Origin of the sequence: Microbacterium sp. 71-23 (assembly GCF_001897265.1) — a bacterium.
In the GTDB taxonomy this organism is placed as follows: domain Bacteria; phylum Actinomycetota; class Actinomycetes; order Actinomycetales; family Microbacteriaceae; genus Microbacterium; species Microbacterium ginsengisoli.
The window spans coordinates 1-57502 of record NZ_MKSL01000035.1 but is presented as its reverse complement, the minus strand read 5'-3'; the positions used below and the strand labels follow the sequence as shown (position 1 = coordinate 57502).

Sequence of the window (57502 nt, the reverse complement as noted above, 5' to 3'; positions counted from 1 at the left end):
GCTCGTCGTCGTGACGGATGCCCCAGGTGAGCTCCGTGCCGTCCTCCCACCACCCGGCGGCCTTCTCGACGAACCCGACCGCGTGCTCGCGCAGGTAGGGCGTCGGCACGGTCGTGTAGCGCTGCACGTCGGGGTCCTGGCAGGCCGCGAAGATCGCGTCGACATCGTCGGACGTCGGAGGCGAGAGCGTGAGCCGGGCGGTGTGGAGCGTGACGGGGGTCATGCCCCGAGAGTAGCGGCGGGGTGCGTGCAGGGAATGCGGGGGCTCGCTACGATCGCCCCGTGAAGGACGTGCACGGATGCCGCTCTCGCTGACCGCGCGCGGCGCCATCGGATGGGATGAGACCGGGCGCGCCGACGACCCGCCGCTCGTGCTGATCCAGGGGCTGGGGTCGCAGCTCGTGGGCTGGGCGCCCGGGTTCACGCGCCTGCTGGCGGACGCCGGGTTCCGGGTCCTCCGCTACGACAATCGCGACGTCGGCCTCTCGCAGCGCTTCCCGGCCGGCGGGTACACCATCGGCGACCTGGCCGATGACCTCGAGGCGCTCCTCGACGACCGCGGCATCGCGGCCGCCCACGTCGTCGGCCAGTCGATGGGCGGGATGGTGGCGCAGGAGCTCGCGCTGCGGCATCCCGAACGCGTGCGGTCTCTCGCCCTCCTCTACACGACCGCCTCGCCTCGGCACCTGCTGCGCGCCGACGTGCTCGACGAGGAGAGCGTGCTCCCGGACCCGCTCGCGCCGACCACCCGGGAGCGGTTCATCCCGTACTACGTGCGCGGTGAGGCGACCTGCGCGTCGAGGGTCTACCCGCAGGACACCTCGTGGCTCACCGAACTCGCCGGCACCGTGTGGGATCGCGGCTGGGAGCCGGACGGCGCGGCGCGGCAACGGGCCGCGATCCGGGCGAGGGGGGACCGGCTCGATGCGGTCGCGGCGATCACAACCCCGACCGTCGTGCTCGCCGGTGATGCTGATCAGCAGATCGACGCGGCCGGGTCGGTCGAGTTGGCCGCCGCGATTCCGGGCGCGCGGCTGCACATCTACCCCGGACTCGGCCACGAGATCGCACGCCCCGTCTGGGACGACCTGGTCGGACGCATCGCCGCGAACGCCGCGCGCGCGTCCTGACGCGCCGCGGCGGGTGGCTCACCGGCGGCGCAGCAGGCCGATCTTGTCGTAGACCGCGTCGAGGGTCGCGTCGGCGACGGATGCCGCACGCTCGGCGTTGGCCGCGAGCACCCGGTCGAGCTCGGCCTCGTCGGACAGCAGCGCCAGCGCACGCTCGCGCACCGGACCGAACTCCGACACCACGACCTCGGCGAGGCCCTTCTTGAAGTCGCCGTAGCCACGACCCGCGTACTCGTCCTCGATCGAGGGGATCTGGCGTCCGGTGAGGGCCGCGTAGATCACGAGCAGGTTCGAGACGCCGGGCTTGTTCTCCCGGTCGTAGCGCACCGAGCCCTCGGAGTCCGTCACCGCGCGCATGACCTTCTTGGCCGACACCGACGGCTCGTCGAGCAGCCACAGCACGCCCGCGTCGGACTCTGCCGACTTCGACATCTTCGCGGTCGGGTTCTGCAGGTCGTAGATGCGTGCGGTCTCCTGCTGGATCATCGGCACGGGCACGGTGAAGGTCTCGCCGAACCTCGAGTTGAAGCGCTCCGCGAGGTCGCGGGTGAGTTCGACGTGCTGCTTCTGGTCGTCGCCGACGGGCACGACCGACGCCTGGAAGAGCAGGATGTCGGCGGCCATCAGCACCGGGTAGGTGAAGAGTCCGACCGTGGTGCCGTCGGTGCCGTAGCGCTGCGACTTGTCCTTGAACTGCGTCATGCGGCTCGCCTCGCCGAAGCCGGTGAGGGTGCCGAGCACCCACGCGAGCTCGGCGTGCGCGGTGACGTGCGACTGCACGTACAGCGTCGACTTGGCGGGCTCGATGCCCGCCGCGATGTACTGCGCGGCCGTTCGGCGGGTCTTCTCACGCATCTCGGCGGGGTCGAACGGCTGCGTCAGCGCGTGCAGGTCGACCACCGAGAAGTACGCGTCGTACGACTCCTGAAGGTCGCGCCACTGCAGGAGGGCCCCGATGTAGTTGCCGACCTGCAGAGAGTCGGCGGAGGGCTGCATTCCCGAGTACAGACGCGCTTTGGTCACTCCCCGATTCTAGGGCGGTCGGATGCCGCGCCCCGCGGCATGCGGACGGCGGCGGGCCCCGCATCGGCAGGGCCGAGATGACGACAGTGCGCTCTCAGCGACCGATCGCGTAGTCGGCGACGACCGGGGCGTGATCACTCCACCGCTCGGCGTAGGTCGCCGCCCGCGCCACGTGGTAGCCGCTCTCGCGTGCCGCGAGCGCGGCGGTCGCCAGGTGGTAGTCGATGCGCCAGCCGGTGTCATTGTCGAACGCCTGACCGCGGTTCGACCACCACGTGTACGGACCCTCGACCTCTCCCGCATGACGGCGGCCGATGTCGACCCAGCCGAGACCGGTGCCGGTCGAGCCGTCGACACCGACGACCTGTGCGCCCTCGTCGCCGAGGAACCGGTCGACATAGGCCCGCTCCTTCAGCAGGAAGCCGGCCTTCTTCTGGTTCCCTCGCCAGTTCTTGATGTCGAGCGGGCGGTGGCCGACGTTCAGATCGCCCGTGACGAGCACGAGCGCACCGCCGGCGGCGAGGCGCGACATGCGCTCGGTCATCGCGTCGAGGAAGCCGTACTTCGCGTCCTGGCGCGGGGTGCCGTCCTCCCCGGAGTGCACGTAGGCGCTCACGACGGTGACGGTCTCGCCGTCGACCTCGAGGTCGGCCTCGATCCAGCGCCCCCGGGAGTCCACGCCCTCGCCGAGGTCGATGCGCGATGCGGCCGCAGGGATGCGGGACAGTACCGCGACCCCCGATCGCCCCTTGCTGAGCGACTCGTCATGCACGATGTGCCACCCGGGCAGCAGCTCGGTGATGTGCGTCGTTTCGGCGCGCACCTCTTGCAGCGTGAGGATGTCGACGCCGGCACCGTCGAGCCAGCCGGTCATGCCGTTGCGCACGGCCGCCCGGATGCCGTTGACGTTGACACTGGCGATGCGGACGGAGCGGGGCACGGGCTCCACCCTAGCGGCGGCCTCCGACGTCCTCGCCGTCCTCGGCCTCGAGCTGCTCCACCTCGAGTTCGGCCTGTGCGACCCGGCGGCGTGCGGCACGACTGCGCCACCAGGGAGCCTCGGTCTGCTCCTGGCGTGCGCGCCGCAGGTCGACCCGTGCGACGACCAGCCGAGCCTCACGCTCGATCGCGCGTCGCTCGGCGTCGGAGGTCGGCACGATCGCGACGTGGCGGTCGGCGGCGGCGACAGCGATCCACGCCGAGGCCACGAGGATGACCACGCCGACCACCCGGAACAGGAGCAGGAATCCGATGAAGGCCGTGAACGTCGCGAGCAGCGGATTGCGCGGGGCGTAGAGCAGCAGCAGCCCGGCGCCGAGCTGCACGATCGCGAGCGCAGCGCCGCCCATGAGCGACCCCGGCAGAATGCGTCGCCATCGCAGCGCGGCGCCGATCAGGAACCGGTAGAGGGCCGCGAGGGCGGCCGAGTTGATGACGAAGGCGACGAGCAGAGACGCGCCGCGCACGCTCACGCTCGACCAGAACGAATCACCGTCCAGCCCGAGCAGCGACCACACGAGATCGATCGCCCAGGTCGTGAACGAACCGACCACGGCGCCGAGCAGGAGCGCGACGCCGAACACCAGCGCCGCGAGGAAGTCGCGTGCCTTCAGCAGCACGTACGACCTCGAGTCGTAGGGCAGGCCGAAGATGTCGCGCACCGCGCGGCGCGCGTAGGTCACGAAACCGATCGCGGTCCAGATGACGACGATCGCGGCCACGGCGCCGGTCACACCCAGCAGGCCGCGCCCGCCGCTCGCGACATCCTGCACCTGGTCGGTGCTGACCAGACTCGACTCGCCGCCGATGAGACCGGGGATGTACCGGTTGATGAGGTCGATGAGACCCTGCACGGCCTGGGGAGAGCCGCCGAGCCACAGACCCACGGCGGCGAACGCGAGGTAGAGCACCGCGAAGATCGCGAACAGCGACTGATAGCTCATTCCGGCGGCGAGCAGCAGGCCGTTGCGCTGCAGGAAGAGCCGCCACACCCGCACGGGGAACCACCCGAGCGTGCGCCGTGTGACCCGCGTCGCCTGGGCGATCGGCTCGTCGAGACGCTCCCGCACGACCCGCTGCGCGTCCTGCAGGCGGGCGCGCACACGCTCGGCGAGCTCGCGCTCCTCGTCGGCCGGGTCGGTCCGACCCCGGTCGGTGGTCACGGACCCAGACTAGCCAGCGTCAGCCGCGGTGACGGATGCCGCGGGCCGCCGCAGTCGTCGGAGCACCGGCAGCACGGCGGCGAGGGCCACCGCGGGCAGCAGAAATCCGAGCGCCAGCCCGAAGACGTCGCCGAGGAACCCGACCAGCACGGCGCCAGCGATCGCGCCGGCGTAGTTGAAGAGGTTGACCCGCGCGATGATCTCGTCGCTGCGCGCGGGATCGAGCTCGCCGGTCGCGCCGAACGTGATCGGCACGAGGGCGCCGACCGCCACACCGGCCAGGGCGAAGCCCGCGATCGCGGCACCTCCCGCCGGGATGAGCGAGACGACGAGGCATCCGATAACCGACACGATGAGCGCGGCGGCTGCCACCGTGGCGCGAGGGAGCGTGCCGAGCAGGCGGTCGGTCACGAGGCGGGTCACCAGGATCACCACCTGGTACAGCGCGTAGCCGAGCGGGGCGACCGCAAGTGTCGTGCCGAGGTTGTCCGTGAGGAGGATCGAGCTCCAGGTGCTCACCGCCGAGTCGACGGTGAACGCGGCCAGGATGATGAATCCGAGCGCCCAGATCGCGCGGTGCGGGAGCGCGGTGCGCTCCGCGGCGACAGCGGTCTCGGGCGCCGCCTCGCGGGCGAAGAAGCGCAGCCCCGCGAGGGCGACGAGCAGCGCGATCGCCGCCGCCACGACGAGCGCGACACCAGCGGTCGTCGGGGTCAGCGAGAAGGCCGACACCAGCAGGGCGCCGACGATCGCGGCGGCCGTGTACGCGGCGAAGAACCCGCCGAGCAGGGATCGGCCGTACGCGCGCTGCACCACGACGCCCTGCATCGCCGACGCCGCGTCGACGCATCCGAGACCCACGCCGTAGACGACGAAGGCCGCCACGAACACCGGGAACGGCACGGGCAGCGCCGCCGCCGGAAGCGCTATCGCCTGCAGCACGAACCCCGTCGAGAGCGCCACGCGCGCGCCCAACCGTGTCGCGAGGGCTCCGGCGAGCACCGATCCGCCGGCGGCGGCGACGCACACCCCCAGGATGATCAGATTCACGACCGTGTCGTCGATCTGCTGCCGGTTCTTCAACGTCGGCAACGACGTGACGACCACCGCGTAGCCGAGACCCTGCGTCGCGTAGGCGGCGGTCACCGCCACGCGGGAGGCGCGCGGCATCCGCTCACTGCCGGGGGAAGGAGCGAGCGGCACCGCCATCACCTCACGGCTTGCCGCGCAGAACCGCCTGCTTGACCTCGGCGATCGCCTGCGTCACCTGGATGCCGCGGGGGCACGCCTCGGTGCAGTTGAAGGTCGTGCGGCAGCGCCACACGCCCTCCTTGTCGTTGAGGATGTCGAGACGCACGTCGCCCGCGTCGTCGCGCGAGTCGAAGATGAAGCGGTGCGCGTTGACGATCGCCGCCGGTCCGAAGTACTGGCCGTCGGTCCAGAACACCGGGCACGACGAGGTGCACGCGGCGCACAGGATGCACTTGGTCGTGTCGTCGAAGCGCTCGCGGTCGACGATCGACTGCACGCGCTCCTTGCCCTTCTCGGGGAGCGAGTTGGAGATGAGGAACGGCTGCACCTCGCGGTAGGAGGCGAAGAACGGCTCCATGTCGACGATGAGGTCCTTCTCCAGCGGCAGGCCCTTGATCGCCTCGACGTAGATCGGCTTCGAGATGTCGAGGTCCTTGATCAGGGTCTTGCAGGCGAGGCGGTTGCGGCCGTTGATGCGCATCGCGTCCGAACCGCAGATGCCGTGGGCGCACGAGCGGCGGAAGCTCAGCGAGCCGTCGACCTCCCACTTGATCTTGTGCAGCGCGTCGAGGACGCGGTCGGTCGAGTAGACCTCGACGTCGTAGTCCACCCAGCGCGGCTCTTCGTCGACCTCAGGATTGAATCGACGCACGATGAAGGTGACCAGGAACGCCTGGATGCCGGTGTCGTCCGCCTCTTCGAGGTTCGCGACGGCGTCGGGATCGACGAGAGCGGTGGACATCAGTACTTCCTCTCCAGCGGGGGATAACGCAACTCGCCGGCCTCGTTCTTCGTGAAGACGACCGGCTTCCAGCCGAGCGCGATGTGGTCCTCCGGGCTCGACGAGTGCGGGTCGCCCGAGAGGTAGGCCATCGTGTGCTGCATGTAGTTCTCGTCGTCGCGCTTCGGGAAGTCGTCGCGCATGTGACCGCCGCGGCTCTCCTTGCGGTTCTTCGCGGTGACGACGACGACCTCGGCGATGTCGAGGAGGAATCCGAGCTCGACGGCCTCGAGCAGGTCGGTGTTGTACCGCTTGCCCTTGTCGTCGACGTGCACGTTCTTGAAGCGCTCGCGCAGCTCCTCGATGACCTCCAGCACCTCGCCGAGCGACTCGTCGGTGCGGAACACCTGCGCCTTGCGGTCCATCTCGTCCTGCAGCGTCTTGCGCAGCACCGCGATGCGCTCGGTGCCCTCGTTCGTGCGCAGGCCCTCGATGAGCTCGCGCACCTCCTTCGCGGGGTCCTCGGGGAGGGCGACGAAATCGGCGGTCTTGACGTACTCGACGGCATTGCGGCCGGCGCGCTTGCCGAACACGTTGATGTCGAGCAGCGAGTTGGTGCCGAGGCGGTTCGAGCCGTGCACCGACACGCACGCGCACTCGCCGGCGGCGTAGAGGCCCGGCACGACGGTCGTGTTGTCGCTGAGCACCTCGGCGTTGTTGTTCGTCGGGATGCCGCCCATCGCGTAGTGCGCGGTCGGCATCACGGGAACGGGCTCGACCACCGGGTCGACACCCAGGTAGGTGCGGGCGAACTCGGTGATGTCGGGGAGCTTCGTCTCGAGCACCTCGGCGCCGAGGTGGGTGCAGTCCAGCAGCACGTAGTCGCGGTGAGGACCGGCGCCGCGGCCCTCCGCGACCTCCTGCACCATGCAGCGGCTCACGATGTCGCGCGGCGCGAGGTCCTTGATCGTGGGGGCGTAGCGCTCCATGAAGCGCTCACCCGACACGTTGCGCAGGATGGCGCCCTCGCCGCGAGCGCCCTCGGTGAGGAGGATGCCGAGGCCGGCGAGGCCGGTCGGGTGGAACTGGAAGAACTCCATGTCCTCCAGCGGCAGGCCCTTGCGCCAGATGATGCCGACGCCGTCGCCCGTGAGGGTGTGGGCGTTGGAGGTGGTCTTGAAGATCTTGCCGAAGCCGCCGGTCGCGAAGATCACGGCCTTCGACTGGAACACGTGCAGGTCGCCCGTGGCGAGCTCGTAGGCGACCACGCCCGCGACCTTCGTCGAGCCGTCCGCATCCTTCACCGTCACGAGGTCGAGCACGTAGAACTCGTTGAAGAAGTTGATGCCGAGCTTCACGCAGTTCTGGAACAGCGTCTGCAGGATCATGTGACCCGTGCGGTCGGCCGCGTAGCAGGCGCGGCGCACGGGGGTCTTGCCGTGGTCGGCGGTGTGGCCGCCGAACCGGCGCTGATCGATCTTGCCCTCGGGCGTGCGGTTGAACGGCAGGCCCATGTTCTCGAGGTCGATGACGGCGTCGATGGCCTCCTTCGCGAGGATCTCGGCCGCATCCTGGTCGACGAGGTAGTCGCCGCCCTTGACAGTGTCGAAGGTGTGCCACTCCCACGAGTCCTCTTCGACGTTGGCGAGCGCCGCCGCCATGCCGCCCTGCGCCGCACCCGTGTGGGAGCGCGTCGGGTAGAGCTTCGAGATGACCGCCGTGCGGGCGCCCGGACCGGCCTCGATCGCCGCGCGCATGCCGGCGCCACCGGCGCCCACGATGACGATGTCGAACTGGTGGTAGTAGACCCCGTCCTTCAGGACGGGCGCGGTGTCGGAGGCGGTGTCAGTCGTCATGATCGCAATCGGTGAGGCTCAGGAAGCGCTGCAGAAGTCGGGGAGAAGGTTGGCGGCGGCGCCGGCCGGGCACGGGTCGAATGTGAAGACGACGAGCGTGCCGAGGAGGATGAGGAAGGCCGCGACGAGCCAGATCGCCCAGATGAGCGTGCGTCGCACGCCGTTGTGGGTGACGTAGTCGTTGGTCACTGTGCGCATGCCGTTGGCGCCGTGGATGAGGGCCAGCCACAGCATCAGCACGTCCCACCACTGCCAGAACGGCGAGGAGAGCTTCCCGCCGACGAACGCGAAGTCGATCTGGTGGATGCCTTCGCCCGTGAGGAGGTTCACGAACAGGTGGCCGAAGATGAGCACGATCAGCAGCACGCCCGAGACGCGCATGTAGATCCAGCCCCACTTCTCGAGGTTGAGGCCCGTGCGGCGCGGCGCGGTGTGCGGGGCGCGCGGGTCGGCGATGGCGGTCATCAGTGCCCCCCTCCCGTCGCCGAGAAGACGTTCATGAGGTGGATGGGCGCGAAGCCGAGCATCGTGATCAGCCAGATCACCAGCACGACCCACCACAGCTGACGCTGGTACTTGGCGCCCTTCGACCAGGCGTCGACCAGGATGATGCGCAGGCCGTTGAACGCGTGGTAGGTGATCGCGGCGACCAGGATCGTCTCGCCGACGCCCATGACCTGGTTCTTGTAGGTGCCGATCACCGCGTTGTACGCATCGGGGGAGACCCGGATGAGCGCGGTGTCGAGGATGTGCACCAGCAGGAAGAAGAAGATCGAGACGCCGGTGATCCGGTGCAGTACCCACGACCACATGCCCTCGTGTCCGCGGTACAGCGTTCCGCGCGGGACTTTCGATGTGGTTTCCGAGATCTGCGGCGTGACACGCGCTGGTGCAGACACGACGGTCCTCCCTGTTCGAACACGGTCGGGGCAGACGTTGCCCCCGGAGGCAGAGCCCCCTGGCGTCACTCGGGCGCTGGGTCTCATCCTATGCCGAGCATGTGCATCGGTTCGCGTTAGGCAGACCTAACTGTCTTGATATCGAGATAAACGGGAGCGTCATCCGACACCGCTACTCTGTGGCCATGACCGAGCCGATCCCCGACTTCTACGCCGTCATCCCCGCCGGAGGGGTGGGATCACGTCTCTGGCCGCTGTCGCGTGCCGACGCACCCAAGTTCCTCCACGACCTGACCGGGTCGGGGCACACCCTGCTCCGCGACACCTGGAACCGTCTCGAGCCGCTCGCCGGACACGACCGCATCGCCGTCGTCACCGGGCGTGCGCATCGCGCGGCGGTGGAGGCCGAGCTTCCCGGCGTGCTCGACCGCAACGTCATCCTCGAGTCGGAACCACGCGACTCGACCGCCGCCATCGGGCTCGCCGCCGCCATCCTCGTGCGTCGGGAGCCCGACGTCATCATCGGATCGTTCGCGGCCGACCACGTCATCAAGGTGCTCCCGGTGTTCACCTGGGCCGTGGAGCAGGCCGTCGCCGTCGCGCGCGAGGGATACGTGTGCACGATCGGCATCCAGCCGACCGAGCCGTCGGTCGGTTTCGGGTACATCCGCAAGGGTCAGATGCTGACCGTCGCCGGTGCTCCGGAGGCGGCACTGGTCGACGCGTTCGTCGAGAAGCCCGACGCGGAGACCGCGCGCGGCTACTTCGCCGATCGCGGCTACCTCTGGAACGCGGGCATGTTCATCTCCCGGGCTGACGTGCTCCTCGCCGAGATCGAGGCGAACGAGCCCGAGCTGCACGCCGGACTCATCGAGCTCGCGGAGGCGTGGGACGACCGTGATCGTCGAGGCCCCGCCGTCGACCGCGTCTGGCCGCGCCTGAAGAAGATCGCGATCGACTACGTGGTCGCCGAGCCCGCCGCCGCGAAGGGGCGACTCGCCGTCGTGCCCGGCCATTTCGACTGGGACGACGTGGGCGATTTCGCCAGCCTCGCCAAGCTCAACAGCAGCGGCCGCAAGAACGAGCTCGCGATTCTGGGGGAGAACGCCCGCATCCTCGCCGACGCGTCGAGCGGGATCGTCGTCTCGCAGACCTCTCGGGTCATCAGCGTCATCGGCGTGCAGGACATCGTGGTCGTCGACACCGAGGACGCGCTGCTGGTGACCACGAGCGAGCACGCGCAGAAGGTGAAGGGGATCGTCGACGCCCTCAAGCTCAGCGGTCAGGGCGACGTGCTCTGACCGAGCGGTCCGAGCGCGGCCCGATGGCGCGCATGAGCATTTCGCGGCGTTCTGTTAAGTGTTTGTAACCATTCCGTACCAGGTGTTGGCCAGGACAACAATTCGCCCGACGCGATAGGTAACTTCGACTCGTCCCGACTCCCCGCGACATCCGCGGGGTACCGATTATGGAGGAACGAGTGACCATCTCAACCACCAAGAAGATCGCCGGCGCAGCCACCGCCGCCGGGCTTCTCGTGGCTCTCGCCGGCTGCGGATCCGCGCCGACGGCCACCAGCACCACCACCGCTCCCGCTGTCGCGGGCTTCAAGCCGTGCATCGTCTCCGACGCGGGCGGCTGGAACGACAAGTCGTTCAACGAGTACGCCAAGAAGGGTCTCGACGAGGCTGCCGCGACCCTGGGTGTCACCCCGGTCGAGGTGCAGTCGAGCTCCGCGAACGACTACGCGCCCAACCTCGAGAGCCTCGTCGCCGCGAACTGCACGCTGATCATCTCGGTCGGCTTCAACCTGGCCGCCGACACCGTGAAGTCCGCCCTCGCGAACCCGAACCTGCAGTACGCGATCGTCGACGACAGCGCCGACCTCAACAACGACGGCAAGACGGATGCCCCCAACATCAAGCCGCTGCTGTTCAACACGGTCGAGGCGGGCTACCTCGGGGGCTACGCCGCCGCCGCGTGGTCGGCGCAGGACGGCGTGAACAAGGTCGGCACCTTCGGCGGCATGCAGATCCCGCCGGTGACGATCTTCATGGACGGCTTCATCGACGGCGTGCAGAAGTACAACACCGACAAGGGCGCGAACGTCCAGACGTTCGGCTGGGACGTCGCCTCGCAGAAGGGCGTCTTCACCGGCGGCTTCGAGGCGAACGACACCGCGAAGCAGACCGCGAAGAGCATCCTCGACCAGGGTGTCGACGTGATCCTCCCCGTCGGCGGACCGATCTACCAGAGCGCCGCTCAGGCGATCAAGGAGTCGGGCAAGAACACCGTCATGCTCGGTGTCGACTCCGACCTCGCCGTCGCCGACCCCTCGGTCGCCTCGGTGCTGCTCACCTCGATCACCAAGCACGTCGACAACGCCGTGCGCGACACGGTGATCGCGGCGGCCGCGGGCAAGTACGACCCGACCCCGTACGTGGGCACGCTCGCCAACGGTGGTGTCGGTCTCGCCGACTTCCACGACTTCACGAGCAAGCTCCCGGCCGGTCTGACCGACGAGCTCGCGAAGCTCCAGAGCGAGATCATCGCCGGCACCCTCACGGTGACGTCGCCCAGCTCGCCCAAGTGATCTGATCACCCAGCTGCGGCCGGGGACGCGTCAGCGCCCCCGGCCGCAGTCCGTTGTCCACGACACCTCGATCGATAAGGTGCACATATGAAGCTCGAACTCCGTGGCATCACGAAGCGGTTCGGAGCACTCGTCGCCAACAACCACATCGACCTCACGGTCGAGGCGGGCGAGATCCACGCTCTCCTGGGGGAGAACGGCGCCGGCAAGTCCACGCTCATGAACGTGCTGTACGGCCTGTACCAGGCCGACGAGGGCGAGATCCTCCTCGACGACGAGGTGCAGCACTTCCGGGGTCCCGGCGACGCGATGCGCGCCGGTATCGGCATGGTGCACCAGCACTTCATGCTCATCCCCGTCTTCACGGTCGCCGAGAACGTCATGCTCGGCCATGAAGAGACCAAGGGTCTCGGCACACTCGACCTCGCGAAGGCGCGAGCGCGGGTGCGCGAGATCGCCGACCGGTTCGGGTTCGACGTCGATCCCGATGCCCGCGTCGAGGACCTCCCCGTCGGCGTGCAGCAGCGCGTCGAGATCATCAAGGCGCTCTCCCGCAACGCACGCGTGCTCGTGTTCGACGAGCCGACAGCTGTGCTCACCCCGCAGGAGACGGACGAGCTCATGGTGATCATGCGCCAGCTGCGCGACGAGGGCACCTCGATCGTGTTCATCACCCATAAGCTGCGCGAGGTGCGCGAGGTCGCCGACCGCATCACCGTGGTGCGCCTCGGCACCGTCGTCGGCGAGGCGAGCCCCACCGCGTCGAACGCCGAGCTGGCGTCGATGATGGTGGGTCGCGCCGTCGAGCTGCGCGTGCAGAAGGATGCGGCGACCCCCGGTGAGGGCGGGCTCGCCGTGCGCGACCTGCGCGTCATCGACCCCGCGGGCGTCGTCGTCGTCGACGACGTCAGCTTCGACGTGCGCCCCGGTGAGGTGCTGGCGATCGCCGGTGTGCAGGGCAACGGCCAGACCGAACTGTCCGAAGCCATCGTGGGCCTCCAGGCGCGCGTCACCGGGTCGGTGCGGCTGGGCTCGGTGGAGCTCGTCGGCAAGAGTGTGCGCGGCATCCTCGACGAAGGTGTCGGGTTCGTGCCCGAGGACCGTACGCACGACGGTCTGGTCGGCTCGTTCTCGGTCGCCGAGAACCTCATCCTCGATCGCTCTGCGGATGCCGCGTTCAGCGTCGCGGGGACCATTCGCCGCGGAGCGCTCGATCGCTTCGCCCGCGACCGGATCGCCGAGTTCGACATCCGCACCCAGGGACCCCAGACGCGCGCCGGCGCGCTGTCGGGCGGCAACCAGCAGAAGGTCGTCATCGCGCGCGAGCTCAACCGCGAGCTCAAGCTCTTCCTCGCCTCGCAGCCCACCCGCGGCGTCGACGTCGGCTCGATCGAATTCATCCACAAGCGCATCATCGACACGCGCGACGCCGGCATCCCGGTGATCGTCGTCTCGACCGAGCTCGACGAGGTCACCGCCCTCGCCGACCGGATCGCGGTCATGTACCGCGGCGCGATCGTCGGCATCGTCCCGGGGGACACGCCCCGCGACGTGCTCGGACTCATGATGGCCGGGGAGGCAGCGGCGTGAACGACAACACCCCCGGGAGCACCACCCCCGACGCCGGCGGCGAGCAGCTGCCCGCGGCATCCGGTCCCCTCACCGGCCACGCGGTGACCGCCGACGGCCCCGCGGCACCGGTCGCGGGCGCCGCCGTGCCGCCGCCGCCCCGCTCGAACCAGCTCATCCGCGAGATCCTGCGGGGGAGCGTCGTCACCACGATCCTGGCGGTCGTCCTCGCGATGCTCATCGGCGGCATCCTCATCGCCGTCACCGACCCGAAGGTGCAGGCCGCGGCCGGCTACTTCTTCGCCCGGCCCGGCGACACGTTCGTCGCGCTGTGGACCTCGATCTACGGCGCGTACGACGCGATGTTCCGCGGGTCGATCTTCAACGCGACCGCGCCGACCTTCGAGGCGGCCATCCGCCCGCTGACCAACACGCTCGGGTTCGCGACACCGCTGATCGCGGCGGCGCTCGGCGTCGCACTCGCGTTCCGGGTCGGCCTGTTCAACATCGGCGCGCGCGGTCAGATGCTGATCGCCGCGGCGACCGCGGCGCTGGTCGCCTTCAACCTGAACCTGCCGATGTGGATCCACATCCCCGTGACGCTCCTCGCGGGCATCGCCGGAGGTGCGATCTGGGGCGGCATCGTCGGGCTCCTCAAGGCGCGCACGGGCGCCCATGAGGTCATCCTCACGATCATGCTCAACTACGTCGCCTACTACCTGGTGTCGTGGCTGGTGCGCACCCCCGGCCTGCTGCAGAAGCCGGGCACCAACCAGCCGATCTCGGCGCCGACGCCCGAGACGGCGCAGTTCCCGGCGCTGTTCGGCGAGCAGTTCCCGCGCCTCGACTGGGGCTTCGTGGTGGTCATCATCGCGACGATCTTCGTGTGGTGGCTCATCGAGCGCTCGAGCCTCGGCTTCCGCATGCGGGCCGTCGGCGAGAACCCTCACGCAGCCCGCGCTGCGGGCATCAACGTCAAGCGCGTCTACGTCTACGCGATGCTGTTCGCGGGCGCGCTGGCGGGACTTGCCGGCATGAACCAGATCATGGGAACGGTCACGAGCGGGTTCGACGGCGGCATCGACGCCGGCATCGGTTTCGATGCGATCACCGTCGCGCTGCTGGGGCGCAGCTCGGCGTGGGGCACTTTCGCCGCCGGCATCCTGTTCGGTGCGCTCAAGTCCGGATCGTTCACCATGCAGGCGAGCGAGGGCATCCCCGTCGACATCGTGCTCGTCGTGCAGTCGCTCATCGTCCTGTTCATCGCGGCGCCGCCGCTCGTGCGCACGATCTTCTTCCTCCCGAAGGACGAGGCCGAGCGTTCCGCGCGGGCGAAAGCCCGCCTGGCGAAGAAGGCGGTGGCTCGATGAGCGTCGCAACCCTCGCGGCATCCGCGGTGCCCCACCTTGTGGTGCGGGTACGCCGTATCAAGCTCCCGGTCACCCTCACGATCGTCACGGTCGGTCTCGCCGCCCTGTTCCTGTTCGCGCCGCGCGACGGGCAGAGCGTCTTCCGGCTGAGCGACGACGCAGCGGTCATCGCCCTCGGCGATGTCGCCGTACCGTCGGCGCCGACGGCGTGGATCACGGTGGCGATCCTCGCGCTCCTCACGGTCTGGACGTGGCTGGATGCCGCGGCCTACCGCCGATCGAACCTGGCCGTGCCGATCGTCTACGCGATCCTGGCCGTGTTCGCCTTCCTCACCTGGTCGGCCGCGGGCGGTCTCGTTCCCGTCACGGGCCTGCTCTTCGGTGCGATGTCGCTCTCGGTGCCGCTCGTGTTCGGCGCCCTCGGCGGCGTGATCGGCGAACGGGTCGGCGTCGTGAACGTCGCGATCGAAGGGCAGTTCCTGCTCGGCGCGTTCGCGGCGGCCGTCATCGGCAGCATCACGCAGAACCCCTTCATCGGGCTCCTGGGCGCCATGGTGGGTGGTGTGCTGGTGTCGTTCGTGCTGGCCGCCTTCAGCATCAAGTACCTCGTCGACCAGGTCATCGTCGGCGTCGTGCTCAACGTGCTGGTCACGGGTCTGACGAGCTTCCTCTACGGCGTCGTGCTCGCGAACAACGAAGCGGCACTGAACAGTCCCGTGACGTTCTCGCGGTGGAAGATCCCGGTGCTCGGCGACATCCCGGTGCTCGGTCCGGTGCTGTTCGATCAGCCGTTCATCGTCTACCTCATGTACGCGGCCGTGATCCTCGTCGCATGGGGTCTGTACCGCACGCGCTGGGGCCTGCGCCTGCGAGCGGTCGGTGAGCACCCGCAGGCGGCCGACACGGTCGGCATCAGGGTCAACACGCTGCGCTTCTGGAACGTCTCGCTGGCGGGTGCGATCGCCGGTATCGGAGGCGCCTACTTCACGCTCGTCTCGGTGCCGCACTTCACGAAGGAGATGACCGCCGGCCTCGGCTTCATCGCCCTCGCCGCGGTGATCTTCGGACGCTGGGACCCGGTGCGCGCCGCGCTCGCGGGGCTGCTGTTCGGCTTCGCCACCAACCTGCAGAATCTGCTCACCGTGCTGAAGACCCCGATTCCCAGCGAGTTCATGCTCATGCTGCCCTACGTCGTCACGATCCTCGCGGTCGCCGGTTTCGCCGGTCAGATCCGGGGGCCTGCGGCTGCCGGCAAGCCGTACATCAAGGGCTGATGAGCGGATGCCGCGACCCGCGGCATCCGGTTCATCACCCCTCGCACCCGACACCACGGAGGTCAGCCATGCCCGACATCGACTGGGACGCCCTGCGCGTCGCCGCGAACGACGCGATGCGCCGCGCGTATGCGCCGTACTCGAACTTCCCCGTGGGGGCGGCGGCCCTCACCGACGACGGTCGCATCGTGTCGGGATGCAACGTGGAGAACGCGTCATACGGCGTGGGCCTGTGTGCAGAGTGCGGTCTGGTCTCGAACCTGAACATGACCGGCGGCGGACGACTGGTGGCGTTCACCTGCGTCGACGGTCACGGCGCGACGCTCATGCCGTGCGGGCGCTGCCGCCAGCTGCTGTTCGAGTTCTCGGCGCCCGGGATGCTGCTCGAGACCGTGTCGGGTGTCCGCACGATCGAGCAGGTGCTTCCGGATGCCTTCGGTCCCCGCGAGCTCGAGGAGTACGCCCAGTGAGCGTGGAGCCGTTCGACGCGGTCGACGTGATCCGCACGAAGCGTGACGGCGGCGCCGTGCCCGAGGACGCGCTGCGCTGGATGGTCGACGCATACACGCGCGGCTACGTGTCCGACGCCCAGATGGCGTCGTTCGCGATGGCGGTGCTGCTGCGCGGCATGGAGCGCGACGAGATCCGTGTGATGACCGACGCGATGATCGCGTCGGGGGAGCGGATGAGCTTCGACGGCCTCGGCAAGACCACCGTCGACAAGCACTCCACGGGCGGGGTGGGCGACAAGATCACCCTGCCGCTGGCTCCTCTCGTCGCCTCGTTCGGCGTCGCCGTGCCCCAGCTCTCGGGCCGTGGGCTCGGGCACACGGGCGGCACGCTCGACAAGCTCGAGTCGATCCCCGGGTGGCGCGCGGCGCTGTCGAACGAGGAGCTCACCGCGCAGCTCGCCGGCGTCGGCGCTGTCATCTGCGCCGCCGGCTCCGGGCTCGCCCCCGCCGACAAGAAGCTCTACGCGCTACGCGACGTGACCGGCACCGTCGAGGCCATCCCGCTGATCGCCTCGAGCATCATGTCGAAGAAGATCGCCGAGGGCACGGCCGCCCTCGTACTCGACGTGAAGTTCGGCTCGGGCGCGTTCATGCAGGACATCGATCGTGCGCGCGAGCTCGCCCGCACGATGGTCGCCCTCGGCACCGACTCCGGGGTGGCGACCACGGCGCTCCTCACCGACATGAACACGCCCCTCGGCCTCGCCATCGGCAACGCCAACGAGGTGCGCGAGTCGGTCGAGGTGCTCGCCGGCGGCGGTCCCGCCGACGTCGTCGAGCTCACGATCGCCCTCGCCCGGGAGATGCTCGCGCTCGCCGGGCTGCCCGACGCCGACGTCGAGGGCGCGCTCGCCGGCGGCGCCGCGATGGACGCCTGGCGGCGCATGATCGTCGCGCAGGGCGGCGACCCCGACGCATCCCTGCCGGTCGCCCGCGAGACGCACACCGTCACCGCCGCGCGCGACGGGGTGGTGTCTCGGCTGGATGCCCTGCCGTTCGGAATCGCCGCGTGGCGCCTGGGAGCCGGACGCGCCCGCGCCGAGGATCCGGTGATCCACGCGGCCGGCATCGACCTGCACGCCAAGCCGGGCGACGCCGTGCGCGCCGGCGACCCGCTCTTCACCCTGTCGGCCGACGACGACGCCCGTTTCGAGCGCGCGCTCGCCGCTCTCGACGGCGCCTACGAGATCTCGGATGCTGCGCCGGCCCGCGCGGCGATCGTGAGGGAGCGGATCTCCGCCTGACCCGTCAGAATGATCGGTGGGGGAGCCGCGACATCCGATCAGAAGGAGACCCGATGCCTATCGACCAGCACGACGACGCCCGCCTCGAGGGCGTGTCGATCCGGTCCCTTCCGAAGGTGTCGCTGCACGACCACCTCGACGGCGGGGTGCGCCCCGACACGGTGATCGAGCTCGCCGAGGAGGCGGGCATCGCCCTGCCCACCGGGGACGCCGACGAGCTCGCGGAGTGGTTCTCGGCGGTGCGGCCCGATCGCTCGCTCGTCGAGTACCTGCAGCGCTTCGAGCTGACGACCGGGGTCATGCAGACCCGCGACCAGCTGACCCGCGTCGCCCGTGAGTTCGTCGAGGACCTCGTCGACGACGGCGTCGTGTACGCGGAGGTGCGCTGGGCGCCCGAGCAGCACCTGCGCGGTGGGCTGACGCTCGAAGAGGCCGTCGAGGCCGTGCAGGAGGGCATCGAGCAGGGCGAGGACGACGCGGCGGAGGCAGGCCACGACATCCGCGTCGGACAGCTCATCACCGCGATGCGCCAGAACGACCGGTCGCTGGAGATCGCGAAGCTCGCGGTCGCGTTCCGTGAGGCGGGTGCGGTCGGCTTCGACATCGCCGGGCCCGAGGACGGCTTCCTGCCGTCTCGGCACCGCGAGGCGTTCGAGTACCTGGCGGGCGAGTTCTTCCCCGTCACGGTGCACGCCGGCGAGGCCGCCGGCCTGGAGTCGATCCGCTCCGCCCTCGTCGACGGTCGCGCGCTGCGGCTCGGACACGGCGTGCGCATCGCCGAGGACCTCGACGTCGTCTCGCGCAAGGGCGAGCAGGTGCTCGTCGAATTCGGCGACCTGGCGCGCTGGGTGCGCGACCGGGAGATCCCGCTCGAGCTCTCGCCGACCTCGAACGTGCACACCGGCGCGTTCGCGGCGTGGGGCAGCGAGCTCGAGGACCACCCCTTCGACCTGCTCTACCAGCTCGGCTTCGCGGTGACGGTGAACGTCGACAACCGCACGATGAGCCGTACGTCCCTCACCCGCGAGCTGGCCCTGCTCGCTGAGACGTTCGAGTACGACCTCGACGACCTCGAGAGCTTCCAGCTCAACGCCGCGGGCGGCGCGTTCCTGCCGGTGGAGGAGCGCGAGGAGCTCATCGACCTCATCTCCGAGGGCTTCGACCGCTGAGCCCCGACATGGTCGAGGGCGGCACCACGATCGGGTTCGCGGCGCCGCCCTCGGTCGGTTCGGTCAGGCCAGGTCTGCCTGCCGGGTCGTGACGGCGGCTACGAGGCCGTTGTAGAGCGGATGCCCCGCCTCGATGCCCGTGACGCGGGTGACGAGCGCCGTGGTCTCGGTCGTGCGCAGCAGCTCCTGCAGCTCGACGGCTTCCGGGTCGTCGGCGGTCTCGAAGGCGAGCGCGGCGCCGACGGTGCCGAGGAGCGCCGCGACCGACAGGCCCCGTTCGGCGGCGTCGGCCGCCGGGCCGACGAACCGCTCGTGGCGGGAGAGCTTGCGCAGCGGCTGACGACCCACACGCCATACGGTGTCGGGAAGCTCGGGGTTCTGGAACCGGCGCAGGATCGTCGCGCGGTAATCGGCGAGCTCCTCGGCCGTGAAGCCGTGACGGGCGATGAGCACCGCCGACGTCTCCTCGAGCGTCGAGCGCACCGCCGCGAGGATCTCGGGATCGGCGAGGGCGTCGGAGATGCGCTCGATGCCGGCGCGGGCGCCGAAGTAGGCGGTCGAGGCGTGCCCCGTGTTCACCGTGAAGAGCTTGCGCTCGATGTACGGCGTGAGGTCGTCGACGAAGTGCGCACCGGGGATCGACGGCAGTGTTCCCGCGAACGGACCCTGCTCGATCGCCCACTCGAAGAACGGCTCCACCGTGACATCCACCCCGTGCTGGCCCTCGGGCTGCCCGGGCACGATGCGGTCTACCGCGGTGTTCGCGAACACGGCTTTAGCCGCGACCGCAGGCCAGTCGGCGCCGGCGAGGGCGGCGATCTCGTCGCGCAGGGTGTCGGTCGCGCGGATCGCGTTCTCGCACGCCATGACGGCGAGGGGAGGCAGCTCGGCAGAGCGCGCCACGAGCCCGGCGTAGATTACCGGGGCGATGAAGCGCAGGATGTTGGGACCGACCGCTGTGGTGGCGACATCCGCGGTCGCGAGCTCGTCGACGACCGCCTGCGGGTCCAGCTGGCTGTTGACTGCGCGGAAGCCGGTCACGACGGTGTCACCGCCGCCGTCTCCGACGGCGTGCACGGTGTAGCTCGTCTCGGCGTTGATCGCGTCGACGAGGGGGGCTGCGACATCCGAGAACACGACCTCGTAGCCGCCCTCGTGCAGCAGCAGGCCCACGAAGCCGCGACCGATGTTGCCGGCGCCGAAATGGACGGCCTTCATCAGGCGTTCACCGTGGCAAGGCGGGCGAAGAGCTCCTCGGGCGTCGCGGCGGCCTTGAGGGCTGCGACCTCGTCCTCGTCGGAGAACAGGATCGCGATCTGGGAGAGGATCTCGAGGTGCTCATCGCCGCGACCGGCGATGCCGATCACGAACGTCACCGGCTCCCCGTCCCAGTCGACGCCGCCGTCGTAGCGCACGACCGACAGGGCCGAGGCGAGGATCTCGCTCTTGGCCTCGTTGGTGCCGTGCGGGATCGCCAGCTCATTGCCCATGTAGGTCGACACTGTCGCCTCGCGGGCGAGCATCGCGTCGTAGTAGGCGCCGGTGACGGCGCCCGCGGCCTCGAGGATGTCGGCGGCCTCCCGCTGCGCCTCGAGGCGCGTGGCGGCACCCGCGTGGATGCGCACCTGTCCGAGGGTCAGGATCTCTCCGGTCATGTTTCTTCCTTCCACAAAGAGTGCGGGGCGGGCGGATCGCTCCGCCCGCCCCGCGACGAACTCAACCCTGTGCACCATCCTGGTGCTGCGAGGCCACGAGGTCGACGACCTCGTCGTATCGCGGCGAGTTCATGAAGTTGTCGACCGACACGTGGAGCGAGTTCGGCGACGCCGACCGGGCGCGGTCGGTGAGCTGGTTCTGCGTGACGACCAGGTCGGCCGACCCGTCGAGGTTGGCGATGGCCTGGTTGGTCACCGTGACGCCCTCGATACCGGCCTTCTTGATCTTGTTGCGCAACACGCTCGCACCCATGGCGGACGACCCCATTCCGGCGTCGCAGGCGAACACGATCGTGGAGATCGGCTTGGTGGCGACGGCGGTGGTGCCGGCCTCCGACGAGGTGCGCAGGCCCGCGAGGGTGCTCGAGGACTTGCCCTTGTTGGCCTCGGTCGCAGAGATCGCGGCGCTGAGGTCGCCCGACTCGCCGAGCTCGAGGTCACGCTTGCGCGTGCGCAGGAGGAACAGCGAGGAGAGCAGGAACGAGACCGTTGCGGCGAGGATCACCGACAGGATGACGCCCACGTAGCCCCAACCGGGACCGAAGTTGCTGTCGCCGGAGGTCTGCAACAGCACCGCGAAGATCGATCCGGGCGATGCGGGAGCGCGAAGGCCGGAACCGAACACCGCGTTGGTCGCCACACCGGTCATGCCGCCGGCGATGGCCGCGACGATGATGATCGGCTTCATGAGCACGTACGGGAAGTAGATCTCGTGGATGCCACCGAGGAACTGGATGACGATCGCGCCGGGGGCGGAAGCGCGGGCGGCGCCCACACCGAAGAACGCGAAGGCGACCAGGATTCCGAGGCCGGGGCCGGGGTTCGCCTCGACGAGGAACAGGATCGAACGGCCGGTCTCGAGGGCCTGCTGGGTGCCGATCGGGGTGAACACACCGTGGTTGACGGCGTTGTTCAGGAACAGCACCTTGGCGGGCTCGACCAGGATCGACAGCAGCGGGAGCAGGCCCGCGGAGACCAGGAAGTCCACGACGGCGCCCAGGGCGTTCGAGACGGCGGTCATGATCGGGCCGAACCCGAAGAAGCCGACGATCGCGAGCAGCATGCCGAGGATGCCGGCCGAGAAGTTGTTGACGAGCATCTCGAAGCCCGCCTTGATCTTGCCTTCCCAGATGCGGTCCATCCACTTGGTCAGCAGCGCCGCCAGCGGGCCCATGACCATGGCGCCGAGGAACATCGGGATCGTCGTGCCGACGATGACACCGACGGTCGCGATGGCGGCGACCACACCACCGCGCTCGCCGTAGACCATGCGGCCACCGGTGTTCGCGATGAGGAGCGGGAGGAGGTAGGTGATCATCGGGCCCACGAGGCCGACGAACACGGGGATGACGTTGCCGTCCTTCGTCTGCGAGAGCGCGGTCATGGCGTGAGCCCAGTTGATCTGGCTCGCGTCACCGAAGCCGCCGAGGATGTCGGCGACCGGGTGCCAGAAGCCGAGCCAGCCGGTGGCGATGAACAGTGCCGTGATGAAGCCCCACGCGATGAAGGCCGCGATGTTCGGCATGATCATGCCGGAGAGGAAGGTACCGAATCGCTGCACGGCGATCTGGGCCTTCTTACCTCCCGACAGCGCGGGCGACGTTGCCGTCGTTGTCATGTTTCTTTCCTTTTCTAGGAAGCGGCGGCCCGGGCGGCCGCACGCGCCGTTGCCGCGTCATTCGCGGCAAGTGCTGCCTCGGCGACGCGTCGGGCGTCGTCGAGCGAGTGGGAGAGCAGGCTCTGACGCACGTCGGCGAGCGCCGTGGGAGCCATGGACAGGGACGTCGCGCCGAGGCCGACGAGCACGACCGCCAGCAGCGGGTCGGCGGCGGCCTCGCCGCAGATGCCGACCGGCTTGCCGAGGGCTGCGCCCGCGGCGCCGACCGACTGGATGAGGCGGAGCACCGCAGGGTGCCAGGGGTCCTGGAACGACGCGACCGAGCCGAGGAGCCGGTCCGCGGCAAGGGTGTACTGCGTGAGGTCGTTGGTGCCGATCGAGGCGAAGTCGGCCTGCGCGAGCACCCTGTCGGCGAGGAGGGCCGCCGACGGCACCTCGACCATGACTCCCGCGGTCTTCACGTCGTACTCGCGGGCGAGGGCGACGAAGTATTCGGTCTCCTCGACGGTCGCGACCATCGGCGCCATGACCCACAGATCCGCGGCCTCGCCGTCGGCGGCCGCCGCGGCATTGGCCTCCGCGAGGGCGGTCAGCTGCTCGCGCAGGATGTCCTCGCTGGCCCGGAGGGCGCGCAAGCCCCGCAGGCCCAGCGCCGGGTTCTCCTCGTGGGCGTCGTTGAGGAACGGCAGCGGCTTGTCGGCACCGGCGTCGAGCACACGCACGACGACCTTCTTGCCGGCGAACGCGCGGAAGAGCTTTTCGTACGAGGTGCGCTGCTGGGCGACCGTGGGGGCGGTGTTCGAGCTCAGGAAGAGGAACTCGGTGCGGAACAGCCCCACGCCTTCCGCCCCGAGGGCCACGGCCTCAGCGGCGCCGTCCGGGCTGCCGAGGTTGGCGAGCAGCGGCACAGCGGTGCCGTCGGCGAGCGCACCCGGGGTGAGCGGTGCGGATGCCGCGGCCGACCGCGCGTCCGCGCGGCGCTGAGCCGCCGCACGCTCGTCCTCCGAGGGCGACACGGTGATCACGCCCGCAGCGGCGTCGACGATCACGGTGTCGCCGTCGGCGAGGTCGAGGGCGCCGGCGGTGCCGACGACGGCGACGATTCCCTTCTCGCGGGCGAGGATCGCGGTGTGGGAGGTCGGGCCGCCCTCGCTCGTGACGAGCGCGAGCACCTGGTCGAGGTCGAGGAGCGCGGTGTCGGCGGGGGCGAGGTCGGTGGCCACGAGCACGTAGGGGTGGCCGGGCTCGGGCACCCCGGGGGCGGCGACGCCCCGGAGTCGCGCGATGACGCGCTGGGCGACGTCGTCGAGATCGGCGGCGCGCTCGCCGAGGTAGCCGCCGACCGCGGTGAGCTGGTCGCGGAAGGATGCGAACGCGTCGTAGACGGCGAACTCCGCGGTCTTACCGGCGGTGATGCGTGTGGCGACCTCGGCCTCGAGCGTGGGGTCCTCGGCCATCATGGCCTGCGCCTCGAGCACGTCGCGGGCCGAGCCGCCCGCCTGGGCGCCGCGCGCCTCGAGCTCGCGGGCGACGACGCCGATGGCCTCCTGCACGCGCGCGGTCTCGGCATCGGAGCCGAGCGTCGAGGGGGCGTCGGCGGGAGCGGGGAGCGGCGCCGCCATACGGGCGACGGGACCCTGGGCGACGCCCAGGCCGATGCCGACTCCGCGGAGGGTGGTCGTGGTGCTCATGTCTGCGCTCCGTCCGGTCAGGCCGCGTCGTGGTCGGTCGTGAGGAGGTCGGCGAGGTCGTCGAGCACGTTCTCCGCGCCCTCGCCGTCGGCGGTGAGCGTGACGTAGTCGCCCTGCTCGATGCCGAGCGCGATCACCCCGAGGATGCTCGCGGCGTTGACCGGCGCACCGGCGTCCTTCGCGATCGTGACGGGGAGCCCCGCGTCCTTCGCCGCCTGGGCGAAGAGCTTCGCGGGGCGGGCGTGCAGACCGTGGGCGGATCCGATGCGCACGGTGCGGGTGGCGACTGTCATAGTGCTTCTCTCGTTGCGGCCGTCCGCGCACAGCGCGAGGCCGGGTGCGACGGACGGATGGTGCGGTCTCGGAGCGGGGAGCGGCATCCGTTCCGGCACGAGCGACGTGACGGTTCGAGTGCGTCTCCACGGTTCGGTGCGTGCCCTCGCGTCGTGCGCTGCGTGACGCAGCTGCTGTGCTTCGCCTGTGCCGGTCGTACCGGCGGCGCACGTCGCCAGGATCCTCATCGATCCGCCTCCTGGGTCTATCTTGAGAATTCCCCGAGAGCGCGGGCAACCAGACCTGTTTCCGCCCCCCGCGGAAACGTCGCGGTCGCGTGATGGAATAGGGGAATCGGCGTATCGGAGGGATCACGTGACGCGTGCCAAGCAGGACCGGCTTCTCGGCCTGCTCCTTCGCGACGGCGGATGGGTGACGGCGGCGACCCTCGCCGATCAGCTGGGTGTGACGGCCCGGTCGGTGCGCTCCTATGTCACGAGCGTGAACGGTCGTGTCTCCGGCGGCCAGGCTGTCGAGTCGGGGCCGCAGGGCTACCGCGCCGGCGTCGAGGCGGGCGCCGCCCTGCAGACCTCTCCCGGTGACGGCGGGTCGCCCCGCGATCGCCTCCACACCCTCGTGACGAGGCTGCTCGACGCCCCCGACGGCCTCGACGTCTACGCCGTCGCCGACGAGATGTTCGTGAGCGCCGCGACGGTCGAGTCCGATCTCGCGCGGGTGCGCAGCCTGCTGGGCGGCACAGAGCTCATCCTCGACCGCCAGGGCGCACAGGTGCGCCTGCGCGGCACTGAGATGGCGCAGCGGCGGCTGCTCAGCCGGCTCGTCCATGACGAGATGGATGCCGGTGCCTACGACACCGCGGCGCTCCGGCGTGCGCTCGGCGAGCAGTCCGCGGTGCTCCCGTCGCTCGCGCCGTTCAAGGCGGCGCTCGTGGCACAGCTGGTCGATTTCGGCTATTACGTCAACGAGTACGGGATGAGCGACGTGCTCACCCACGTCGCGATCGCGGCCGACCGTGTCGCACGCCAGCGCGGCCTCGACGCGGCGGGGCTCCCCGAGCCGGTCGCGGCGCAGCTGCGGGTCGCGAACGCGATCGAGACGCTCGCCCGAGAGCACCTCGGCGTCGACCTCGGGCCGGCCGACAGTCGCCACCTCGCCTCCGTCGTGCTCACGCGGGTCGTCGCGCCGGGCATCGCCGACGAGACGCGGGCGCCCCTCGACCCCGAGGTGGAGGGAGCCGTGCGGGAGGCGGTCGGGGCCGCGGCATCCGAGTTCCTGGTGGAGATCCACGACGAGGACTTCGTGCTGCGGCTCGCCCTCCATGTGCAGAACCTGCGGCTGCGGGCGCGGGACAAGGCGTGGTCGCGCAACCCGCTGACCCGATCGTTGAAGTCGACCTATCCGATGATCTTCGAGGTCGCGGTCTTCATCGCCAGTGAGCTGTCGCAGCGACTGAACATCCCGCTGCACGACGACGAGATCGCCTACATCGCGATGCACGTGGGCGGCCAGCTCGAGCGCAGCCGCCGATCGGACGAACGGCTCACCGCGACGATCATCTGCCCGGGGTACTACGAGCTGCATGAGCTGCTGCGCTCGAGCGTCGCCCGCTCGCTCGGCCAGTCGATCGAGGTCGTGCGGGTCGAGACGCGCGTCGACCCCGACTGGGCCGACATCGACACCGACCTCGTGCTCACGACGATCGACGCGCCTCCGGGAGCGCCGGTGCAGCCCGAGCGCGTCGTGCGCATCCAGCCCTTCCTCACGCCTGCCGACGTCGACCGCATCCAGGTCGTCGCGGTGCGAGCGCGACGCACGCGTCGCCTCGCGAAGCTGCGCACCGAGCTCGAGCGCTACTTCCGCCCCGACGCGTTCGTGCACGGCATCGATCCGACGCTCGGCGAGGAGGGCACCATCCGCCTCCTCGGCGGGCTGCTGCGGGACGCCGGCGTCATCGACGACGCCTACCTCGAGCGCGCGGTCGCGCGCGAGGGGATGTCGTCGACCGCCTTCACCGACGCGCTCGCGGTGCCGCACGCGATCGGGATGACCGCGGCCCACACGGCGATCGCCGTCGGCATCGCCGACCCGTCGATCCCGTGGGGCGACGCCCGCGTGCAGGTGGTGGCGCTCGTCGCCTTCTCGGAGAACGACCGTGCGGCGTTCCAGACGGTCTTCGAGCAGTTCGTCGAGGTGTTCAACGAGCGCGAATCGGCGCAACGCATCGTGCGCCGCGCGACGAGTCTGCCGTCGTTCCTCGACGAGCTCGTCGCTGTCATCGACGGCTGATCCGCCGATCCCGCGTCAGGCCCGGATGAGCCTCTCGTCGAGCCCGCGCCGCACCGCGGGCCACTCGTGCGCGAGGATCGAGTAGACCACGGTGTCCCGCAGCGAGCCGTCGGGCATGATGCGGTGGCTGCGCAGCACGCCGTCGAGCTTCGCGCCGAGCCGCTCGATGGCGGCCCGTGACTGCCGATTGTGCCAGTGGGTGCGCAGCTCGACCGCGACGGCATCGCAGGTCTCGAAGGCGTGGGCGAGCAGCAGGCGCTTCGCGGCCGTGTTCACGGCGCTGCGCTGGGCGGAGAGTCCGAGCCAGGTGTGTCCGATCTCGACTCGACGGTTCTCCTGGTCGATGTTGCAGAACGTCGTTTCGCCGACGACCTCGCCGTCGCTCTCGCGCACGACGACCCACGGATTCATGCCGCCGGCGGCATGAAGGCCCTCGCGCATCGCGATGTCGGCATCGACGGCGGCGTCGCTCGTCGGCACGCTCGTGTACCAGGCGTGGTCGAGACCGGATGCCGCGGCGCGGAGCCCCGCCGCATGTGCGGCCGTCAGCGGCTCCAGGCGGACCCAGTCGTTGGCGAGGACGAGCGGTGCGGCGAACTCCATGCCCCGAGCCTAGGGGCGCCGGGCGGCGGGCCGTGTGGGTCAGCTCCGATCGGACAGCAGTCGGCGGGCCCCGTCCCGCAGTCGTTCGAGCCGCGCGTCGGCGTCGGAGGCGCTGTCGCCGCGCACGTCGAGGTAGAGCTTGAGCTTCGGCTCGGTGCCCGACGGGCGCACGATCAGTCGGGTCTCTCCCTCGAGCCAGTAGCGCAGCACGTCGCCGGGCGGGAGGTCTCCGTGACCCGTCGCGAGGTCGTCGACACGCTCGACGGCGACCCCGCCGACCTCGGTCGGGGGAGCCTCTCGCAGCGACCCCATGAGGCGGGGGATCACGGCGAGGTCGTCGACCCGCACCGAGACCTGACCGCTCGCGACGTGGCCGACCTCCTCGGCGAGCTCGGCGAGCAGGTCGGAGAGGGTGGCGCCGCGTTCGCGGGCCTCTGCAACCAGGCCGAGGATCGCCACGGCGGCCGAGATGCCGTCCTTGTCTCGCACCGTCTCGGGGTTCACGAGATAGCCGAGGGCCTCCTCGAACCCGTAGACGATGCCAGGCGCGCGGGAGATCCACTTGAACCCGGTGAGGGTCGCGTGGAAGCCGAGGCCATGGCGCTCCGCGATCGTCGCGAGCGCCGGCGACGACACCAGTGAGCACGCCAGTGACGCACCCGCGACCGGGTGGGCGGCGGCGAGCCGTGCGGCGCGCAGCCCCAGCAGCAGACCCGTCTCGTTGCCGGTCAGGCGGCGCCAGCCGCCGGTGGCGGCGGCATCCGGGATCGCGACCGCGAGCCTGTCGGCGTCGGGGTCGTTCGCGATGACGAGCTCCGCGCCGGCGGTGCGCGCCGTCGCGAAGGCGAGGTCCATCGCTCCCGGCTCCTCAGGGTTGGGGAACGCCACCGTCGGGAAGGCGCCGTCGGGGTGGAGCTGCTCGTCGACCGTGACCGGCAGCGGGTAGCCGGCCGTGCGCAGGATCGCGGCTGTCGTCTCCCAGCCGACTCCGTGCAGTGCCGTGTAGACCCACCGCAGGCCGGCGGCGCCGGCGGGGGCGGGCGCGACGGCCGCCGTGGCGGCGACGTAGGCGGCCACGACCGCCTCGTCGGCGATCTCGTAGTCCTGGGAGCGGGGCAGCGCGTCGACGCGCTCGTCATCGGCGACCCGGGTGATCTGCGCCGCGATCTCGGCGTCGCTCGGCGGCACGATCTGCGCGCCGTCGTCGGCGCCGCCGAGGTAGACCTTGTAGCCGTTGTCGTTCGGCGGATTGTGGCTGGCCGTCACCATCACGCCGGCGTCGGCGCCGAGGTGGCGCACGGCGAAGGCGAGCACGGGGGTCGGCAGCAGGCGGGGGAGGAGGATCGCGTGCAGACCCTGACCGGCGATGAGCTCGGCCGAGTCGCGGGCGAACACATCGGAGTTGCGCCGACCGTCGTAGCCGATCACGACGGTCGGGGTGTGGCCGGGCCGGGCCGAGGCCGCGAGGTACCGCGCGAGGCCGGTCGCGGCCTGCGCGACGAGCACCCGGTTCATGCGCTGCGGGCCCGCGCCGAGCTCTCCGCGCAGCCCTGCGGTGCCGAAGGCGAGGCGTCCCGAGAACCGCTCGCGCAGGGCGAGCACAGAGGCGTGATCGGATGCCGCGGCCCCCGCGATGAGCGCATCGAGCTCGGCGGCGGTGAGGGGGTCCGGATCCTGCGCGACCCAGGCGCGGGCGCGGACGAGAAGGTCGTCGTCGCTCACATCGCCTCGATCACACGGGCCAGGAGCGCGGAGATGACCGGCTCGGCGAGCTGGCCCGCCTCGATGACCTCGGCGTGGCTGAGCGGGGTGGTCTGGATGCCCGCGGCGAGGTTGGTGATGAGAGACATCCCGAGGATCTCCATGCCCGCCTGGCGGGCCGCGATCGCCTCGAGGGCTGTCGACATGCCGACGATGTGGCCGCCGATCGCCTTGGCCATCTGCACCTCGGCGGGCGTCTCGTACTGCGGCCCGCGGAACTGGCAGTAGACGCCCTCGTCGAGGGTCGGGTCGATCGTGCGGGCGAGATCGCGCAGGCGTCGCGAGTAGAGGTCGGTGAGATCGATGAACGTCGCGCCCTCGAGCGGCGAGGCCGCCGTGAGGTTGATGTGGTCGCTGACGAGCACCGGCTGCCCGGGAGTCCAGGCCTCTCGGATCCCGCCGGCGCCGTTGGTGAGCACCATGATGCGGGCTCCGGTGGCGGCAGCGGTGCGCACGCTGTGCACGACGCGGCGGGTGCCGTGCCCCTCGTAGAAGTGCGTGCGCGCGCCGATGACGAGCACGCGCTTTCCGGTCGGGGTCAGGATGCTGCGCAGCGTGCCGACGTGACCCTCGAGCGCGGGCTTGCTGAAGCCTGTCACCTCGGTGGCGGGGATCGTCGCGACCGTCTCACCGAGGAGGTCGGCGGCCTTGCCCCATCCGCTCCCGAGCGTCACCGCGATGTCGTGCGTTGCGACGCCGCTGAGGCGGGCGATGTCGGCGGCGGCGGTGGCGGCGACCTCGAACGGGTCGGCGGCGGGGTCGTCGAGGGGGTGGGCGGTGTGCGTCATCCCCTCACTCTAGGAACACCGCTCGGACGGGGCCAGTCGGTCCCGGTTCGCTGCGCGCGACGGGACGCACCAGAATGGAGGCATGTCGACGAGCTTCGATAACGCCCAGCGGGTCGCGATCATCGGAGGCGGACCCGGCGGCTACGAGGCGGCCCTGGCCGCCGCCCAACTCGGCGCCGAAGTCACCCTCGTCGAGCGCGCCGGCGTCGGCGGGTCCGCCGTCATCACCGACGTGGTGCCGTCGAAGAGCCTGATCGCCACCGCCGATGCGGCCGTCGCCATCGCAGGAGCAAGCGACCTCGGCGTGCAGCTGTTCGCACGCGGCGCGAAGGGCACGCCTCTCACCCCCGAGATCGCCATCAACCTGGCTGCTGTCAACAAGCGGCTGCTCGCGCTCGCCCGTCAGCAGTCCGACGACATGCGCTCGTCGCTGGTCGAGGCGGGCGTGCGCATCATCTCCGGCCACGGGCGCCTCGACGGCCCGGGCGCGGTCGTCGTCTCCACCGGACCGCAGGGCACCGCCTTCGACCGGGTCGAGGCCGACACCCTCGTCGTCTCGGTCGGCGCCTCGCCCCGCCAGCTCCCGCAGGCCAAACCCGACGGAGAGCGCATCCTCACCTGGACCCAGCTCTACGACATGACGACGCTCCCCGAGCACCTCATCGTGGTCGGGTCGGGCGTCACGGGAGCGGAGTTCGCCTCGGCTTACATGAACCTCGGGGCGAAGGTCACCCTCGTCTCGAGCCGCGACCAGGTGCTCCCGGGTGAGGACCCCGACGCGGCCGCCGTGCTCGAGAAGGTCTTCCGCCGCGGGGGGATGACCCTCCTCGCCAAGGCGCGCGCCGACCGTGTGGAACGCACCGACGACGGCGTGCGCGTGCTCCTCGCCGACGGCCGCGAGATCGTCGGCAGCCATTGCCTCATGGCGGTCGGCTCGATCCCCAACACCCACGACATCGGGCTCGCCGAGGCGGGCGTCGAGCTGACCGACTCCGGTCACATCCGGGTGAACCGGGTCTCGCGCACTTCGGTGCCGAACATCTACGCGGCCGGGGATTGCACGACGCTCATGCCGCTCGCGTCGGTCGCGTCGATGCAGGGTCGCACCGCGGTCTTCCACGCGCTCGGCGACGTCGTCATCCCGCTCGAGTCCCGCCGCATCACCGCGAACATCTTCACCGCGCCCGAGATCGCGACGATCGGCTGGCAGGAGAAGGACATCGCGGCCGGTCTCATCAACGGCGTCGTGCACAAGCTTCCGCTCGCGGCCAACGCCCGCGCCAAGATGATGGGCATCAAGGACGGCTTCGTGAAGGTGATCGCCCGCGAGGGCAGCGGCACGGTCATCGGCGGTGTGATCGTCGGTCCCCGCGCCTCCGACCTCATCTACCCGCTCGCGATCGCCGTCGAGCGCCGCCTCACCGTCGACCAGATGTCGCGCGTGTTCGCGGTGTTCCCCTCGCTGACCGGCTCCATCCAAGACGCCGTGCGCGCGATGCACGGCGTCGAGCGCTCCAGCGGCGACGAGAACTGACGAACGACGAGGCCGCGGCATCCTGATCGGCTGATCGGATGCCGCGGCCTCGCCGTGTGCGTCAGGAGATCGTGAGCAGCTGGTGGCCGGCCGACACGGTCGTGCCGGGATCGGCGTTGATCGCGCCGATGACACCGTCCTTGTGGGCCTGGATGGGCTGCTCCATCTTCATGGCCTCAAGAACCACGACGAGGTCGCCCTTGACGACCTGCTGTCCCTCTTCGACCGCGACCTTCACGACCGTCGCCTGCATCGGCGACTTGACCGCGTCGCCCGAGGCGCCCGCGGTGGCGGACGTCTGGTGCGAGCGGCGCGACGAGGGCACGGCGGCGGGGCGGCCGACCTGGGCCGGGGAGCCGGCGATGCGATCGGGCAGACTCACCTCGAGTCGCTTGCCGCCGACCTCGACGACGACGGTGTGTCGCGTCTCGGCGGGTGTGGGGTCGGCGAGCTCGCCGTCCCACGGCGCGATGTCGTTGTCGAACTCGGTCTCGATCCAGCGCGTGAACACGCCGAACTCGCCGTTCTCGGCGGTGAAGGCGGGGTCGCGCACGACCTTGCGATGGAAGGGGAGCACCGTCGGGAGCCCCGCGACCTCGAACTCGTCGAGGGCGCGGCGGGCGCGCTCGAGCGCCTCCTGACGGTCGCGACCGGTGACGATGATCTTCGCGAGCAGCGAGTCGAACGCACCCGAGACGGTGTCGCCGGCGGTGACGCCGGAGTCGAGCCGGGTGCCCGGCCCGCCGAACGTCTTGAACACCTTGATGGGGCCGGGCTGGGGGAGGAAGCCGCGGCCCGGGTCCTCGCCGTTGATGCGGAACTCGAAGGAGTGGCCGACCGGCTCCGGGTCGTCGTAGCCGAGCAGCTCGCCCTCGGCGATGCGGAACTGCTCGCGCACGAGGTCGATGCCGGTTACCTCTTCGGAGACCGGGTGCTCGACCTGCAGGCGGGTGTTCACCTCGAGGAAGGAGATGGTGCCGTCGGCGCCGATGAGGAACTCGCAGGTGCCGGCGCCGATGTAGCCGACCTCCTTCAGGATCGCCTTCGACGCGCTGTAGAGCGTCTCGCGCTGAGCCTCGGTGAGGAACGGCGCCGGGGCCTCCTCGACGAGCTTCTGGTGGCGGCGCTGCAGCGAGCAGTCGCGGGTGGAGACGACGACCACCGTGCCGGCGCCGTCGGCGAGGCACTGGGTCTCGACGTGGCGCGGCTTGTCGAGGTACTTCTCGACGAAGCACTCGCCGCGGCCGAACGCGGCGACGGCCTCTCGGGTGGCGGACTCGAACAGCTCGGCGACCTCGTCGAGCTCGCGCGCGACCTTCAGGCCGCGGCCGCCGCCGCCGTAGGCGGCCTTGATCGCGATCGGGAGACCCACCTGCTCGGCGAACGCGATGACCTCCGACGCGTCGGCGACGGGTCCGGGGGTACCGGGGGCGAGGGGGGCGCCGACCTTCTCGGCGACGTGTCGCGCCGTCACCTTGTCGCCGAGGGCCTCGATGGCGTCGGGGGAAGGGCCGATCCACACGAGGCCGGCGTCGATGACGGCGCGGGCGAACTCGGCGTTCTCGGCGAGGAAGCCGTAGCCGGGGTGCACGGCGTCGGCGCCGGAGCGCCGGGCGATCGAGAGGATCTTCTCGATGGAGAGGTAGGTCTCGGCGCTCGTGGCGCCGTCGAGGGCGTATGCCTCGTCGGCGAGCCGCACGTGGAGGGCGTCGCGGTCCTGGTCGGCGTAGACCGCCACCGAGGACCTGCCGCTGTCGCGCGCCGCGCGGATGATGCGGACGGCGATCTCACCGCGATTGGCAACGAGGACCTTGGCGATTCGAGGCATGAGTGCCAGCCTACCGACGGATTCCCGGCGGAATTTGACCGTCCCTCACAAGAACTCGGCGTAAGCGTGTGCGGATGTCTACGAAGCCACCCACAGCGACGTCCAGTGGACTCCCAGCCGACGCACCAGCGAGCGCAGGGTGGGGAGCGACATCCCGACCACCGTCGAGGGGTCGCCGTCGATGTGGGAGATGAAGGCGGCGGCCCGCGCGTCGAGGGTGAACGCACCCGCGACGAGCAGTGGTTCGCCCGTCGCGACGTAGGCCGCGATCTCGTCGTCGTCGACGTCGGCGGCGAAGGTGACGGATGCCGCGGCCACCGCGTGCTCCTCGCGGTGACCGCCGTCGGGGGTGAGCCGGAACACGCTGTGACCGGAGTGCAGCACCCCGGTGCGGCCGCGCATCTGCTCCCATCGGGCCGTCGCCGCCTCGGCGGTGTAGGGCTTCCCGAGGATCTCGTCACCGAGCGCGAACATCGAGTCGCCGCCGATGACGATGCCGTCGAACGCGGGGTCGTCGGCGCGCACGGCGGCCGCGACATCCGCCGCCTTCCGTCGGGCCAGCAGCAGCACGTGCTCGTCGGGGGAGAGCGTGCGCCCCTCGGATGCCTCGACCGCCGCGACGACCGCCTCCTCGTCGACCTGCGGGGCGCGGGTCTCGGGGTCGATGCCGGTCTGGTGCAGCAGCATGAGGCGGGCGGGAGAGGTGGAGGCGAGCACGACGCGCATGCGCACCACGGTAGCCCGCGGCATCCGCCGCGCGGAGCGCCCCGGTGTGGGAGGCTCGGGGGATGACTTCTGCGGGCGACCTGATCGATCTCGACATCACCGGCGTCGCGCACGGCGGCGTGTTCGTCGGCCGGGTCGGGGGCGACGGGCGCGTCGTGTTCGTGCCCGACACCCTCCCCGGCGAGCGGGTGCGGGTGCGGGTGACCGAGGCGGGCGACAAGTCGTTCTGGCGCGCGGAGCCGGTGGAGATCCTGGATGCCTCGCCCGACCGAGTGCCCCACGTGTGGGCCGAGGCGGGGCTCGACGTGCCGGCCGACCGTCGCCCAGGCGGCGCCGACTTCGGTCACATCGCGCTGCCGCGGCAGCTCGAGCTCAAGAAGCAGGTCGTCACCGACGCGCTGAGCCGCGTCGGACGCCTCGACCTTCCGGTCACGATCGAGGCCCCCGCGCCCGTCGACGGCCTCGCGCCGGAGCCCGCGGACCGCGGCGGCTGGCGCACCCGCGTGAGCCTGCACGTCGACGAATCGGGGACGGTCGGGCCGATGGCCTCGCGCAGCCACCGCGTCGTGCGCACCGAGACGCTGCCCCTGGCCACGGCGGCGATCGAGCGCGCCGCGGCGCGCCTCATCGGGGAGCGCCCAGGGCGCATCGACCTGGTCCAGCCCGCCGACGGACGTGTGCGTGTGATCAACCGGCCGGCCCTCGCCCGCGGCCAGCGCCGGCCCGTGAACCCGAAGGACCCGGCGTTCGAGCCGGTCGTCGAACGGGTCGGGGAGCGTGCGTTCCGGGTGGATGCGGGTGGCTTCTGGCAGGTGCACCGCCTCGCCGCCGCGACCCTCACCGCTGCGGTCGCCGCTGAGCTCGGCGTCGTCGGTGTCGACTCCGAGGGGCGCCACCTCGACTTGTACGGCGGGGTGGGACTGTTCGCCGCGACGATCGCCGAACTCGGCGGCGAGGCGACTCAGGTGGTCTCGGTGGAGGCCGATGAGCGCGCGACCGAGCACGCCGGCGAGAACCTGTCGGAGTGGGTGGGTGCTCGCGCCGAGACGGGTCGCGTCGACCGATGGCTCGCCGCGCTCGCCGCGGGAGCCTCCGCGCGCGACCGTGACCGGCTCTCCCGCGGAGTCGTGGTGCTCGACCCGCCGCGCGCGGGCGCCGGCCGTGACGTCGTGCGGGCTCTCGTCGCGCTCGCGCCCGCTGCGGTGACCTACGTCGCCTGCGACCCTGCCGCCCTCGCCCGCGACCTGGCGTTCTTCCGCGAGGCCGGCTACGAGACCTCCAGCGTGCGGGCGATCGACCTGTTCCCGCACTCGCATCACATCGAGGCCGTGGCGACCCTGACTCCGGTCGCGCCCCGCGGATAGCATGAGCGCATGATCCGCGTCGCCACCATCGACGACCACGAGTCGGTGCGACTCGGCGTCGAGGCGGCGTGCTCGCGGGACGCGACGATCGACGTCGTGTTCTCGGGCAGCGGTGTGCGCGACTACCGGCGGTGGCTGCGCGACTCCGGTGCCGACCCGGTGCAGGTCGCGCTCCTGGACATCACCCTCGGCGACGGCACGACGGTGAGCGAGAACATCCAGTCGCTGCAGTCCGACGGCTCCGAGGTGGTCATCTACAGCGTCGCCGACCGGCTCGTCGCCGTGCGCGAGGCGCTTGCGGCGGGCGCAGCGGGTGTCATCAGCAAGTCGGCGCCGATGGATGACATCGTCGACGCCGTCCGCACGGTCGCCGCCGGGGAGCCGCTGAACAACATCGAGTGGGCGAGCGCGGTCGCCGGCGACAGCGCGTTCGGAGATGCCCAGCTCTCGGCGCGCGAGCGCGAGGCGCTCGCGCTCTACGCCGCCGGACTCCCGCTGAAACTCGTCGCGCAGCGCCTCGGCATCACGTACAACACGGCCAAGGAGAACATCTCCCGCATCCGGGCGAAGTACATCGAGGTCGGCAGGCCCGCCCCGACGAAGATCGACCTCCGTCAGCGAGCGGTCGAGGACGGCGTCATCGACCCCGACGCGGGCGTGTCCGGGGCGCGGTCATGAGCGGCATCCGCTTCGACTCGGGCCCCGTGGTGCTGCCGGCGCCCCACGCGATCGCGCGCGACGGATCCCTCACCCGCGAGCGGGTCGAGATGGTGCTCGGCCGAGCCGTGGCGCTCGCGAGCGTGGTGCTCGGCGCCCAGACGATCGTCGAGGCGATCGCCGCGCAGGCGGTCGATCCGTTCTGGAACACGATCGAGATCCTGCTGATCTTCGTCCCCCTCGCGGTGGCGATCGTCTCGTTCGCGACGGGGCGGCAGAAGGAGCTCGCCGGCACGATCTTCGTGATCGCCTACACGATCGCCCTCGTCCTGTGGCCCGTCCGCGCCTACGGCCACGGATCGCCCGCCACCTCGCACGCCTGGCCCTACGTGCTGGGCAACGTCGCGACCCTCGCCGCCGTCGTCGCGCTCCCGAGGCGGTGGCAGGTCATCGCGACGGTCGGCATCCCTGTCGTCTACGGTGCGATGCGCATGGTCGAGCTCGGCTTCGCGCCGGCGGCCTGGCTGCCGACGGCGCTCGACGTCGCGTTCCTGGTCATCTTCGGCGCGGTGCTGCTCGCGCTCGCCTGGACGTTCCGTTCCACGGCGAGCCGTATCGACGAGCATCGCGAACGCGCGATCGAGGCGTCCGCGCGGGCGGCGGCGATGGCTGCGACCGAGAGTGAGCGTGTCGCCGTCGCCGCTCTGATGCACGACAGCGTCATCGCGGCGCTCATCGCCGCGCAGCGCGCGGGGACCGATCGGGAGCGCGAGCTCGCCGTGCAGATGGCACGTGACGCGCTCAACCGCCTCGCGAACGTCGACGTCACGGCGGGCGAGGGCAGTGACCATCCCCGGTCGGCGTCATCGCTCGCGGACGAGCTGCAGCGCGCGCTCGTCGAGGCGGGGTCGGATGCCGCGGTCCGCCGTCGCATCGCCCCCGACACCCCGGATGTCCCCGGCCGTGCGATGCGGGCGATGGTGCTCGCGGGCACCCAGGCCATCGTCAATGCGATCGCCCACGCCGATGGCGCGGGGCTCGAGGTGACCGTGACGGGAGAGCGTGCGCCCGGCCGGGTGACGGTGACCGTGCGCGACACCGGGCCCGGCTTCTCGATCGACGAGATCCCGGATGACCGCCTGGGCGTGCGCGGGTCGATCATCGCGCGCGTGGCCGCGTTCGGCGGCGAGACCCGCATCTCCTCGGATGCTTCGGGCACGGTCGTCGACCTCATCTGGAAGGCGACGGTCTCCTGATGTCCACGGCCTCCGTCATCCGACTCCTCGCGGTCGCGTTCAGCGTCGCACTCACGCTCCGCGGCATGTGGATCGGCGCGCCCGTCGACGACGGATGGCTGCTGCTGGGCTGCATGCTCGGGTACCTGGCGGTGGCGTGGCTGTGCATCCTGTGGGGCTGGACCGCGGTGATCACGCGGTCGAGCCAGCCGGAGACGGTGTCGAGTTCGGGCGATCACCTGCCCATCCCGCTGGCGTTGCTCGCCCTCGCGGCGACGGTGGCACTGCCCCCGCTCGTCGCCTACGGCGCGGGCCCCCACACGACGCCGGGGACGCACACCACCTTGTACCTCGGTGCCATCGGCGCGCTCATGGCGACGCTCACCGTGCGCCGGCGCCCCTGGATGGCGTGGACGGGAATCGTCGTGCTCGCGGGGTGGTCGATCTCGTTGCTGGGCCCGGCGACCGCGCTCGGTCTCGGTCTCGTCGGGTCGACGGTCTGGGTGGGCGCCGCGCAGTTCCTGGTGCTCGCCCTCGACCGTGCCGCGCTCGACACGGAACGGCTCGGCGAGGTGCAACGTGTCGCTTCGGCCCAATCGGCCGCGCAGGGCGCGCAGGCCCATGAACGCCGCGTGCAGGTGAACCGTGTGCTCCTGAGCGCCGGCGACGCGCTCGCCCGGGTCATCGATCGCCGGGGCGTCCTCTCCGACGACGAACGGATCGAGGCGCGCGTGGTGGAGGGGCGCCTGCGCGACGAGTTGCGCGGTGCGCGCCTGCTCGATCCCGAAGTCAGGGCGGCGCTCGAGAGCGTGCGCCGACGCGGGGCATCCGTGTCGTTGTCCGACGACGGGGCGATCGACGACATCGGCGAGGAGGAGCTGGGCGAGATCCGGGCCGAGCTGGCCGACACCCTGCGTTCGGCTCGGTCGGACCGTGTGTACGTGCGCACGAGCAGCGATCCTCGTGTCGCCGTCACGGTCGTCGGGCGCGCCGCCCGCACCATCGGCCTCGACGAGGACGACAGTGTCGACCTGTGGCGCGAGATCGAGCGCTCGCCGCGCTGAGCGCTCGGAGTGCTCGCGCAGACCTGCCGCGCACCAAAAGAGAGGGCGAGGGGCGGCGGATGCGCCTGCCCCTCGCCAGCAGACAATTACCCGATATCGTCTGCGAGTGGCTCCCTGACCCCGCAACAGTGTCAGGTCGAGCTCTCGCTGGGAAACCCAGCGATATCAGTATTCGCACCTTCAGCGCGCCTGTATGTAGGTACTTCGGGTGACATCGTTCCGACAGCGTCGGATCAACCGCGGAAGCCGCCCCAGCCGCCCCTGCGGTCGAACGATGTGCGCAGCGAACGGCGGGTGAGCTGCCATCCGCTCGGTCGCCGCGCCGGGGCGGCGACCGCTCCCGCCTGTTCGGCCGCATACGCCTCGGTCACCACCGCGACGATCGCCGCCAGCTCCTCGTCCGTCGGGTTGCCGCGACGCACGTCGATGCGCACGGGCACGGGGGACGCGGCATCCGTCTCGTCGAACAGGCTCACAGGGGGATGTTCCCATGCTTCTTCGGCGGGAGCGACGCACGCTTGCCGCGCAGTGCCCGCAGGGCCTTCGCGATCGACACGCGGGTCTGCGCCGGCTCGATGATGCCGTCGAGCTCGCCGCGCTCGGCGGCGAGGAACGGGGAGGTGACGTTGTAGGTGTACTCGTTGGCGAGGCGGGCGCGCACGGCGGCGACGTCCTCGCCGGCCTCCTCGGCGCGCTTGAGCTCGCCGCGGTAGAGGATGTTCACCGCGCCCTGGCCGCCCATGACCGCGATCTCGGCGGTCGGCCAGGCCAGGTTGATGTCGGCGCCGAGCTGCTTGGAGCCCATGACGATGTACGCGCCGCCGTAGGCCTTGCGCAGGATCACCGTCACCAGCGGCACTGTCGCCTCGGCATACGCGTAGAGGAGTTTCGCGCCGCGGCGGATGACGCCGGTCCACTCCTGGTCGGTGCCGGGGAGGTAGCCGGGCACGTCGACGAGCGTCACGATCGGGATCGAGAACGCGTCGCAGAAGCGCACGAAACGCGCCGCCTTCTCGCCTGCGTCGATGTTCAGGGTGCCCGCCATCTGCGACGGCTGGTTGGCGATGATGCCCACCGAGCGGCCCTCGACGCGGCCGAACCCGATGAGGATGTTCGGCGCGAACAGCGGCTGCACCTCGAGGAAGTCGCCGTCGTCGACGATGTGCTCGATGACGCCGTGCATGTCGTAGGGCTGGTTGGGGGAGTCGGGGATGACCGTGTTGAGGGTGCGGTCGGAGTCGGTCGTCTCGAAGTCGAACGCCGACTCGTAGTCGGGCACCTCCGACATGTTGTTGTCGGGGAGGAAGGCGAGCAGCGAGCGCGCGTAGTCGATCGCGTCCTCCTCGTCGTCGGCGAGGTAGTGCGCGACGCCCGACCGGGTGTTGTGCGTGTGGGCGCCGCCGAGCTCGTCCATCCCGACGTCCTCGCCGGTGACCGTCTTGATCACGTCGGGGCCGGTGACGAACATCTGGCTGGTCTTGTCGACCATGATCACGAAGTCGGTGAGCGCCGGGCCGTAGACGGCACCGCCCGCAGCCGGGCCCATGATGATCGAGATCTGCGGGATCACGCCCGACGAGGCGGTGTTCAGGCGGAAGATCTCGCCGTACTTGCCGAGCGCGACCACACCCTCCTGGATGCGCGCGCCGCCCGAGTCGAGCACGCCGATGATCGGGATGCCGCTGCGCAGCGCCAGCTCCATGACCTTGATGATCTTCTCGCCCGCGACCTCGCCGAGGGAGCCCCCGAAGGTCGAGAAGTCCTGCGAGTAGACGGCGACGGTGCGACCGTGGATCGTGCCGACGCCGGTGACGACGGAATCGCCGTAGGGACGCGACTTCTCCATGCCGAACGCGGTGGTGCGGTGGCGCACGTACTCATCGACCTCGGTGAACGACCCGTGGTCGAGCAGCATCTCGATGCGCTCGCGGGCGGTGAGCTTGCCCTTGGCGTGCTGCTTGGTCTGCGCGACGGTCTCGGCGTCGACGACCGCCTCGCGGTAACGGCGGCGCAGGTCCTCGATCTTGGCAGCGGTGGTCGTGAGGTCGGGGGTGTCGGTCACGGATTCCACCCTATCCACCGGCCCCGTCCGACGCTTGGAGGGTTCGGACAACAGGCGGAGGCATCCGCTGTTCCTCGTCTGAGACATGGCGGTGGATGCCGGCGGCCCGGAGCCCGCGCGTAGGGTGGCGGCATGCCCATTCCCGCCGCAGGATTCCCCCTCGCCGCCGCGGTCAGCCCGAGGCTCCAGGTCGCCGAGCACACCGACTCCACGAACGCCGACCTCGTGGCCGCCGTGCGCGACGCGCCCCGCGACTGGCCGCACCTGTCGGCGCTGCTGACCACCGACCAGCGTCGGGGGCGGGGTCGCCTCGACCGCACCTGGGTCGCGCCACCCGGCGCCGCGCTCGCCCTGTCCGTCGTCGTCGACGTCACCGGGCTCCCGATTGCGGCCCGCGGCTGGATCCCGCTCGCCGCCGGCGCCGCGATGACCCGCGCTGTCGCCGCGCAGCTGCGCGGAACCGGCAACTCCGCCGGGCTGAAGTGGCCCAACGACGTGCTCGTGGACGGACTGAAGATCTGCGGCATCCTCGCCGAAGCCGTCGCCGGCTCGCCCTCGACCGTCGTCGTCGGCTCCGGAGTGAACACGCGGATGGCCGCGGTCGACCTGCCCGTGACCACCGCGACCTCGTTCGCCGCCCTCGGGGTCGCCGTCGACGAGGATCGCCTGATCGCCGACTACCTGACGGCTCTCGACGAGCAGCTGGCCGCGCTCGCGGCAGCCGGAGGCGACGCGTCGGCGGCGGGTCTGCGGGGTGAGATCGAGGCGCTGTGCCTGACGCTCGGGCGCGCCGTCACCGTGTCCCTCCCCGACGGTTCCGCGCTCGTGGGCGAGGCCGTGCGCATCGACACCGACGGACGCCTGGTCGTGCGCGGGGCTGCGGGTGAGACGGCCGTCGCAGCGGGAGACGTCACCCACGTGCGGTGAGGTGGGGCGTCGCTCGCCGTTCCGGTCCCGCGTGGCGCAGCTCGCGCCGTCGGTACCGGCCGCCACAATGAGAGGGTGAGCAACACCTCGGCCTACGGCTACGGCCGGCCGCAGACCCCCGCCCCGGGTGTCGACGCGCCCGAACGGCGCATCGCCCGGATGCGACCGGTGGGTGCCGGACTGTTCTGGTCGGCGCTTCTGCTCATCGCTGTGTGCGGCGCGACCGGCTACTTCCTGTTCGACCCGCCTTTCGGGCTGCCGATCTGGGTGGTCCCCGCCGTGGCCGCGATCGTCATCGTGCTGCTCGTCGTACTGCCGTATCTCGCGTGGTCCGCGCACACCTACACGATCACGACGCGCCGGGTCATCGAGCGCAGCGGTCTGCTCTCACGCACCCACCGCGAGGTCGGTCACACGCGCGGCTATGCGATCACCGTCCGGCGCGGCCTGTGGCAGCGTCTGTGGCGCGCGGGCACGATCGAGCTCGCCTCCGGCACCGAGAAACCTCTCGTGCTGCGCGGCATCCGCGACGTGAACCTCGTGCACGAGGTGCTCGTCGACCAGGTCGAGGTCGGACAGATCCTGGCCCACCGCGACAGTCACACCACCGGCGAGACCCTCTGACGCGCACCCGTCGCGACGCCTGCGGCAGAATGGATCGGTCGAAGGGAGACGCATGACCGTGCGCGTCGGAGTCGTCGGGGGCGGGCAGCTCGCCCGCATGATGATCGCCCCGGCGGTCGAGCTGGGCGTGGAGATCCGCGTGCTCGCGGAGGAGCCGGGCATGTCGGCGGCGCTCGCCGCGACGGCCGTGGGCGACTACCGAGACATCGAGACGGTGCGGGCGTTCGCGAAAGACGTCGACGTGCTCACCTTCGACCACGAGCACGTTCCGCAGGACGTGCTGCGCGCCCTCATCGCCGACGGCGTCGCCGTGCACCCCGGGCCGGACGCCCTGCAGTACGCGCAGGACAAGCTCGCGATGCGCCGTAAGGTCGCCGAGCTCGGCCTCCCTCAGCCCGACTGGGCGGAGGTCGCCGACGCCGAGGCGCTGGGTGCATTCCTCGCCTCCCACGGCGGCCGCGCCGTGGTCAAGACTCCGCGCGGCGGCTACGACGGCAAGGGCGTGCGGGTCGTCGGTGCGGCCACCGACGCCGACGACTGGTTCGCGGCGCTCGCCGAGGATGGCCGCGGCGGTGCGCTGCTCGTCGAGGAGCTCGTCGACTTCGACCGCGAGCTCGCCGCGCAGGTCGCCCGCCGCCCCTCGGGGGAGCTCGTCGCGTATCCGGTCGTGGAGACGGTGCAGCGCGGCGGCGTGTGTGCCGAGGTCGTCGCCCCGGCGGCGGGCCTCGCCCCCGAGGTCGCCGCCGAGGCGACCCGCATCGCGACCGGCGTCGCGCACGGCGTCGGCGTCACCGGGATGCTGGCGGTGGAGCTGTTCGCGACGGCCTCCGGACGCGTGCTGGTCAACGAGTTCGCGATGCGCCCGCACAACAGCGGCCACTGGACGCAGGACGGCGCGGTGACCAGCCAGTTCGAGCAGCACCTGCGTGCCGTGCTCGATCTGCCCCTGGGCGACACCGCCGCGCGCGCGCCCTGGACCGTGATGATCAACGTGCTCGGCGGCCCCGTCGCCGGATCGCTCGACGAGCGCTTCGCTGCGGCGATGGCCGCGCACCCCGACGCGAAGGTGCACACCTACGGCAAGGCGCCCCGACCCGGGCGGAAGGTCGGCCACGTCAACGTGTCGGGGAGCGATCTCGACGCGGTCCGCGCGGACGCCGTGGCCGCGGCATCCTTCTTCCTCGACTGAGGCGTGCGCCGGGCGGCCGGCGCCCGGATGCCGTGACCGCGCGCCGTTGCGGTGATGTCCAGCACGAGCGCCCTAGCCTGGACGGGTGACGCGCGCGCTGCATTCCTCCGACGCGCCCCTGGTCGGGGTCGTGATGGGTTCCGACTCCGACTGGCGGGTGATGGCCGACGCCTCCCAGGTGCTGGGCGACTTCGGCGTGCCGCACGAGGTCGAGATCGTCTCCGCCCACCGCACCCCCGACAAGCTGATCGCCTACGGGCGTGAGGCGCGCGGCCGCGGCCTGAAGGCGATCATCGCGGGCGCCGGCGGTGCCGCGCACCTCCCCGGGATGCTCGCCTCCGTCACCGCCCTCCCCGTCATCGGGGTGCCGGTGCCGCTCGCGACCCTCGACGGGCTCGACTCGCTGCTGTCGATCGTTCAGATGCCCGGCGGCATCCCGGTCGCGACCGTCTCGATCGGCGGCGCGAAGAACGCCGGGCTGCTCGCCGTGCGCATCCTCGGTGCCTCCGATCCGCGCCTCGCCGACAGGGTCGAGGCGTACGCGCGCGAGCTGGAGGATCAGGTGGCGCAGAAGAACCGCCGCCTGAAGGACAGCCTGTGACCGTCGCCCCCCCGCACCCCCCGGCGGCCGGGCGACGAACGGGGTCTCGTCAACCCCTATCCGATCCGCTACCCCGACAGCACGTCGCCGGCGGTCATGACGCGGCGTGCCTGGTGGCTCGTCGTCGTGAACCTCCTGATCCCGGGCTCGGCACAGGCCGCGGCGGGCAACCGCCGCCTCGCGAAACTCGGCCTCGGTGCGACCCTCGTCATGTGGGTGCTCGCGGTTCTGGCCGTGCTCGTCGCCGTTGTGTGGCGACCGTTCTTCCTCACCGTCGTCACGAACAGTCTCGTGCTGCTGATCATCCAGATCGCCCTCGTCGCGTACGCCGTGCTCTGGATCGTGCTCGCCCTCGACACGCTGCGGCTCGTACGGCTCATCAAGACGCGCCCGTGGGCACGCCTCGCGGTGCCGGCCGCTGTCGTCGCGGTGACGCTCGTGGTCAGCGGCGGCGCGGGGTACGCGGCGGTGCTGGTCGGCTCGGCACGGAATGCGCTCGGGTCGGTGTTCAGCTCGGGCGGCCCCGCCGTCGCGCCGACCGACGGGTACTACAACATCCTCCTGCTGGGCGTCGACAGCGGAGCGGGACGCGATTCGATGCGCCCCGACAGCATCTCCGTGGCATCCGTCAACGCCGACACCGGACAGGTCACCATCACCGGTATCCCGCGCGACATGAAGGACGTGCCGTTCGCGCCGGGGCCGATGCAGACTCTCTTCCCCGACGGCTACAAGGGCAAGAACTGCGGCACCGCCCACTGCGCGATCAACGAGATCTTCACCGAGGTGAACGTGCTCCGCAAGGGCACCGACATCTATCCCGACGCGACCACGTATCAATACAGCCCCGGTATCGAAGCGGTGAAGGATGCCGCGGAGGGCGTCACCGGACTCACGATCCCGTACTACGTCTTCATCGACATGGACGGCTTCGCGGCCCTCATCGACGCGCTCGGCGGCATCGACATCACCGTCACCGAACGACTCCCGAAGGGCTGGGGGCCGACGTACACGAACGAGCCCGCGAGCAAGTGGGCGATCGGGTGGATCGAGCCGGGTGCGCAGCACATGGACGGCGACACGGCGCAGTGGTACGCCCGCTCGCGCTACACGACGAGCGACTGGGACCGGATGCTCCGCCAGCGTCAGCTGCAGGAGGCGATCCTCGCGCAGTTCACCCCGGCGAACGTGCTCTCGCGCTTCCAGGATGTCGCCAACGCCGGCACCCACATCATCGAAACGGACATCCCCGACTCGATGATCGGCTATTTCCTCGATCTCGCGATCAAGGCGAAGGGTCAGCCCGTGCAGTCGCTCGAGCTCACGCCCGCCGGTGCGAACATCGACCCCGACAAGCCGGACTTCACCGTCACGCGCGCGCTCGTAGCCGAGAAGCTGCATCCGTCCTCCGCCACTCCGAGCCCCACCGGCTGAGCGCGCGCTCGGGTTCGCCCGACACGCGGTGGGTAGGCTCGAGACCATGACGGTGACCCTGCGCGTGGTGCTCGATCAACTGGTCGGAGCGCCCGCGTCGGAACTCACGGCAGCATCCGCCGAGGTGGCGCGCGCCCTGATCGCGACCGCGCCGCGGGACTGCGAGGTCGCCGCCCTCGTGCCGGCCGGCGACGCTGCCGCGCTCGCGCGCGAGGTTCCGGGGCTCGCCCGCGTCGACACGGTCGGGATGCCGCGGGCCGCCGCTCTCGCCTCCTGGCAGCTCGGCGTCGCGCCGGGTGTCGGCGGCGGACTCATCCATTCGCCGACGCTGGCGGCGCCGCTCGTGCGTCACGACCGCATCAACGACAACGACCAGACGGTCGTGACGCTCTGGGACATCCCTGACTTCTCGGATGCCGCGTCGAAGACCGCTGCGCTCGCGCACAAGGCGATGCTCAAGCGCGCCGAACGGCACGCCGACGCCGTGATCGTCCCGACCCATGCGATCGCGGAGCGACTGGCGGCGACCACGAAGCTGCGCGGACGTGTACGCGTGATCGCGGGGGCGGCACCTCAGGGGTTCGCCGTTCCCGGTGACGCGATCGGACGCCGCCGCGCGCTCGTCGTGCCCGACCGCGTGCTCGTGCTCGACGGTGCGGGTGCCGAGGCCGACCTCGACGCCGGATTCGCGGCGGCACTGTGCGGCGCCCCGGATGTGCCGATCGTCGTGCTGGGCGCCGGCGACCTGCGCGTCGACCGGGTGAGGGCGCGGGCGGAACAGGCCGGGGTACCGAGCGCCCACCTGCGGGTGCTCGCCGGGCTCGACGCGCACGACCGCGCGGCGGTGCTGGATGCGGCGGTCGCCGTCGTCGCGCCCTCGCGGGCCTCGGCGTTCCCATGGCGGGTCCTCGAGGCGTTCGCCGTGGGGGTGCCGGTCATCGCCGCGGACTGCGACGACCATCGGGAGATCATCGTCGACGGGGGAGTGCTCGTCGACCCCGCCGAGCTCGGCGCCGCGCTGCATGACGCGATCGGCGACAGCGCGCGACTGCGGGTGCTGGCCCGCGATCGCGGACGCGGCTTCTCCTGGTCCGACCACGCCGCGCGGGTCTGGGAGCTCCACGCGGAGCTGTGAGGCGCGCCCTATCATGGGTCGCATGGCTGCCCGCGTCGACGTCATCGTCCGAACCAAGGAGCGGCCTGACTTCCTCGAACGCGCGTTGGCGGACATCGCTGCACAGTCGATGACCTCGTGGCGCGCCGTCGTGGTCAACGACGGGGGACGGCCGCACGAGGTCGAGCAGGTCGTCGCCGACTCCTCCGTCTCCGACAAGGTGCACGTCGTCCACATCGCGCCGGGGGAGGGCGGACGGTGCATCGCGGCGAACACCGGGGTTCGAGAAGCCGATGCGCCGTTGGTCGTGCTGCACGACGACGACGATCTGTGGCATCCGGAATTCCTCGCCCGCACGACGTCCTGGCTCGATGCCCATCCGGATTCCGGTGCGGTCTCGGTGCCCACCGAGATCGTCTACGAGGAGCGGCGCGGGAGCCGGTGGGTGGAGGCGGACCGCGCGCCGTTCTGGGCCGGGATGTCGCGGATATCGCTGGCCGAGATGCTCGTGATCAATCGCATCGTGCCGATATCCATCGTCTACCGACGTTCCCTCCATGACGAGGTCGGAGGGTATGACGAGTCGCTCGACGCCGTCGAGGACTGGGAGTTTTATCTGCGGGTGCTCCCGCGGCATCCGATCGGATTCATCCCAGGAACGACGCTCGCGTATTGGACCCAGCGTCCCGGAGTGACGGGCGCGGCCGCCAACAGCATGTTCGAACTGTCCGCCGATCACGCGCGCGACGATGCGATCGTGAGGGATCGAGCCCTCGCGACGTGGATCGCGACTTACGGGCCGGGCCTTCCGCTGTACCTGGCCGGCATCGAGAAGCGCGTGCTCGAGCGCATAGCCGGTGTTTCGCCGGGCAACCGCGGCCGCTCGATCGTCGACGTCTCCGTCTGGCGAGCGGTGCGACGGCGGCTTCGGAGGGTGCTGCGGGGTCTGCGTTCCCGGAGCACGGCCTAGGATCGTACGGTGCGCAGCCGGATCCGACGTCTCGTGCGGGGGCTGCGATCGGCACCGGTCCTCGGTGCCGGCATCCGTGCGCTCGACCGTGTGTGGTGGGCGCGCACCGTGCTCGCCTCCGCGCTCATCGACGCGCAGTACTACTCCGCGCTGCTCGGCCATCGCGTCGGGCGACGGGCGGCCGTCGCGCACTACGTCACGCGCGGCTTTCGTCGCGGAATGAGCCTGAATCCCCTCTTCGACGAGGTGTACGCCGGTGCCGAGCTGCCGGAGGTTCTGCGCGTTCCGGCCCTGTACGCCTATCTCGTCAGCGAGCGGGCGACGGTGTCCGTGCACCCTTGGTGGGACGCCACGAGGCATGAACCCGGCGACGGAGCCGTCGCGGGCGAGGGCGATCCGCCCCTGGAGCGTCTCTGGCGCGACCCCTCCGGCTCGCTGGTGCTCCGCACCGCGGCGGCGGAGACGACGATGAGCGTCGACCAGTACCGCCGCCTCGCCATCGAGGCCGCGCGCACCTGGCGCCGCGGTGCCGCGCCCACCGGTGGTCCGGTCCCGCATCACGAGGTCGGGTTGGTGCGCATCCTGCAGGCGGGGGATCGTCGTTACCACCGCAAGCTGGCGCAAGCGGCGCACCGAGCCACCGATGGCAGCGCCGCCGCCGTGGTGAGCTTCGTCGCCCCCGACGCATCCGCGTGGGTGTCAGCGATGATCCTTCGTCAACTGGTCCCCTCCCTCGTCGTGCGGCGGGAGGCGGCGACGAGCACCTGGTCGCGGGTGGTCGGCGCGGCGCTGAGCTCTCTCGCCGCCGACACGCTCATCGTGCTCGATGCCCGTGCCGAATTCTCCGAGGGGGAACTGGATCGGCTCGCGCGAGAGGCCGGCGCCGGGTCATTCGTGATCCCCGCGCATCGGCGATTCGACGGGACCGTCGCGGGAATCGGAGCAGCGACGATCGGGCACGGGATTCCCGGCCGGATCCTGGAGTGGATGCCGCCGGAGGATCTGGACCGGCTCGACGCGGTCCTCGACGTCCCCCTGCTGACCGGGCGCACGTTCGCCGTGGCGCGGGCGACGCTCGATCGCGCCGGGGCGTTGCCCTCGCTGACCAACGACGGTGAGCTCGAGGCGATCTCGATCGACGTGCGCCGCCGGTGCGCGGGCGTGCCCTTGCGCGTGCTGACCGATGTCCGACCGGTCTTCGATGAGCCCGAGATCGCCTTCAGGCGCCGCCGCGCCGGTCGCGACGCACGGTATTGGCGTCGACGTTCGGGTGTCGATGACACGCCGGTCGCTCGGAGCATCATCGGGGCCGCCGGGTTCGACGTCCGCGGCTGGCGGCACCGACGCCCGTCCGTGCGCCCGTCAGCCGATCTCGTGTGGCGGCGTCCGCATCCCGGTGCCCAGAGATGGTCGATCAAGATCTGCGCACCGGCGGGGCGCCAGGGCGCGGTCTGGGGGGATCGACACTTCGCCGAAGGTCTCGCGCGTGCCCTCCGACGGCGCGGCCACACCGTGGTCATCGATGCGTTCGACGCCGCGTCGCGTCCGACCGACGCCGTCGACGACGTGAGCGTGGTGGTGCGGGGACCGTATCGCATCCGGGCACCGCGAACTCGTGTGCGACTGCAGTGGATCATCAGCCATCCTGATGAGATCACCCGCGCGGAGGTGTCGGGGTTCGACCGGGTGTTCGCCGCGTCGAGGGGCTGGGCGGCGCGCGCGTCGGCGCGCTGGGGCCGCGACATCCGTCCGTTGCTCGAGTGCGTCGACACCGACCTCTTCCATCCGCGCGGACTGCCAAGGGGCGACGACATCGTCTTCGTCGGGACGGCTCGGGGGATCGCGCGTCCCAGCGTCGTGGTGCCGTTGGCGGCCGGGATCCCGGTGCGTGTCTACGGGCCCGATTGGCGACCGTTCATTGCGCAGTCCGCACTGGCCGCGCGATCAATCCCGCACGATCGACTCCCCGAGCGGTACGAGACCGCATCGATCGTTCTCAACGATCAGTGGCCCGCGATGCGACGAGAGGGGTTTCTCGCGATGCGGCCGTTCGACGTGGTCGCCGTCGGTGGACGGGTGATCTCAGAGGAGGTCGAGGGGATCGAGGAGATCTTCGAGGGCGCGGTGGTGACCTACCAGGACGCCGCACACCTCGTCGACCTGCTGCGCGCCGACCCGGCGACGATCTTCCCCGACGACGCGCAGCTCGCTCGCATCTCCGCAAGAATCCGCGCGGAGCACTCGTTCGACGCACGCGCCAGGGAGCTCGACGAGGCGGCCCGCGAGGTGTGGACGTCCGCCGGTGAGCCCGGTGTGCCGGGGCCGAGCCGATAGGATCGCGGGGACGCCGCGCGCCGATCCGGACGATGGCCGCGCTCCCGACGTGGATGAATGCATGACGACACCGAACCTGTTCCGAAAGCTCGAATGGCAGATCAACGCGATCCGCCACCGTGACCCGCTCTCCCCGCGGCTGTACTGGCGTCTCTTCGGATCCCTGCGGCGGCGTCCATGGGATCCGACACGCACTCCGCGACGCATCGTCGTGATGCGCAGCGACGAGATCGGCGACACCGTCACCACGACGACCCTGCTCGCTGCGATGCGGGCTCAGTGGCCGAAGGCGTCGATCCACCTCGTTGTGAAGCCCGGTCCGGCGACGATCTTCCACGCGGCACCGACGGTGGACCGGGTCATCCCGTGGTCCCCCGTCCTTCACGGGTCGGCGCTCAAACGACAGGTGCTGACGGTGAGGCAGGCGCTGCGCCGCTTCCGGCTGCGGGGGTACGACCTCGCCGTCCTGCCGCGATGGGACTTCGACGACACTCCTCTGCGCTACCTTGCCGTCGCCTCGCGCGCCCGTTCGGTCGTCGGGTTCGCACCCGTGCCGTCGCGGGAACCAGCCTGGCTCGGAGACCAGGAGCTCCTCCTCACCGATGTGATCGACCGCGGCGACGTCCCGTTGCTCTCCGTGCAGCAGCTCGAACGGGTAGCCGCCCATCTGGGCGTGCGCTGGACCGACGAGGCGACCCGCCGAGCGGGGACCGCGCTGTACGACGTGTCCGACCGCGATCGGGCCGCGGAGGCCGCCGCTCTGCGGCAGCCTCCGGGACGGGTGGTCGGCTTCGGGATCGGTGCGCGCGATGGGAAGCGGCAGTGGCCGATCGAGCGGCTGAACGACCTCGCCGCCGCGCTCGCTGCGACGGGGCCGTTGTCTGTGCAGGTTCTGGGGGGCGCGGTCGACGTCGAGCGGGCGGCGGCCCTCACCGAGCTGTTGTCGGCCCAGGGGATCCCGGTAGCCGATCTCGCCGGCGCACTCAGCCTCAGTGAGAGTGCAGCCGCGATCAGCCGCTGCGATCTGTTCGTCGGCAACGACTCCGGACTGCAGCACATCGCGTCGAGTCTCGATGTGCCGACGGTCGTCGTCACATGCCATCCCGCCACAGGGTCGCCGTGGAGCGACAACGCGCCGGAGCGCTTCGGCCCGTGGTCGACGCGATGCCGTGTCGTCCAGCCCGCCGCTCCGACCGGTGACTGCGGCGAGGAGTGCGTCGCATCCCATGCCCATTGCATCCTCGCCGTCGAGACGCATGATGTCTTGCGGGCCGTGGAGGAGGTCAGCCGCGAACTCGCGGGTTGAGTCGGCTACGCTCGTTCGGTCGCGCCCACTTCAGTGCGCCCCTGTTGGAAGGTCTGGATCCTCGCAGATGTCTACGCCGCCGTCGATCACCCCGCGCCACGTGCTCGGATTCGAAACGACCCGGGTGTTCGTCATCGGCGACGCGATGCTCGATCGATACGTCGACGGCACCGTCAACCGGATCTCGCCGGAGGCGCCGATCCCCGTGCTGCAGGTCGCGCAGGACCGCAGCGTCGCGGGTGGCGCCGCGAACGCGGCGATGAACATCGCCGCCCTCGGTGCGTCGACCACCCTGATCGCCGCGTGGGCGACTGATGAGTCGGGACGTGAGCTGGAGCGACTGCTCGCCGACGCCGGGGTGGCGACCTGCCGCGTCGATCGCGGCGACGCGCCGACCATTGAGAAGCTCCGCGTCGTTGCAGGTCAGCAGCAGATCGTGCGCATCGACCGTGAGGACACATCCGCACTCGACTTCGAGGGTCAGGCCGCGGTCGTCGCGGCGCTCGCCGAAGGGCTGGCCGCAGGCACGGCGTCGACCGCTGTCGTGATCTCCGACTACGCAAAGGGCCTTCTCGACGCGGACCTCGTCGCCGAGGTCATCGAGCTCGCGCAACGCCACGGAGTCCCGGTCGTCGTCGATCCCAAGTCGACCGACATCCGGAAGTACCGCGGGGCGAGCATCGTCAAGCCGAACTTCGCGGAGGCCTGCCAGATGTCGCGAGTGCGAGCGGCCCGACCGGACGCGGCCACCCTGGAGCACATCGCGCACGAACTGCTGGTCGACGGAATCGGTGCGCTCGCCGTCTCGCTGTCGGCCGCCGGCGTGGAAGTCATCGAGGCGGGCTCACGTGTCCGGATTCCCACGCGGGCGCGGTTGGTCGCCGACGTGTCGGGGGCCGGAGATTCGATGATCGCCGGCATCGCGGTGGGCCTTGCGAGCGGGCTGACGACGACCGAGGCCGTGCAGGTGGGCAACATGGCCGCGGGAATCGCGTGCGGCCGGCCGGGTACGGCGGTCGTGACGGGCGCCGATCTGCTGGACGAGCTGCTGGTCGAGTCTTCGCCGGACAGGCGACCCGGGACCGTCGAGAACTGGGCCGAGCTCGCCCGCCTGGTCGAAGTAGAGAAGTCGGCCGGCAAGCGGATCGTCTTCGCGAACGGCGTTTTCGATCTTCTGCATGCCGGCCATGTCGCGCTGCTCAAGGAAGCCCGGTCGTTCGGGGATGTGCTCGTGGTGGGGGTCAACTCCGACGAGTCGACCGCCCGACTCAAGGGCCCGTCGCGTCCCCTCCAGCCGCAGCGAGATCGCATGGGTGTGCTCGATGCCGTGCGCTACGTCGACTTCGTCACTGTCTTCGATCAGGACACGCCGCGCGAGCTGATCCTGGCGATCAAGCCGGACATCATTGTGAAGGGCTCCGACTACAAGCCCGAAGAGGTCGTCGGGGGCGAGGACGCCAGAGCGTGGGGCGGCCGCGTGCAGATCGTGGGGTTGCTCGACGGCGTGTCGACAACGCGCCTCTCGCAGGGCGAGCAGGTGCGCCGCGGATGATCACGCGATGCTGCGTGCGAAAGGAAGCAAGATGAGTGTGATTGCCGACAACCTTCGCGACAACGTGCGGCGGATGAGTGCTCTCGCCGAGGATGCCGCGTTCGTCGACTCGTTCGACCGTGCGGCGGCGCTCATGGTGACGTCGTTGCGCGCCGGAGGCACACTGTTCGCCTGCGGGAACGGGGGGTCGATGACCAACGCCCAGCACTTCGCCGAGGAACTCACCGGTCGTTTCCGAGGTGACCGTCCGCCGCTGCGGGCGATCGCGATCTCCGACCCGTCGCACCTCACCTGTGTTGCCAACGACTACGGGTACGAGTTCGTCTTCTCCAAGTTCATCGAGGCGCTGGCCCGTCCCGGCGATGTGCTGCTCGCCCTGACCACGAGCGGGAAGTCGGCCAACGTCCTGCGAGCGGCCGAGGCGATGAAGTCTGCCGGCGGCGTCGTGATCGCGTCATCCGGGCCCGCCGACACTCCGGTTGCGGCCGTCGCCGACGTCGCCCTCGCCCTGGGGGAGAACCGATGGGCGGACCGCATTCAGGAGTCCGAGCTCGTCGTCATCCATTCGTTCATGCAGGCTATCGAGGACGCATTCGGCTATTCGGCCTGACGGATGCATCGACTCGCGTGACGGGCGCGCTCATCGAGGTGTCGCGGCAGGTCGTGCGACGGCATCGGCGAATGCGGCGAGGCTCGGATACGTCGCGTCGGCGTCCGCATCGACGCCGCCGTCGATGCGGACGGCGAGACAGTCGCCCGTGAGGGATGCCAGTCGGCGAGCCATCTGGACATCCGACGGCTGATCGCCGACGAAAACCGAACCGGCGCCGTCGATCTCGGGGTGGGCGCGGAGGTAGCGCGCGGCCATTCCCGGCCGCGGCTTGCGACATTCGCAGTCCTCCGCCGCGAGATGCGGGCAGAACTCGATCGCGTCGATTCTCCCGCCGGCATCGCCGATCACCCGGCACATCTCGCGGTGGATGTCGGTCAGATCCTCGAGCGACATCAGCCCCTTGCCGATGCCCTGCTGGTTCGTCACGACGACGATTCGCGGTGCCCATCGGGCGAGCGAGACGAGCGCCTCGACGGCACCCGGCTCGAAACGGAACTCGTCCCATGTCGTCACGTAGTCATCGACCAGGCGCGAGTTTATGACGCCGTCGCGGTCGAGGAACAGGCACCAGTCTCGCGCCGAGTGCGCCGTCGGATCGGCTCGGTGACTGGCGCGTGACATCGCCTGAACGATACCAGCGGGGTCGATGCGCACGGGCCCGCAAGGAGGCCCAGTTAGGATGATCGGGGCACGTCAGGGGGAGGACCGAACGAGATGATCGTCCGATTCGCCGTGTCGTCGCGCCTGCGTTGGGAGCTGTGGCTCACTGCGGGCATCGTGGCCGCGGCTACCGTCGCGGTCGCCGCGGGATCTTACTTCGACCGGGATGATCTCGTCTTCGTCGAGTACTTCCGAGCCAATCCGATCACGCCCGATGTGCTCGTGCGCTCCTGGTTCGGGCATCTCATGCCCGGATACATCGCCAGCGTCATCGCGTTCCTCAAAGTCTTCGCCCTGTCGTGGCCGGCCGCGCTCGTCTTCATCGTTCTGATCCACGTGGGATCCTTTGTCGCTCTCACCCGCTGCATCGACGCCGTCGTGGGGCCGGCACGGATCAATCTCATCGCGGGGCTCGCGTTCACGCTCTCCCTTGGCCCGCTCGCAGTTCGTCTCTGGTGGGCGGCCACGCTGAACAACATGTTCGCGCTCGCGCTCGGACTCGCCGTGCTGGGGTGTGCGACCAGGTGGGTGACCACCCGGAGGGCGCGCCACCTGATCGCCGGACTCATCCTTTACGCGCTGGCACTCTCGCTCAGCGAGAAGAATCTGCTGTTCTCCTTGCACATCGTGATGTGGTGTGTGTTCGTCATCTGGCGCGGGCGGTCCGTCGCGGAGCGCGCTCGTGAGCTTCTGAGGGCGTGGCCACTGTGGCTTGGTCTCATCACGCTCTCCCTCGTCGACGTGATCGCCTTCCTGTCGGGGCCGTATGTCGACGAGTCGGGGGATTCGCCCAGCATCGGATTCTCGCTGCGCTTCATCGCGCAGAACGTCTTCGGCGGACTGGTGCCGTCTCTGTTCGGTATCGACATGGCGAACCAGCCGACCTCGTGGGCGGAGCCCCGAGTCGTGATCACCTGTCTGTTGGTCGCGGTGTTCATTCTCTGGACGATCCTTCGCGCGCGTTCGAACGGCAGCGTGTGGATCTTCGCGGCGATCGCTGTGTTCGCGAACGCAGCCGTGCTGTCACGTCGGGGCGAGCTCATCGGGCTCGCCGGTTCGCGACAGCTCCGGTACCTGCTCGAGAGCACCGCGCTGGTGTGGTTGGCGATCGGTGTCGTGCTAGTTGTGGCTCTTCGTGCCGTGGTGGTGGAGCGGGAAAGCCGTACCCGACCGGCCGTCTCCCGCGTCGTCCGCGTCTTCGCGCTCGTCGGCGGGTGTGCGCTGTTCGTGACCGCGGCCGGTTCCTGGGCGGTCACGTCGCTGCGCACCATCGAGACGAGTGGCGGCTACGCGGCCCGCGCCTGGGTGACCAATCTCGAGGTGACCCTCCCGAACCCCTCGCCTCCTCTGATCGACTCGCCGCTGCCCACCTCCTTCGGCATACCTGAGCTGCACCCCTACGACATGGTGGTGCCGTTGCTCCCGAGTATGGGATGGCGCGGTGCGCAGGCCACGACGGTGCTCGACGGCGCCTGGATCGTCGGGCGGGACGGTCGAGCAGGCCCGGCTACCGTGTCGTCTCCTTCACAACAGTTCACCGGAAGTGCGTGCACCGACGGATCGGAGTCCCTGCCGATGCCCGGGGTGCGGACGTCGGGGCGAACGTACATCATCGTGGACGTCTCGGCCGGTTCCGGAGACAAGATGGCGCTGCACTACACCGGCGGCTGGGTGACCGTCGACCGGCCCTCCTCCGGCGGCCGAGTGGCCGTGTACTTTCCGAACTCACTGCATGGCGACCTGGTCATCGACTCTCAGGGCGGCAAGATGTGCGTCGAATCGATCGTGGTCGGCGACGTTGTCCCCGAGGGTTCCGCCGGTTGATCCGGTGAGGTCTCGTGTCGTTGGGAGCGTCGGCGACGCCTCGCGTTGATACTGGAATGGTGACCCGACTCCACGACAGGCTCCTGATCGCTCCGGGCCGCCGAGCCTCCGCGCCGCGTCGCTCGGGGCTTGTCCGTGGACTGGCGCTGTTCGTCGTGCTCGTCGGCGGCGGAGGGCTTGCCGCCTGTGCGCCACTTCGCGCTGATTCGCCGTCGTCGAGTCCGACCGCGTCCACCGTTGCGCCGAGCGGTGCTCCCGCGGTGAGCTCGACTCCGTCGAGCACGGCGCCCACGCCCGCAGCCACGGACGTCGTGGTTCCGGATGCCCCGTCGACGCCGTCGGGTCAAGCGACCGTGACCATCGTCAACTTCGGTGCCGACGGACAATCGCTCTGGGCGTCCGGTCTGGTGACCGGCGCCGCCGGGACGGACGGGACCTGCACGCTCACGGCGACGGCGTCGGACGGGCGTGTGGTGAGCGGCACGATCGCTGCCAGTGCGACACCCGCCGCGGTCAACTGCGGATCCATCTCGGTTCGCGCGACCTCCGGTGAGTGGACGCTCGTCCTGAGCTACGCGTCATCGACGGCCGCAGCGTCTTCTGCTCCCACGACCGTTAGCCAGCCGTGACAGGCACCGGTCGACGCGCGCGCAGGCCCCGGCTGATCGCGATCTTCGCTGTCTGCCTCGCGGTGGTCGGCGGCCTCGTCGCTGTCGTACTCCCCGCGGCGTCATCGCCGGCAGCCGCGGCCAACGCCTCGGACTTCCAGCCCGGGTATCTGATCTCCGATCAGAACTTCTTCGACTCCCAGTCGATGACCGTGGCGGATGTCCAGGCGTTTTTGAACTCCAAAGTGACCTCGTGCAGCGGCAGCAACGGGATGCCCTGTCTGAAGGACTACTACGCGCAGTCCACTCCGGCGCTCGCGGCGAACAGCTACTGCGCAGCCACGCCGGGTGGCACGCTGAGCGCCGCGCAGGTCATCGTGCTGGCCGCCCAGGCGTGCGGTATCAACCCGAAGGTGATCCTCGTGATGCTCCAGAAGGAGCAGGGTCTCATCACGTCCACCGCGCCGACGGCCCGGAACTACTCTGCCGCGCTCGGACAGGGATGCCCGGACGGCGCGGCGTGCGATCCCGCCTACGCGGGGTTCTTCTACCAGGTGTACGGGGCGGCCCGTCAGTTCCAGGTCTACATCAAGAATCCGAAGTCATTCGGCTATCAGCTCGGCTGGAACAACATCCTCTATCAGGCGACGCCTCCCGACAACAGTCGGATCTGCGGGACGAAGCCGGTCTACATCCAGAACGATGCGACCCGGGCTCTCTACATCTATACGCCGTACACGCCGAACCAGGCAGCGCTCGACAATCTCTACGGGACAGGCGACTTCTGCTCGACCTATGGCAACCGCAACTTCTGGCGGCTGTACACCGACTGGTTCGGCAACCCGCTGAGCCAGCCGGTCGAGGGCGCCTACGCCGATGCGTGGCAGGCACTCGGCGGCGCGAGCGGGATTCTCGGTTCGCCGCTCGGTGGCGTCGTGTGCATCGACAGCAAGTACTGTCAGCAGTCGTTCACGGGCGGAACGATCTTCTGGTTCCCCGGTCGAGGAGTGTTCGGTGTGCCGACGCTCATCGAGACGATGTGGCGCAATCTGGGATTCATCACGGGGACGCCCGGGCTTCCGACGGGAGTCGTGGTCTGTAATCCCGACGGCACGTGTGTGCAGTCCTTCGACGGCGGGGTGATCGCGGCGGACTCCACGGGCGGGTCGCTGGTCGGTTCCCATGTCGCATCCGCCTGGTTGGCGGCCGGGGGCGTCGCGCTCGGCGGCGCGCGCGGACCGGAGCTCTGTTCCCCTGGCGGAAGCCAGTGCGCCCAGCTGTTCGCGCGTGCGGCGTTCTACACATCCGGCACGCAAGTGACGTCTGTGACGGGCCCGATCTTCACAGCGTGGAACACGGTGAACAGCTCGAGCGGACCCCTGGGGTATCCGTTGTCGAACGCCGCATGCGTCTCGGCCGGCTGCACGCAGCAGTTCAGTGGTGGACTCATCGTGTCGTCGGGCACCGTCGCCTATGTGATCCCGTCGGGCATCGCCGCGAAATACACCTCGATGGGCGGGATCGCCACGCTCGGAGCGCCTTCGGGCCCGGCGGACTGTGCTGCGTCCAGCGCCTGCGCGCAGACGTTCGCGAACGGTCGCATCGATGTGGCGGCATCTGGATCGGCGATCGCGACGACGCAGGGGTTCTACCGCGCGTGGGCGGCAGTGGGACTCGACAGCGGCGTGCTCAAGCTGCCGACGGGTGAGGCAACGTGCTCCTCGGTGACGTGCATGCAGTCGTTCGT

General features: G+C 70.4%; 51 protein-coding genes (1 of these 51 cut by a window edge). 29 read left to right on the top strand and 22 right to left on the bottom strand.

What is annotated here, in order from left to right; genetic code table 11:
- Positions 1 to 223, bottom strand: partial view of a GNAT family N-acetyltransferase gene (locus tag BGO15_RS10910; protein ID WP_056207922.1) — the 5' end (the start) only. It extends 344 nt beyond the left edge of the window; the window shows 223 of its 567 coding nt (coding positions 1-223); its start codon is at positions 221 to 223; its stop codon lies beyond the left edge, outside the window.
- A 76-nt stretch (positions 224 to 299) separates the two neighbouring features.
- Here BGO15_RS10910 and BGO15_RS10905 point away from each other — a divergent pair, with 76 nt between their 5' ends.
- Positions 300 to 1130, top strand: coding sequence for an alpha/beta fold hydrolase (locus BGO15_RS10905; RefSeq protein WP_056518653.1), 831 nt, complete (start codon positions 300 to 302; stop codon positions 1128 to 1130).
- 18 nt (positions 1131 to 1148) lie between these two features.
- Here the strand turns inward: BGO15_RS10905 and trpS are convergent, their stop codons facing one another.
- From trpS to sdhC, 8 genes are all read right to left on the bottom strand, one after another.
- A complete protein-coding gene (trpS, locus tag BGO15_RS10900) occupies positions 1149 to 2153 on the bottom strand; it encodes a tryptophan--tRNA ligase (RefSeq protein ID WP_048808893.1) in 1005 nt (334 codons plus the stop codon).
- 94 nt (positions 2154 to 2247) lie between these two features.
- Complete coding sequence (locus BGO15_RS10895; RefSeq protein ID WP_056518675.1) at positions 2248 to 3093, bottom strand: exodeoxyribonuclease III; 846 nt, start codon at positions 3091 to 3093, stop codon at positions 2248 to 2250.
- 10 nt (positions 3094 to 3103) lie between these two features.
- A complete protein-coding gene (locus BGO15_RS10890) occupies positions 3104 to 4315 on the bottom strand; it encodes a YihY/virulence factor BrkB family protein (RefSeq protein ID WP_235557362.1) in 1212 nt (403 codons plus the stop codon).
- Positions 4316 to 4324: 9 nt separating this feature from the next.
- A complete protein-coding gene (locus tag BGO15_RS10885) occupies positions 4325 to 5518 on the bottom strand; it encodes an MFS transporter (RefSeq protein ID WP_235557363.1) in 1194 nt (397 codons plus the stop codon).
- Between the two features lie 10 nt (positions 5519 to 5528).
- Positions 5529 to 6308, bottom strand: a complete 780-nt coding sequence (locus tag BGO15_RS10880; protein ID WP_056207928.1) for a succinate dehydrogenase iron-sulfur subunit — start codon at positions 6306 to 6308, stop codon at positions 5529 to 5531.
- Complete coding sequence (sdhA, locus tag BGO15_RS10875) at positions 6308 to 8143, bottom strand: succinate dehydrogenase flavoprotein subunit (protein WP_045248230.1); 1836 nt, start codon at positions 8141 to 8143, stop codon at positions 6308 to 6310. Before sdhA ends, BGO15_RS10880 begins: the two co-directional genes overlap by 1 nt.
- Before the next feature lie 18 nt (positions 8144 to 8161).
- On the bottom strand, positions 8162 to 8608 hold the full coding sequence (gene sdhD / locus BGO15_RS10870; RefSeq protein WP_045248231.1) for a succinate dehydrogenase, hydrophobic membrane anchor protein: 447 nt from the start codon (positions 8606 to 8608) through the stop codon (positions 8162 to 8164).
- Positions 8608 to 9042 (bottom strand): succinate dehydrogenase, cytochrome b556 subunit, encoded by a 435-nt coding sequence (gene sdhC / locus BGO15_RS10865; protein WP_235557364.1) that lies wholly within the window; start codon positions 9040 to 9042, stop codon positions 8608 to 8610. Before sdhC ends, sdhD begins: the two co-directional genes overlap by 1 nt.
- A gap of 185 nt (positions 9043 to 9227) precedes the next feature.
- Between sdhC and BGO15_RS10860 the strand changes: the two genes are divergently transcribed.
- The 8 genes from BGO15_RS10860 (at position 9228) to BGO15_RS10825 (ending at position 18773) form a co-directional block, all read left to right on the top strand.
- Positions 9228 to 10343 carry a mannose-1-phosphate guanylyltransferase gene (locus BGO15_RS10860; protein WP_056208014.1) on the top strand — a complete coding sequence of 372 codons (1116 nt, stop codon included), beginning with the start codon at positions 9228 to 9230 and terminating at the stop codon, positions 10341 to 10343.
- Between the two features lie 179 nt (positions 10344 to 10522).
- Entirely contained in the window at positions 10523 to 11635 is a 1113-nt protein-coding gene (locus BGO15_RS10855; protein WP_056207933.1) for a BMP family lipoprotein, read from the top strand.
- Positions 11636 to 11722: 87 nt separating this feature from the next.
- Positions 11723 to 13225 (top strand): ABC transporter ATP-binding protein, encoded by a 1503-nt coding sequence (locus BGO15_RS10850; protein ID WP_056518655.1) that lies wholly within the window; start codon positions 11723 to 11725, stop codon positions 13223 to 13225.
- Positions 13222 to 14574, top strand: coding sequence for an ABC transporter permease (locus tag BGO15_RS10845; RefSeq protein ID WP_416361457.1), 1353 nt, complete (start codon positions 13222 to 13224; stop codon positions 14572 to 14574). Before BGO15_RS10850 ends, BGO15_RS10845 begins: the two co-directional genes overlap by 4 nt.
- Entirely contained in the window at positions 14571 to 15848 is a 1278-nt protein-coding gene (locus tag BGO15_RS10840) for an ABC transporter permease (RefSeq protein ID WP_045248236.1), read from the top strand. The genes BGO15_RS10845 and BGO15_RS10840 overlap by 4 nt, the downstream gene beginning before the upstream one ends.
- A 68-nt stretch (positions 15849 to 15916) precedes the next feature.
- Positions 15917 to 16318, top strand: a complete 402-nt coding sequence (locus BGO15_RS10835) for a cytidine deaminase (RefSeq protein WP_045248237.1) — start codon at positions 15917 to 15919, stop codon at positions 16316 to 16318.
- Complete coding sequence (locus BGO15_RS10830) at positions 16315 to 17604, top strand: thymidine phosphorylase (RefSeq protein WP_056207937.1); 1290 nt, start codon at positions 16315 to 16317, stop codon at positions 17602 to 17604. The genes BGO15_RS10835 and BGO15_RS10830 overlap by 4 nt, the downstream gene beginning before the upstream one ends.
- A 53-nt stretch (positions 17605 to 17657) precedes the next feature.
- Positions 17658 to 18773, top strand: a complete 1116-nt coding sequence (locus BGO15_RS10825; protein ID WP_045248239.1) for an adenosine deaminase — start codon at positions 17658 to 17660, stop codon at positions 18771 to 18773.
- A 63-nt stretch (positions 18774 to 18836) separates the two neighbouring features.
- On the opposite strand, the gene BGO15_RS10820 is transcribed toward BGO15_RS10825, so the two are convergent.
- The 5 genes from BGO15_RS10820 to BGO15_RS10800 form a co-directional block, all read right to left on the bottom strand.
- Positions 18837 to 19991, bottom strand: a complete 1155-nt coding sequence (locus BGO15_RS10820; RefSeq protein WP_056207940.1) for a mannitol-1-phosphate 5-dehydrogenase — start codon at positions 19989 to 19991, stop codon at positions 18837 to 18839.
- Positions 19991 to 20428 (bottom strand): PTS mannitol transporter subunit IIA, encoded by a 438-nt coding sequence (locus BGO15_RS10815; protein WP_045248241.1) that lies wholly within the window; start codon positions 20426 to 20428, stop codon positions 19991 to 19993. Before BGO15_RS10815 ends, BGO15_RS10820 begins: the two co-directional genes overlap by 1 nt.
- A 61-nt stretch (positions 20429 to 20489) precedes the next feature.
- Positions 20490 to 22106 carry a PTS mannitol transporter subunit IIBC gene (locus tag BGO15_RS10810; protein WP_056207943.1) on the bottom strand — a complete coding sequence of 539 codons (1617 nt, stop codon included), beginning with the start codon at positions 22104 to 22106 and terminating at the stop codon, positions 20490 to 20492.
- 14 nt (positions 22107 to 22120) lie between these two features.
- Positions 22121 to 23797 carry a phosphoenolpyruvate--protein phosphotransferase gene (gene ptsP, locus BGO15_RS10805; RefSeq protein WP_056207948.1) on the bottom strand — a complete coding sequence of 559 codons (1677 nt, stop codon included), beginning with the start codon at positions 23795 to 23797 and terminating at the stop codon, positions 22121 to 22123.
- A 17-nt stretch (positions 23798 to 23814) separates the two neighbouring features.
- A complete protein-coding gene (locus BGO15_RS10800; protein ID WP_045248244.1) occupies positions 23815 to 24090 on the bottom strand; it encodes an HPr family phosphocarrier protein in 276 nt (91 codons plus the stop codon).
- Between the two features lie 355 nt (positions 24091 to 24445).
- On the opposite strand from BGO15_RS10800, the gene BGO15_RS10795 reads away from it, so the two are divergent.
- Positions 24446 to 26377: a BglG family transcription antiterminator gene (locus tag BGO15_RS10795; RefSeq protein ID WP_056207951.1), complete on the top strand. Its 1932-nt coding sequence runs from the start codon at positions 24446 to 24448 to the stop codon at positions 26375 to 26377.
- Between the two features lie 15 nt (positions 26378 to 26392).
- Here the strand turns inward: BGO15_RS10795 and BGO15_RS10790 are convergent, their stop codons facing one another.
- The 3 genes from BGO15_RS10790 to BGO15_RS10780 are packed head-to-tail and all read right to left on the bottom strand — an operon-like array spanning position 26393 to position 29529.
- Complete coding sequence (locus BGO15_RS10790; protein ID WP_056207954.1) at positions 26393 to 26980, bottom strand: GNAT family N-acetyltransferase; 588 nt, start codon at positions 26978 to 26980, stop codon at positions 26393 to 26395.
- A gap of 39 nt (positions 26981 to 27019) precedes the next feature.
- Positions 27020 to 28702, bottom strand: a complete 1683-nt coding sequence (locus BGO15_RS10785) for a phospho-sugar mutase (protein ID WP_056207957.1) — start codon at positions 28700 to 28702, stop codon at positions 27020 to 27022.
- A complete protein-coding gene (locus tag BGO15_RS10780; protein ID WP_056518657.1) occupies positions 28699 to 29529 on the bottom strand; it encodes a purine-nucleoside phosphorylase in 831 nt (276 codons plus the stop codon). The genes BGO15_RS10785 and BGO15_RS10780 overlap by 4 nt, the downstream gene beginning before the upstream one ends.
- A gap of 82 nt (positions 29530 to 29611) precedes the next feature.
- Here BGO15_RS10780 and BGO15_RS10775 point away from each other — a divergent pair, with 82 nt between their 5' ends.
- Positions 29612 to 31063: an NAD(P)H-quinone dehydrogenase gene (locus tag BGO15_RS10775; RefSeq protein WP_056518660.1), complete on the top strand. Its 1452-nt coding sequence runs from the start codon at positions 29612 to 29614 to the stop codon at positions 31061 to 31063.
- A 61-nt stretch (positions 31064 to 31124) separates the two neighbouring features.
- Here the strand turns inward: BGO15_RS10775 and BGO15_RS10770 are convergent, their stop codons facing one another.
- The gene (locus BGO15_RS10770) at positions 31125 to 32891 is read right to left on the bottom strand and encodes an acetyl/propionyl/methylcrotonyl-CoA carboxylase subunit alpha (RefSeq protein ID WP_056518662.1); all 1767 of its coding nucleotides are present in this window, start codon (positions 32889 to 32891) and stop codon (positions 31125 to 31127) included.
- Between the two features lie 78 nt (positions 32892 to 32969).
- Positions 32970 to 33617 (bottom strand): Maf family protein, encoded by a 648-nt coding sequence (locus BGO15_RS10765; protein ID WP_056208017.1) that lies wholly within the window; start codon positions 33615 to 33617, stop codon positions 32970 to 32972.
- Between the two features lie 62 nt (positions 33618 to 33679).
- On the opposite strand from BGO15_RS10765, the gene BGO15_RS10760 reads away from it, so the two are divergent.
- From BGO15_RS10760 to BGO15_RS10745, 4 genes are read left to right on the top strand one after another with little or no spacing between them, the layout of a single operon-like run.
- Entirely contained in the window at positions 33680 to 34981 is a 1302-nt protein-coding gene (locus tag BGO15_RS10760; protein WP_056207960.1) for a class I SAM-dependent RNA methyltransferase, read from the top strand.
- A 9-nt stretch (positions 34982 to 34990) separates the two neighbouring features.
- Positions 34991 to 35659, top strand: a complete 669-nt coding sequence (locus BGO15_RS10755) for a response regulator transcription factor (protein ID WP_056207965.1) — start codon at positions 34991 to 34993, stop codon at positions 35657 to 35659.
- On the top strand, positions 35656 to 36894 hold the full coding sequence (locus tag BGO15_RS10750; protein ID WP_273189712.1) for a sensor histidine kinase: 1239 nt from the start codon (positions 35656 to 35658) through the stop codon (positions 36892 to 36894). The genes BGO15_RS10755 and BGO15_RS10750 overlap by 4 nt, the downstream gene beginning before the upstream one ends.
- Positions 36894 to 37937: a hypothetical protein gene (locus BGO15_RS10745; protein ID WP_273189708.1), complete on the top strand. Its 1044-nt coding sequence runs from the start codon at positions 36894 to 36896 to the stop codon at positions 37935 to 37937. The genes BGO15_RS10750 and BGO15_RS10745 overlap by 1 nt, the downstream gene beginning before the upstream one ends.
- A 233-nt stretch (positions 37938 to 38170) precedes the next feature.
- On the opposite strand, the gene BGO15_RS10740 is transcribed toward BGO15_RS10745, so the two are convergent.
- Positions 38171 to 38413 (bottom strand): acyl-CoA carboxylase subunit epsilon, encoded by a 243-nt coding sequence (locus BGO15_RS10740; RefSeq protein ID WP_082486245.1) that lies wholly within the window; start codon positions 38411 to 38413, stop codon positions 38171 to 38173.
- Positions 38410 to 40008: an acyl-CoA carboxylase subunit beta gene (locus tag BGO15_RS10735; protein WP_045248254.1), complete on the bottom strand. Its 1599-nt coding sequence runs from the start codon at positions 40006 to 40008 to the stop codon at positions 38410 to 38412. The genes BGO15_RS10740 and BGO15_RS10735 overlap by 4 nt, the downstream gene beginning before the upstream one ends.
- A 123-nt stretch (positions 40009 to 40131) precedes the next feature.
- Between BGO15_RS10735 and BGO15_RS10730 the strand changes: the two genes are divergently transcribed.
- From BGO15_RS10730 to BGO15_RS10680, 11 genes are all read left to right on the top strand, one after another.
- A complete protein-coding gene (locus BGO15_RS10730) occupies positions 40132 to 40926 on the top strand; it encodes a biotin--[acetyl-CoA-carboxylase] ligase (protein ID WP_056518663.1) in 795 nt (264 codons plus the stop codon).
- Positions 40927 to 41001: 75 nt separating this feature from the next.
- Positions 41002 to 41550, top strand: a complete 549-nt coding sequence (locus BGO15_RS10725; RefSeq protein ID WP_056207977.1) for a PH domain-containing protein — start codon at positions 41002 to 41004, stop codon at positions 41548 to 41550.
- A gap of 52 nt (positions 41551 to 41602) precedes the next feature.
- Positions 41603 to 42739 (top strand): 5-(carboxyamino)imidazole ribonucleotide synthase, encoded by a 1137-nt coding sequence (locus BGO15_RS10720; RefSeq protein WP_056207980.1) that lies wholly within the window; start codon positions 41603 to 41605, stop codon positions 42737 to 42739.
- Positions 42740 to 42872: 133 nt separating this feature from the next.
- Positions 42873 to 43340, top strand: a complete 468-nt coding sequence (purE, locus tag BGO15_RS10715; protein WP_056518681.1) for a 5-(carboxyamino)imidazole ribonucleotide mutase — start codon at positions 42873 to 42875, stop codon at positions 43338 to 43340.
- Positions 43341 to 43436: 96 nt separating this feature from the next.
- Positions 43437 to 44774 carry an LCP family protein gene (locus BGO15_RS10710; RefSeq protein WP_056207983.1) on the top strand — a complete coding sequence of 446 codons (1338 nt, stop codon included), beginning with the start codon at positions 43437 to 43439 and terminating at the stop codon, positions 44772 to 44774.
- 46 nt (positions 44775 to 44820) lie between these two features.
- Positions 44821 to 45909, top strand: a complete 1089-nt coding sequence (locus BGO15_RS10705; protein WP_056207986.1) for a glycosyltransferase — start codon at positions 44821 to 44823, stop codon at positions 45907 to 45909.
- 22 nt (positions 45910 to 45931) lie between these two features.
- Complete coding sequence (locus BGO15_RS10700; RefSeq protein WP_056207989.1) at positions 45932 to 46858, top strand: glycosyltransferase family 2 protein; 927 nt, start codon at positions 45932 to 45934, stop codon at positions 46856 to 46858.
- Positions 46859 to 46867: 9 nt separating this feature from the next.
- Positions 46868 to 49192, top strand: coding sequence for a CgeB family protein (locus tag BGO15_RS10695; RefSeq protein ID WP_056518667.1), 2325 nt, complete (start codon positions 46868 to 46870; stop codon positions 49190 to 49192).
- A 61-nt stretch (positions 49193 to 49253) separates the two neighbouring features.
- The gene (locus tag BGO15_RS10690) at positions 49254 to 50498 is read left to right on the top strand and encodes a glycosyltransferase family 9 protein (protein WP_056518669.1); all 1245 of its coding nucleotides are present in this window, start codon (positions 49254 to 49256) and stop codon (positions 50496 to 50498) included.
- A gap of 67 nt (positions 50499 to 50565) precedes the next feature.
- On the top strand, positions 50566 to 52050 hold the full coding sequence (locus tag BGO15_RS10685; RefSeq protein ID WP_162237837.1) for a PfkB family carbohydrate kinase: 1485 nt from the start codon (positions 50566 to 50568) through the stop codon (positions 52048 to 52050).
- Positions 52051 to 52081: 31 nt separating this feature from the next.
- Positions 52082 to 52660 (top strand): D-sedoheptulose-7-phosphate isomerase, encoded by a 579-nt coding sequence (locus BGO15_RS10680; protein WP_056208024.1) that lies wholly within the window; start codon positions 52082 to 52084, stop codon positions 52658 to 52660.
- A gap of 30 nt (positions 52661 to 52690) precedes the next feature.
- Here the strand turns inward: BGO15_RS10680 and BGO15_RS10675 are convergent, their stop codons facing one another.
- Positions 52691 to 53284, bottom strand: a complete 594-nt coding sequence (locus tag BGO15_RS10675; protein ID WP_082483131.1) for a D-glycero-alpha-D-manno-heptose-1,7-bisphosphate 7-phosphatase — start codon at positions 53282 to 53284, stop codon at positions 52691 to 52693.
- A gap of 93 nt (positions 53285 to 53377) precedes the next feature.
- Here BGO15_RS10675 and BGO15_RS10670 point away from each other — a divergent pair, with 93 nt between their 5' ends.
- The 3 genes from BGO15_RS10670 to BGO15_RS10660 form a co-directional block, all read left to right on the top strand.
- Positions 53378 to 55147: a hypothetical protein gene (locus tag BGO15_RS10670; protein ID WP_056207998.1), complete on the top strand. Its 1770-nt coding sequence runs from the start codon at positions 53378 to 53380 to the stop codon at positions 55145 to 55147.
- A gap of 260 nt (positions 55148 to 55407) precedes the next feature.
- Positions 55408 to 55776 (top strand): hypothetical protein, encoded by a 369-nt coding sequence (locus BGO15_RS10665; protein WP_156454702.1) that lies wholly within the window; start codon positions 55408 to 55410, stop codon positions 55774 to 55776.
- A partial coding sequence (locus tag BGO15_RS10660; protein WP_502689165.1) for an LGFP repeat-containing protein occupies positions 55773 to 57502 on the top strand: 1730 nt, incomplete at its 3' end. The genes BGO15_RS10665 and BGO15_RS10660, both read left to right, overlap by 4 nt.

Excerpts from the sequence above, each read along its gene's own strand:
- BGO15_RS10905 (WP_056518653.1), top strand. The coding sequence starts at position 300 with ATGCCGCTCTCGCTGACCGCGCGCGGCGCCATCGGATGGGATGAGACC.
- BGO15_RS10880 (WP_056207928.1), bottom strand. The coding sequence starts at position 6,308 with ATGTCCACCGCTCTCGTCGATCCCGACGCCGTCGCGAACCTCGAAGAG.
- sdhA (WP_045248230.1), bottom strand. The coding sequence starts at position 8,143 with ATGACGACTGACACCGCCTCCGACACCGCGCCCGTCCTGAAGGACGGG.
- sdhD (WP_045248231.1), bottom strand. The coding sequence starts at position 8,608 with ATGACCGCCATCGCCGACCCGCGCGCCCCGCACACCGCGCCGCGCCGC.
- BGO15_RS10860 (WP_056208014.1), top strand. The coding sequence starts at position 9,228 with ATGACCGAGCCGATCCCCGACTTCTACGCCGTCATCCCCGCCGGAGGG.
- BGO15_RS10850 (WP_056518655.1), top strand. The coding sequence starts at position 11,723 with ATGAAGCTCGAACTCCGTGGCATCACGAAGCGGTTCGGAGCACTCGTC.
- BGO15_RS10840 (WP_045248236.1), top strand. The coding sequence starts at position 14,571 with ATGAGCGTCGCAACCCTCGCGGCATCCGCGGTGCCCCACCTTGTGGTG.
- BGO15_RS10835 (WP_045248237.1), top strand. The coding sequence starts at position 15,917 with ATGCCCGACATCGACTGGGACGCCCTGCGCGTCGCCGCGAACGACGCG.
- BGO15_RS10825 (WP_045248239.1), top strand. The coding sequence starts at position 17,658 with ATGCCTATCGACCAGCACGACGACGCCCGCCTCGAGGGCGTGTCGATC.
- BGO15_RS10820 (WP_056207940.1), bottom strand. The coding sequence starts at position 19,991 with ATGAAGGCCGTCCATTTCGGCGCCGGCAACATCGGTCGCGGCTTCGTG.
- BGO15_RS10815 (WP_045248241.1), bottom strand. The coding sequence starts at position 20,428 with ATGACCGGAGAGATCCTGACCCTCGGACAGGTGCGCATCCACGCGGGT.
- BGO15_RS10810 (WP_056207943.1), bottom strand. The coding sequence starts at position 22,106 with ATGACAACGACGGCAACGTCGCCCGCGCTGTCGGGAGGTAAGAAGGCC.
- ptsP (WP_056207948.1), bottom strand. The coding sequence starts at position 23,797 with ATGAGCACCACGACCACCCTCCGCGGAGTCGGCATCGGCCTGGGCGTC.
- BGO15_RS10800 (WP_045248244.1), bottom strand. The coding sequence starts at position 24,090 with ATGACAGTCGCCACCCGCACCGTGCGCATCGGATCCGCCCACGGTCTG.
- BGO15_RS10790 (WP_056207954.1), bottom strand. The coding sequence starts at position 26,980 with ATGGAGTTCGCCGCACCGCTCGTCCTCGCCAACGACTGGGTCCGCCTG.
- BGO15_RS10780 (WP_056518657.1), bottom strand. The coding sequence starts at position 29,529 with ATGACGCACACCGCCCACCCCCTCGACGACCCCGCCGCCGACCCGTTC.
- BGO15_RS10775 (WP_056518660.1), top strand. The coding sequence starts at position 29,612 with ATGTCGACGAGCTTCGATAACGCCCAGCGGGTCGCGATCATCGGAGGC.
- BGO15_RS10770 (WP_056518662.1), bottom strand. The coding sequence starts at position 32,891 with ATGCCTCGAATCGCCAAGGTCCTCGTTGCCAATCGCGGTGAGATCGCC.
- BGO15_RS10765 (WP_056208017.1), bottom strand. The coding sequence starts at position 33,617 with ATGCGCGTCGTGCTCGCCTCCACCTCTCCCGCCCGCCTCATGCTGCTG.
- BGO15_RS10760 (WP_056207960.1), top strand. The coding sequence starts at position 33,680 with ATGACTTCTGCGGGCGACCTGATCGATCTCGACATCACCGGCGTCGCG.
- BGO15_RS10755 (WP_056207965.1), top strand. The coding sequence starts at position 34,991 with ATGATCCGCGTCGCCACCATCGACGACCACGAGTCGGTGCGACTCGGC.
- BGO15_RS10750 (WP_273189712.1), top strand. The coding sequence starts at position 35,656 with ATGAGCGGCATCCGCTTCGACTCGGGCCCCGTGGTGCTGCCGGCGCCC.
- BGO15_RS10745 (WP_273189708.1), top strand. The coding sequence starts at position 36,894 with ATGTCCACGGCCTCCGTCATCCGACTCCTCGCGGTCGCGTTCAGCGTC.
- BGO15_RS10730 (WP_056518663.1), top strand. The coding sequence starts at position 40,132 with ATGCCCATTCCCGCCGCAGGATTCCCCCTCGCCGCCGCGGTCAGCCCG.
- BGO15_RS10720 (WP_056207980.1), top strand. The coding sequence starts at position 41,603 with ATGACCGTGCGCGTCGGAGTCGTCGGGGGCGGGCAGCTCGCCCGCATG.
- purE (WP_056518681.1), top strand. The coding sequence starts at position 42,873 with ATGGGTTCCGACTCCGACTGGCGGGTGATGGCCGACGCCTCCCAGGTG.
- BGO15_RS10710 (WP_056207983.1), top strand. The coding sequence starts at position 43,437 with ATGACGCGGCGTGCCTGGTGGCTCGTCGTCGTGAACCTCCTGATCCCG.
- BGO15_RS10705 (WP_056207986.1), top strand. The coding sequence starts at position 44,821 with ATGACGGTGACCCTGCGCGTGGTGCTCGATCAACTGGTCGGAGCGCCC.
- BGO15_RS10700 (WP_056207989.1), top strand. The coding sequence starts at position 45,932 with ATGGCTGCCCGCGTCGACGTCATCGTCCGAACCAAGGAGCGGCCTGAC.
- BGO15_RS10690 (WP_056518669.1), top strand. The coding sequence starts at position 49,254 with ATGACGACACCGAACCTGTTCCGAAAGCTCGAATGGCAGATCAACGCG.
- BGO15_RS10685 (WP_162237837.1), top strand. The coding sequence starts at position 50,566 with ATGTCTACGCCGCCGTCGATCACCCCGCGCCACGTGCTCGGATTCGAA.
- BGO15_RS10680 (WP_056208024.1), top strand. The coding sequence starts at position 52,082 with ATGAGTGTGATTGCCGACAACCTTCGCGACAACGTGCGGCGGATGAGT.
- BGO15_RS10675 (WP_082483131.1), bottom strand. The coding sequence starts at position 53,284 with ATGTCACGCGCCAGTCACCGAGCCGATCCGACGGCGCACTCGGCGCGA.
- BGO15_RS10670 (WP_056207998.1), top strand. The coding sequence starts at position 53,378 with ATGATCGTCCGATTCGCCGTGTCGTCGCGCCTGCGTTGGGAGCTGTGG.